The 41,942-nt window shown below is 58.2% G+C and carries 43 protein-coding genes, 9 tRNA genes and 2 pseudogenes; 36 read left to right on the top strand and 18 right to left on the bottom strand.

The features are described 5' to 3' along the window. Positions 1 to 152, top strand: a pseudogene (locus AC1DWM_RS27100) (IS5/IS1182 family transposase); the annotation flags it as partial. Between the two features lie 155 nt (positions 153 to 307). On the opposite strand, the gene AC1DWM_RS27095 reads toward AC1DWM_RS27100, so the two are convergent. Beyond that, positions 308 to 383: transfer RNA gene (locus tag AC1DWM_RS27095), tRNA-Asn, on the bottom strand. Positions 384 to 610: 227 nt separating this feature from the next. Here AC1DWM_RS27095 and AC1DWM_RS27090 point away from each other — a divergent pair. Further along, complete coding sequence (locus AC1DWM_RS27090) at positions 611 to 841, top strand: hypothetical protein (protein ID WP_007943502.1); 231 nt, start codon at positions 611 to 613, stop codon at positions 839 to 841. Here AC1DWM_RS27090 and AC1DWM_RS27085 read toward each other — a convergent pair. Together AC1DWM_RS27085 and AC1DWM_RS27080 are read right to left on the bottom strand one after the other, a co-directional pair. Then, positions 838 to 1,038 carry a hypothetical protein gene (locus tag AC1DWM_RS27085; protein ID WP_223517506.1) on the bottom strand — a complete coding sequence of 67 codons (201 nt, stop codon included), beginning with the start codon at positions 1,036 to 1,038 and terminating at the stop codon, positions 838 to 840. The genes AC1DWM_RS27090 and AC1DWM_RS27085 overlap by 4 nt on opposite strands. A 236-nt stretch (positions 1,039 to 1,274) precedes the next feature. Further along, positions 1,275 to 2,471, bottom strand: coding sequence for an amino acid aminotransferase (locus AC1DWM_RS27080; protein WP_223517504.1), 1,197 nt, complete (start codon positions 2,469 to 2,471; stop codon positions 1,275 to 1,277). 338 nt (positions 2,472 to 2,809) lie between these two features. On the opposite strand from AC1DWM_RS27080, the gene uvrB reads away from it, so the two are divergent. Beyond that, entirely contained in the window at positions 2,810 to 4,825 is a 2,016-nt protein-coding gene (uvrB, locus tag AC1DWM_RS27075; protein ID WP_223517503.1) for an excinuclease ABC subunit UvrB, read from the top strand. Between the two features lie 88 nt (positions 4,826 to 4,913). Here the strand turns inward: uvrB and AC1DWM_RS27070 are convergent, their stop codons facing one another. Then, positions 4,914 to 6,464, bottom strand: a complete 1,551-nt coding sequence (locus AC1DWM_RS27070) for an MDR family MFS transporter (protein WP_477796603.1) — start codon at positions 6,462 to 6,464, stop codon at positions 4,914 to 4,916. Beyond that, the gene (locus tag AC1DWM_RS27065) at positions 6,454 to 7,503 is read right to left on the bottom strand and encodes an HlyD family secretion protein (RefSeq protein ID WP_223517499.1); all 1,050 of its coding nucleotides are present in this window, start codon (positions 7,501 to 7,503) and stop codon (positions 6,454 to 6,456) included. The genes AC1DWM_RS27070 and AC1DWM_RS27065 overlap by 11 nt, the downstream gene beginning before the upstream one ends. 220 nt (positions 7,504 to 7,723) lie before the next feature. Here AC1DWM_RS27065 and gltX point away from each other — a divergent pair, with 220 nt between their 5' ends. The 10 genes from gltX to AC1DWM_RS27015 all read left to right on the top strand — a co-directional run bounded on the left by gltX (position 7,724) and on the right by AC1DWM_RS27015 (position 13,732). Further along, complete coding sequence (gltX, locus tag AC1DWM_RS27060; protein ID WP_109633228.1) at positions 7,724 to 9,205, top strand: glutamate--tRNA ligase; 1,482 nt, start codon at positions 7,724 to 7,726, stop codon at positions 9,203 to 9,205. A 248-nt stretch (positions 9,206 to 9,453) separates the two neighbouring features. Beyond that, a tRNA-Ala gene (locus tag AC1DWM_RS27055) sits at positions 9,454 to 9,529 on the top strand. A 79-nt stretch (positions 9,530 to 9,608) separates the two neighbouring features. Continuing rightward, positions 9,609 to 9,684 (top strand) — tRNA-Glu (locus tag AC1DWM_RS27050). Between the two features lie 53 nt (positions 9,685 to 9,737). Next, positions 9,738 to 9,813 (top strand) — tRNA-Ala (locus tag AC1DWM_RS27045). Positions 9,814 to 9,893: 80 nt separating this feature from the next. Next, positions 9,894 to 9,969: transfer RNA gene (locus tag AC1DWM_RS27040), tRNA-Glu, on the top strand. Positions 9,970 to 10,152: 183 nt separating this feature from the next. Then, positions 10,153 to 10,692 carry a TetR/AcrR family transcriptional regulator gene (locus tag AC1DWM_RS27035; RefSeq protein WP_007943510.1) on the top strand — a complete coding sequence of 180 codons (540 nt, stop codon included), beginning with the start codon at positions 10,153 to 10,155 and terminating at the stop codon, positions 10,690 to 10,692. A 31-nt stretch (positions 10,693 to 10,723) separates the two neighbouring features. Further along, positions 10,724 to 11,557, top strand: a complete 834-nt coding sequence (locus tag AC1DWM_RS27030) for an alpha/beta fold hydrolase (protein WP_223517497.1) — start codon at positions 10,724 to 10,726, stop codon at positions 11,555 to 11,557. 48 nt (positions 11,558 to 11,605) lie between these two features. Further along, the gene (locus AC1DWM_RS27025) at positions 11,606 to 12,061 is read left to right on the top strand and encodes an acyl-CoA thioesterase (protein ID WP_223517495.1); all 456 of its coding nucleotides are present in this window, start codon (positions 11,606 to 11,608) and stop codon (positions 12,059 to 12,061) included. A 145-nt stretch (positions 12,062 to 12,206) separates the two neighbouring features. After that, the gene (locus AC1DWM_RS27020; protein WP_477796602.1) at positions 12,207 to 13,166 is read left to right on the top strand and encodes a tRNA dihydrouridine synthase; all 960 of its coding nucleotides are present in this window, start codon (positions 12,207 to 12,209) and stop codon (positions 13,164 to 13,166) included. Positions 13,167 to 13,285: 119 nt separating this feature from the next. After that, positions 13,286 to 13,732, top strand: a complete 447-nt coding sequence (locus AC1DWM_RS27015) for an Hsp20 family protein (protein ID WP_477796601.1) — start codon at positions 13,286 to 13,288, stop codon at positions 13,730 to 13,732. 98 nt (positions 13,733 to 13,830) lie between these two features. Here AC1DWM_RS27015 and ampC read toward each other — a convergent pair whose 3' ends face one another. After that, positions 13,831 to 14,997 carry a class C beta-lactamase gene (gene ampC, locus AC1DWM_RS27010; protein WP_477796600.1) on the bottom strand — a complete coding sequence of 389 codons (1,167 nt, stop codon included), beginning with the start codon at positions 14,995 to 14,997 and terminating at the stop codon, positions 13,831 to 13,833. Between the two features lie 162 nt (positions 14,998 to 15,159). Between ampC and AC1DWM_RS27005 the strand changes: the two genes are divergently transcribed. Beyond that, positions 15,160 to 16,038, top strand: coding sequence for a LysR family transcriptional regulator (locus tag AC1DWM_RS27005; protein WP_477796599.1), 879 nt, complete (start codon positions 15,160 to 15,162; stop codon positions 16,036 to 16,038). Positions 16,039 to 16,167: 129 nt separating this feature from the next. On the opposite strand, the gene gudD is transcribed toward AC1DWM_RS27005, so the two are convergent. Together gudD and AC1DWM_RS26995 are read right to left on the bottom strand one after the other, a co-directional pair. After that, positions 16,168 to 17,511, bottom strand: a complete 1,344-nt coding sequence (gene gudD / locus AC1DWM_RS27000) for a glucarate dehydratase (RefSeq protein ID WP_477796598.1) — start codon at positions 17,509 to 17,511, stop codon at positions 16,168 to 16,170. A gap of 21 nt (positions 17,512 to 17,532) precedes the next feature. Next, positions 17,533 to 18,879, bottom strand: coding sequence for an MFS transporter (locus tag AC1DWM_RS26995; protein WP_223517476.1), 1,347 nt, complete (start codon positions 18,877 to 18,879; stop codon positions 17,533 to 17,535). A 280-nt stretch (positions 18,880 to 19,159) separates the two neighbouring features. On the opposite strand from AC1DWM_RS26995, the gene AC1DWM_RS26990 reads away from it, so the two are divergent. Next, positions 19,160 to 19,873 carry a FadR/GntR family transcriptional regulator gene (locus AC1DWM_RS26990; protein ID WP_223517474.1) on the top strand — a complete coding sequence of 238 codons (714 nt, stop codon included), beginning with the start codon at positions 19,160 to 19,162 and terminating at the stop codon, positions 19,871 to 19,873. Positions 19,874 to 19,913: 40 nt separating this feature from the next. On the opposite strand, the gene trhP is transcribed toward AC1DWM_RS26990, so the two are convergent. Then, the gene (trhP, locus tag AC1DWM_RS26985; protein ID WP_477796597.1) at positions 19,914 to 21,239 is read right to left on the bottom strand and encodes a prephenate-dependent tRNA uridine(34) hydroxylase TrhP; all 1,326 of its coding nucleotides are present in this window, start codon (positions 21,237 to 21,239) and stop codon (positions 19,914 to 19,916) included. Positions 21,240 to 21,413: 174 nt separating this feature from the next. Between trhP and AC1DWM_RS26980 the strand changes: the two genes are divergently transcribed. Further along, positions 21,414 to 22,475 carry an AI-2E family transporter gene (locus tag AC1DWM_RS26980; RefSeq protein ID WP_223517470.1) on the top strand — a complete coding sequence of 354 codons (1,062 nt, stop codon included), beginning with the start codon at positions 21,414 to 21,416 and terminating at the stop codon, positions 22,473 to 22,475. On the opposite strand, the gene AC1DWM_RS26975 is transcribed toward AC1DWM_RS26980, so the two are convergent. From AC1DWM_RS26975 to AC1DWM_RS26965, 3 genes are all read right to left on the bottom strand, one after another. After that, entirely contained in the window at positions 22,472 to 22,654 is a 183-nt protein-coding gene (locus tag AC1DWM_RS26975) for a hypothetical protein (protein ID WP_223517468.1), read from the bottom strand. The genes AC1DWM_RS26980 and AC1DWM_RS26975 overlap by 4 nt on opposite strands. A gap of 100 nt (positions 22,655 to 22,754) precedes the next feature. Then, positions 22,755 to 22,949, bottom strand: a complete 195-nt coding sequence (locus AC1DWM_RS26970; RefSeq protein ID WP_007944773.1) for a hypothetical protein — start codon at positions 22,947 to 22,949, stop codon at positions 22,755 to 22,757. Positions 22,950 to 23,175: 226 nt separating this feature from the next. Then, positions 23,176 to 23,532, bottom strand: a complete 357-nt coding sequence (locus AC1DWM_RS26965; protein WP_223517466.1) for a hypothetical protein — start codon at positions 23,530 to 23,532, stop codon at positions 23,176 to 23,178. Between the two features lie 247 nt (positions 23,533 to 23,779). Between AC1DWM_RS26965 and AC1DWM_RS26960 the strand changes: the two genes are divergently transcribed. Next, positions 23,780 to 24,604: a shikimate 5-dehydrogenase gene (locus AC1DWM_RS26960; protein ID WP_223517464.1), complete on the top strand. Its 825-nt coding sequence runs from the start codon at positions 23,780 to 23,782 to the stop codon at positions 24,602 to 24,604. Between the two features lie 4 nt (positions 24,605 to 24,608). Beyond that, positions 24,609 to 25,127: a cupin domain-containing protein gene (locus AC1DWM_RS26955; RefSeq protein WP_477796596.1), complete on the top strand. Its 519-nt coding sequence runs from the start codon at positions 24,609 to 24,611 to the stop codon at positions 25,125 to 25,127. A 131-nt stretch (positions 25,128 to 25,258) separates the two neighbouring features. On the opposite strand, the gene AC1DWM_RS26950 is transcribed toward AC1DWM_RS26955, so the two are convergent. Then, positions 25,259 to 25,906, bottom strand: a complete 648-nt coding sequence (locus AC1DWM_RS26950) for a YceH family protein (RefSeq protein WP_452627359.1) — start codon at positions 25,904 to 25,906, stop codon at positions 25,259 to 25,261. Positions 25,907 to 26,207: 301 nt separating this feature from the next. Here AC1DWM_RS26950 and AC1DWM_RS26945 point away from each other — a divergent pair, with 301 nt between their 5' ends. From AC1DWM_RS26945 to AC1DWM_RS26930, 4 genes are all read left to right on the top strand, one after another. Then, positions 26,208 to 26,948 carry a glycosyltransferase family 2 protein gene (locus AC1DWM_RS26945; RefSeq protein WP_223517457.1) on the top strand — a complete coding sequence of 247 codons (741 nt, stop codon included), beginning with the start codon at positions 26,208 to 26,210 and terminating at the stop codon, positions 26,946 to 26,948. Beyond that, positions 26,945 to 27,223, top strand: a complete 279-nt coding sequence (locus AC1DWM_RS26940; protein ID WP_223517455.1) for a lipid-A-disaccharide synthase N-terminal domain-containing protein — start codon at positions 26,945 to 26,947, stop codon at positions 27,221 to 27,223. Before AC1DWM_RS26945 ends, AC1DWM_RS26940 begins: the two co-directional genes overlap by 4 nt. Positions 27,224 to 27,226: 3 nt before the next feature. Further along, complete coding sequence (locus AC1DWM_RS26935; RefSeq protein ID WP_477796595.1) at positions 27,227 to 28,636, top strand: ArnT family glycosyltransferase; 1,410 nt, start codon at positions 27,227 to 27,229, stop codon at positions 28,634 to 28,636. 78 nt (positions 28,637 to 28,714) lie between these two features. Continuing rightward, positions 28,715 to 29,224 (top strand): DUF1993 domain-containing protein, encoded by a 510-nt coding sequence (locus AC1DWM_RS26930; protein ID WP_477796594.1) that lies wholly within the window; start codon positions 28,715 to 28,717, stop codon positions 29,222 to 29,224. 198 nt (positions 29,225 to 29,422) lie between these two features. On the opposite strand, the gene sstT is transcribed toward AC1DWM_RS26930, so the two are convergent. Continuing rightward, positions 29,423 to 30,655, bottom strand: coding sequence for a serine/threonine transporter SstT (gene sstT, locus AC1DWM_RS26925; RefSeq protein WP_223517448.1), 1,233 nt, complete (start codon positions 30,653 to 30,655; stop codon positions 29,423 to 29,425). A gap of 305 nt (positions 30,656 to 30,960) precedes the next feature. Between sstT and AC1DWM_RS26920 the strand changes: the two genes are divergently transcribed. Next, the gene (locus tag AC1DWM_RS26920; RefSeq protein WP_477796593.1) at positions 30,961 to 32,115 is read left to right on the top strand and encodes an MFS transporter; all 1,155 of its coding nucleotides are present in this window, start codon (positions 30,961 to 30,963) and stop codon (positions 32,113 to 32,115) included. Positions 32,116 to 32,118: 3 nt separating this feature from the next. Here the strand turns inward: AC1DWM_RS26920 and nhaR are convergent, their stop codons facing one another. After that, complete coding sequence (nhaR, locus tag AC1DWM_RS26915) at positions 32,119 to 33,018, bottom strand: transcriptional activator NhaR (protein ID WP_452627354.1); 900 nt, start codon at positions 33,016 to 33,018, stop codon at positions 32,119 to 32,121. Positions 33,019 to 33,153: 135 nt separating this feature from the next. Here nhaR and AC1DWM_RS26910 point away from each other — a divergent pair, with 135 nt between their 5' ends. Both AC1DWM_RS26910 and AC1DWM_RS26905 read left to right on the top strand, forming a co-directional pair. After that, positions 33,154 to 33,396, top strand: coding sequence for a hypothetical protein (locus AC1DWM_RS26910; protein ID WP_477796592.1), 243 nt, complete (start codon positions 33,154 to 33,156; stop codon positions 33,394 to 33,396). Positions 33,397 to 33,422: 26 nt separating this feature from the next. Further along, positions 33,423 to 34,172, top strand: a complete 750-nt coding sequence (locus AC1DWM_RS26905) for a TerC family protein (protein ID WP_223517434.1) — start codon at positions 33,423 to 33,425, stop codon at positions 34,170 to 34,172. 75 nt (positions 34,173 to 34,247) lie between these two features. Here AC1DWM_RS26905 and AC1DWM_RS26900 read toward each other — a convergent pair whose 3' ends face one another. Next, positions 34,248 to 34,418: a hypothetical protein gene (locus AC1DWM_RS26900; RefSeq protein WP_223517432.1), complete on the bottom strand. Its 171-nt coding sequence runs from the start codon at positions 34,416 to 34,418 to the stop codon at positions 34,248 to 34,250. A gap of 166 nt (positions 34,419 to 34,584) precedes the next feature. Here AC1DWM_RS26900 and AC1DWM_RS26895 point away from each other — a divergent pair. The 3 genes and pseudogenes from AC1DWM_RS26895 to AC1DWM_RS26885 all read left to right on the top strand — a co-directional run bounded on the left by AC1DWM_RS26895 (position 34,585) and on the right by AC1DWM_RS26885 (position 35,851). Beyond that, positions 34,585 to 35,312 (top strand): annotated as a pseudogene (locus AC1DWM_RS26895) (cysteine peptidase family C39 domain-containing protein). Positions 35,313 to 35,407: 95 nt separating this feature from the next. Further along, the gene (locus tag AC1DWM_RS26890) at positions 35,408 to 35,614 is read left to right on the top strand and encodes a DUF6021 family protein (protein ID WP_223517428.1); all 207 of its coding nucleotides are present in this window, start codon (positions 35,408 to 35,410) and stop codon (positions 35,612 to 35,614) included. 21 nt (positions 35,615 to 35,635) lie between these two features. Next, positions 35,636 to 35,851: a hypothetical protein gene (locus tag AC1DWM_RS26885; RefSeq protein WP_223517426.1), complete on the top strand. Its 216-nt coding sequence runs from the start codon at positions 35,636 to 35,638 to the stop codon at positions 35,849 to 35,851. Positions 35,852 to 35,909: 58 nt separating this feature from the next. Here AC1DWM_RS26885 and pbpG read toward each other — a convergent pair whose 3' ends face one another. Then, on the bottom strand, positions 35,910 to 36,794 hold the full coding sequence (gene pbpG, locus AC1DWM_RS26880; RefSeq protein WP_223517508.1) for a D-alanyl-D-alanine endopeptidase: 885 nt from the start codon (positions 36,792 to 36,794) through the stop codon (positions 35,910 to 35,912). On the opposite strand from pbpG, the gene AC1DWM_RS26875 reads away from it, so the two are divergent. Further along, the gene (locus AC1DWM_RS26875) at positions 36,706 to 36,930 is read left to right on the top strand and encodes a hypothetical protein (protein WP_223517510.1); all 225 of its coding nucleotides are present in this window, start codon (positions 36,706 to 36,708) and stop codon (positions 36,928 to 36,930) included. The two genes, pbpG and AC1DWM_RS26875, sit on opposite strands and share 89 nt — an antisense overlap. A gap of 155 nt (positions 36,931 to 37,085) precedes the next feature. Here the strand turns inward: AC1DWM_RS26875 and folD are convergent, their stop codons facing one another. Next, positions 37,086 to 37,940 carry a bifunctional methylenetetrahydrofolate dehydrogenase/methenyltetrahydrofolate cyclohydrolase FolD gene (gene folD, locus AC1DWM_RS26870; RefSeq protein WP_223517424.1) on the bottom strand — a complete coding sequence of 285 codons (855 nt, stop codon included), beginning with the start codon at positions 37,938 to 37,940 and terminating at the stop codon, positions 37,086 to 37,088. A 275-nt stretch (positions 37,941 to 38,215) separates the two neighbouring features. On the opposite strand from folD, the gene AC1DWM_RS26865 reads away from it, so the two are divergent. The 7 genes from AC1DWM_RS26865 to clpX form a co-directional block, all read left to right on the top strand. Continuing rightward, a tRNA-Arg gene (locus tag AC1DWM_RS26865) sits at positions 38,216 to 38,292 on the top strand. A gap of 32 nt (positions 38,293 to 38,324) precedes the next feature. Continuing rightward, a tRNA-His gene (locus AC1DWM_RS26860) sits at positions 38,325 to 38,400 on the top strand. Between the two features lie 56 nt (positions 38,401 to 38,456). Next, positions 38,457 to 38,541, top strand: a tRNA-Leu gene (locus AC1DWM_RS26855). Positions 38,542 to 38,619: 78 nt separating this feature from the next. Further along, a tRNA-His gene (locus AC1DWM_RS26850) sits at positions 38,620 to 38,695 on the top strand. Between the two features lie 400 nt (positions 38,696 to 39,095). Next, positions 39,096 to 40,406 (top strand): trigger factor, encoded by a 1,311-nt coding sequence (gene tig, locus AC1DWM_RS26845; RefSeq protein WP_223517422.1) that lies wholly within the window; start codon positions 39,096 to 39,098, stop codon positions 40,404 to 40,406. Between the two features lie 93 nt (positions 40,407 to 40,499). Next, positions 40,500 to 41,135 (top strand): ATP-dependent Clp endopeptidase proteolytic subunit ClpP, encoded by a 636-nt coding sequence (gene clpP / locus AC1DWM_RS26840; RefSeq protein ID WP_201118005.1) that lies wholly within the window; start codon positions 40,500 to 40,502, stop codon positions 41,133 to 41,135. Between the two features lie 113 nt (positions 41,136 to 41,248). Further along, the coding region (gene clpX, locus AC1DWM_RS26835; RefSeq protein WP_477796591.1) for an ATP-dependent Clp protease ATP-binding subunit ClpX at positions 41,249 to 41,942 on the top strand (694 nt) is incomplete at its 3' end.

Genomic DNA, 41,942 nt, shown 5'->3' with positions numbered 1-41,942 from the left:
ACCTTAAACAGTGGTTATTTGGTAACGCTCGCTTCTTGCTGCGACAGCTTGAAGGCGCGAGGGCTGAAATGGCCTTGGCGGTGAACGCCTATAACCTGAAAAGAGCGATTAACGTGCTGGGCGTGCGTCAGATGATGGCGCTGATGGACTGAAAAGCCTTTTTTCGTCTGCTGTGAGCACAAAAGCAAACGCCCCGAACAAGTCGGGGCGTTTGCTGGAACCACCATCAGTGTGTTTTCACACAGTCTGAGAAGGCGGGTTTTTCGGTGGTTTCAGAGATTTTGGAAGCTTTCTCTGAAACCTTGTATGGCTCCACGACCTGGACTCGAACCAGGGACCCAGTGATTAACAGTCACTTGCTCTACCAACTGAGCTATCGCGGAATGGCGCCTATGTTACTGATTCAAAAAGAGAAGTCAAGCGCCTGATTGCAACTTGGGCGATTAGTCGGGACAGACGGTGGTTTATCGGTCATGGGCGGTTACCAGATTCGTCCCAGAGGTCTACCATGGCCGCCCGGAAGTGGTAACACGCGCTGCCGGCCATTCGCCGAAAAGGTACGCGCCATGAATCACCCAACCTGCACACCTCACAACAACGGGGTGTTCGCATGAGCATCGCTCAGATCAGCTTGCCCAAAGGTGTCGGCCCCCACGCCGAAAAACTGTTCGACGCAATTACACAGGCCAGCACCGCTGAGGAATTGAACCGCGCCGGCGGCAAGGCCGAGGGTTTTGTTCTGGGCCTGGAAAGCACCAAGGCGATCAAGAGTCAGATTGCCGAGTCGCTCTATGTCGCCTATGACGATGCCGCCAGCCAGCGTGCCACCGAACTGGCTTAACCGCCGAATGTGAAGGTGCCGAGCATCATTTTGGCGTAGAGCGTCGTGGCGGCCAGTTGCACCAGCCACAAGGCCAGACCGCCGAGAAATACGCCCGCAGCGACTTGCATTACCAGGTTGCTGCCGCGTTTGGCCGGGGTGCGAGGCACGAAGTCGTCCAGTTCATCACGGTCTGCGCGTAGGTCATCGTTTTTCATGTGGGTTCTCGTAAATGCCTGGATGTACACAAAACCTGTAGGAGTGAGCCTGCTCGCGATAGCGGTGGGTCAGCTTGCACAGGTATTGAATGTGCCGTCGCCTTCGCTGGCAAGCCAGCTCCTACATTTTGAATGGTGTGGAGTCTAGAGGGCTGAGTCGCTGCTTTGAAAATTATCTGCGACAAATAAAAAACGGGAAGCCAATCGGCTTCCCGTTTTTCATATCACTGGACGACTCAGATCACCTGAACGATAGCCTTGGTCACCACGTCGATATTGCTCTGGTTCAACGCGGCCACGCAAATGCGGCCGGTGTCCAGGGCGTAGATGCCGAACTCGGTGCGCAGGCGGGTGACTTGCTCAACCGTCAGGCCGGAGTAAGAGAACATGCCGCGCTGACGACCCACGAAGCTGAAATCGCGCTGAGGGGCGTTTTTCGCCAGCAGATCAACCATCTGGATGCGCATGCCGCGAATCCGCAGGCGCATTTCAGCCAGTTCTTCTTCCCACTGGGCGCGCAGGACCGGGCTGTTGAGCACAGCGGCGACGATGCTTGCACCGTGGGTTGGCGGGTTGGAGTAGTTGGTGCGGATCACGCGTTTGACTTGCGACAGCACGCGCGCGCTTTCTTCTTTCGATTCGCTGACGATCGACAGGGCGCCAACGCGCTCGCCGTACAGCGAGAACGATTTGGAGAACGAGCTGGAAACGAAGAAGGTCAGGCCCGATTCGGCGAACAGGCGCACAGCGGCGGCGTCTTCGTCGATGCCATCGCCGAAACCTTGATACGCCATGTCGAGGAACGGCACGTGCCCCTTGGCTTTCACCACTTGCAGGACGTTATTCCAGTCCGCCGGGCTCAGGTCCACGCCGGTCGGGTTGTGACAGCAGGCGTGCAGCACAACGATAGAGCCGGCGGGCAGGGCGTTCAGGTCTTCCAGCAGGCCGGCACGGTTTACGTCGTGGGTCGCGGCGTCATAGTAACGGTAGTTCTGCACCGGGAAACCGGCGGTTTCGAACAGCGCGCGGTGGTTTTCCCAGCTTGGGTTGCTGATCGCCACGACGGCGTTCGGCAGCAGTTGCTTGAGGAAGTCGGCACCGATTTTCAGTGCACCTGTGCCGCCCACGGCTTGGGTGGTGATAACACGGCCGGCGGCGATCAGTGGCGAATCATTGCCAAACAGCAGTTTCTGCACAGCCTGATCGTAGGCAGCGATGCCGTCGATTGGCAGGTAGCCACGGGAAACGTGTTGAGCGGCACGAATCGTCTCGGCTTCGACAACGGCGCGCAGGAGTGGAATTCGCCCCTCCTCGTTGCAATAAACACCGACCCCCAGGTTGACCTTGTTGGTACGGGTATCGGCATTGAATGCTTCGTTGAGGCCCAGGATTGGATCGCGTGGTGCCATTTCGACAGCGGAGAACAGGCTCATTTTTGCGGCGGCTCTGAATGGAGAGTGGAGGGACGTGTGGCGCTCCAGCCGAATGCACTAGAGCGGTGCACAAACGGGGAGCTAGTATAGAGGCCATCTGCGATCGATGGCGACAGACGTTTCGGCTTTTCCGCTAAGTTTTTCCGATTATTTTTCGATCGTTAGTCGATTGGCGCCGTCATAGGATTCACCGGATGTAGGACGTTTGCCTTGAAAGAGCAGGCAATCGACTCCACATTGAGCACAATCCAGTTTTTTCCTCGGGCGACGTCGGTCGTTTGTGGTCTTTCTCGTTGCTGTCCGGTTTGACCGGTCAGGCGCGACCCCAGGGGTATTGAATGTCTGAATTCCAGCTAGTCACCCGCTTCGAGCCTGCCGGCGATCAGCCGGAAGCCATCCGTCTGATGGTGGAAGGCATCGAAGCCGGGCTGGCGCACCAGACGTTGCTCGGTGTGACCGGCTCGGGCAAGACCTTCAGCATCGCCAACGTGATCGCGCAAGTGCAGCGTCCGACTCTGGTGCTGGCGCCGAACAAGACCCTGGCTGCGCAGTTGTACGGAGAGTTCAAGGCGTTTTTCCCCAACAACGCGGTGGAGTACTTCGTTTCCTACTACGACTATTACCAGCCCGAAGCCTACGTGCCGTCGTCCGACACTTTCATCGAGAAAGACGCCTCGATCAACGACCACATCGAGCAGATGCGCCTGTCCGCGACCAAGGCGTTGCTGGAGCGCAAAGACGCGATCATCGTCACCACCGTGTCGTGCATCTACGGTCTGGGCAGCCCGGAAACCTATTTGAAAATGGTGTTGCACGTGGATCGCGGCGACAAACTCGATCAGCGTGCCTTGCTGCGGCGTCTGGCGGACTTGCAATACACCCGCAACGACATGGACTTCGCTCGTGCAACCTTCCGGGTTCGCGGCGATGTGATTGATATCCACCCGGCCGAATCCGATTTTGAAGCGATCCGCATCGAGCTGTTCGATGACGAGGTCGAGAGCCTGTCCGCCTTCGATCCGCTGACCGGCGAAGTGATCCGCAAGCTGCCACGCTTCACCTTCTATCCGAAAAGCCACTACGTGACGCCACGAGAAACCCTGCTCGGTGCCGTGGAGGGGATCAAGGTTGAATTGCAGGAGCGTCTGGATTACCTGCGCAGCAATAACAAACTCGTAGAAGCCCAGCGTCTTGAGCAACGCACCCGCTTCGACCTGGAGATGATCCTCGAGTTGGGCTATTGCAACGGCATCGAAAACTACTCGCGCTACCTGTCCGGTCGTGAATCCGGCCAGGCGCCGCCGACGTTGTTCGACTACCTGCCGGCCGACGCCTTGTTGGTGATCGACGAATCTCACGTCAGCGTGCCGCAGGTCGGCGCCATGTATAAGGGCGACCGCTCGCGTAAAGAGACGCTGGTGGAATACGGTTTCCGCCTGCCGTCCGCGCTGGATAACCGGCCGATGCGTTTTGACGAGTTTGAAAGCATCAGCCCGCAGACGATTTTTGTCTCGGCGACGCCCGGCAATTACGAGGCAGAGCATGCAGGCCGCGTCGTTGAGCAGTTGGTGCGTCCGACGGGGCTGGTCGATCCGCAAATTGAAATCCGCCCGGCGCTGACCCAAGTTGACGATCTGCTTTCGGAAATCACCAAGCGCGTGGCGCTGGAAGAACGGGTTCTGGTCACCACCCTGACCAAGCGCATGTCTGAGGATCTGACCGATTACCTGGCCGACCACGGCGTTCGCGTACGTTATCTGCACTCGGACATCGACACCGTGGAGCGGGTCGAAATCATTCGTGATCTGCGCCTCGGTACATTCGATGTGCTGGTGGGGATCAACCTGCTGCGTGAAGGCCTGGACATGCCTGAAGTGTCGCTGGTGGCGATTCTCGATGCGGACAAGGAAGGCTTTCTGCGCTCCGAGCGTTCACTGATCCAGACCATCGGCCGAGCGGCGCGTAACCTCAACGGTCGGGCGATTTTGTATGCCGACCGTATCACCGGCTCCATGGAGCGGGCGATCGGCGAAACCGAGCGCCGTCGCGACAAACAGATCGCCTTCAACCTGGCCAACGGCATCACGCCCAAGGGCGTGTTCAAGGACGTTGCCGACATCATGGAGGGCGCCACTGTGCCGGGCTCGCGTAGCAAGAAGCGCAAAGGCATGGCCAAGGCTGCCGAAGAGAGCGCCAAGTACGAAGCGGAATTGCGTTCGCCGGGAGAGATCGCCAAGCGTATTAAAGCCTTGGAAGAGAAGATGTACGCATTGGCGCGTGATCTGGAGTTTGAAGCAGCGGCGCAGATGCGCGATGAGATTGGCAAGTTGCGGGAGCGGTTGATCACTGTTTGATTTGCAGCGCCTGTCAGGCCGCCATCGCGAGCAAGCTCGGCTCCTACTGTAGGAGCCGAGCTTGCTCGCGATAGGGGCGTACTCGGTCTTAATGTACTTCCCCAGCCTTAATCCCCTCCGGCAATTTTTTGGTCAGCAATATCGCCAGCATGCTCACCCCCAGCGCAATCCCGACAAAGTGAAACGCATCGTTGTAAGCCATGATCGACGCCTGCTGGTGTGCGATTTCACTGATTTTACCCAGCGCCGCCGTATCACTGCCCAGCCGGTCTGCCATCGACGCCAGCCGCTCGGCCACCTGCGGATTACTCGGCACGATGGCTTCGCGCAAATAATCAAAGTACGTCTTGGTTCGCGCATCCAGCAGGGTGGCGAGGAGGGCAATGCCAATCGCGCCGCCGAGGTTACGCAGGATGTTGAACAGGCTCGACGCCGACCCCGCGTCCTGCGGCAGGATGTACGCCGTGGCGATCAGCGAAATGGTGACCATGATCAGGGGCTGGCCCAGCGCGCGAATGAGCTGGATCTGATTGAACTGCGGCCCGGCGAAGTCCGGGTTCAGCACCCCCGAAGAAAAACTCGCCAGCCCGAACAGCCCGAATCCCAGCGTACACAGCCACTTCGGCGAAATGTACTTCATCAGCTTGGGCACCAACGGAATCAGAAACAGCTGCGGCACGCCCATCCACATGATCACTTCGCCGATCTGCAGGGCGTTGTAGTTCTGGATCTGCGCCAGGTACAGCGGCAGCAGGAAAATCGAGCCATACAGCCCGACCCCCATCCCCAGGCTGGAAATACTCGATAGACCGAAGTTGCGGTTGCGCAGGATGCCCAGGTTGATCAGCGGGTTGGGCTTGGAAACTTGCACGATCACAAAGGTGATCAGGCTGATCAACGCGATGCTGCCCAGGGTCACGATCAGGTTCGACTCCAGCCAGTCCTTGCGGTGGCCTTCTTCCAGAAACACCTGCAAGCAACCGAGGCCGACGCCGAGAGTGAGAATGCCCATGTAGTCGGTGCTTTTCAGCAGCTCCCAGTGCGCTTTTTTCTTCTCGAGGCCGTACATCAGGCCGGCGATCATGATCAGGCCCGGTGGAACGTTGATGTAGAAGATGTATTCCCAGCCCCAATTTTCAGTCAGCCAACCGCCCAATGTCGGGCCGATAGAGGGCGCGAAGGTGGCGGTCATGGCGAACATGGCCATGCCTTTGGCGCGGTGGTGTTCAGGGAGTTTGATCAGCGTCAGTGTGAACGCCAGCGGGATCAGCGCGCCGCCGGTGAAGCCCTGCAAGGCGCGGAAGACGATCATGCTTTCCAGGCTCCACGCCATGGAGCACAGCAACGAGGCGACCAGAAAGCCCAGTGAAACCCAGACCGCCAGTCGTCGCGCGGACAGCAGCTGCACGAGCCAGGCAGTCAGCGGGATCATGATGATCTCTGCCACCAGGTAGGAGGTGGAAATCCACGAGCCTTCTTCAAGGGTGGCCGACAGGGCACCCTGAATGTCCTTGAGTGAAGAGTTGGTGATCTGGATGTCGAGTACGGCCATGAAGGCACCGAGCATCACGCTCATGACCGCAATCCAGTCCCGCCGGGTCGGTTCGCCGACCGGGTGGATCAGTTGGTCACCGGCCATCGTCAGGGGCGTCTTTGATGTTCACTTTGGCGGTGACTGACATGCCCGGACGGATCTTGCCTTGCAGCGGATTGTCCGCGGCGAAAGTCAGCTTTACCGGAATCCGTTGTACGACTTTGGTGAAGTTGCCCGTGGCATTGTCCGGTGGCAACAGGCTGAACTGCGCGCCCGAAGCGGCGAACAGGCTGTCGACTCGCGCTTTGATCGGCGTGTCGTTGTAGGCGTCGAAGGTCAGCTCGGCGCTCTGGCCGGGCTGCATGCGGCCGATCTGGGTTTCTTTGAAGTTGGCCTGAATCCAGATGTCCTGATCCGGGACGATCGACAGCAAGTACGCGCCGGCCTGCACCACCTGGCCTTCGCGGGCGGCACGCTGGCCGATCAGGCCGCTGATGGGCGCGTGGATTTCGCTGCGGGTCAGGTTCAGTTCCGCTTGCGCCAGGTCGGCCTTGGCGTTGGCGATCTGCGCGTCTAGACGCTTGATCTCGGCGGTCAGGGCGTTGACCTGCTGGCGTTGGCCCTGAGCGTCAGCCTGAGCCTTGGCGACTTGCGAGCGGGCGATGTGGTTGTCGGCCGACAGGGTGGTCACCCGTTCTTCCGAAATGTAGCCGGGTTTGCGCAGCGTCTGGGCGCGCGTCAAGTCGAGTAGCGACCGGCCGAGGCTGGCTTGGCTGGAGGCAACTTGCGCTTCGCTGGCCGCGATCAGGCTGGATTGCTGGGTGAGTTTGCTTTGCGCTTGCAGGCGTTCGGCCTGGCGGGTGGCGAGGGTGGCGCTGGCACGGTCGACGGCGAGGTCGAAATCGGCGCCTTCGAGCTTGATCAGCAACTGGCCTTTTTCAACGTGCTGGTTGTCATGCACCAATACTTGGTCGATGCGCGCGCTCAACTGGCTAGAGACGCGGGTGATCTCGCCCTGGACATAGGCGTTATCGGTGCTTTCATAAAATCGACCCTTCAAGTACCACTGGGCAAAGAAGCCCCCGGCAATCAGCAGGATGAGCAGCAGGAAAATAAACAGGCGACGCTTGAGTTGGGCAGGCATGGGGCAGGCTGTAGTCGAGAAAGTGTAAGGAAAGATATCAGCAGGTGAATCTGTCATACAGCCGACAAGCGGTAAATGCTGTTGAACGATATTCGGCCATTCACCCGGGTATACGCGCGTTGTAGGCGCAAACTTGGCTTAAATGCCCTGCTCACTGGAGCCGGGCGGGTGTCGCCTGTTACCATTCGCCCTTTGTTTTATCTTCATTTCGAGACTTGCCATGACCACCGTCCGCACGCGCATCGCGCCATCACCTACCGGGGACCCCCACGTAGGTACCGCTTACATCGCTTTGTTCAACTACTGCTTTGCCAAGCAGCATGGCGGTGAGTTCATCCTGCGGATCGAAGATACCGACCAGTTGCGGTCGACCCGTGAGTCCGAACAGCAGATTTTCGACGCCCTGCGCTGGTTAGGTATCGACTGGAGCGAAGGCCCGGACGTGGGTGGCCCGCACGGTCCTTACCGTCAGAGCGAGCGCGGCGATATCTATCAGAAGTATTGCCAGCAACTGGTTGAAATGGGCCATGCGTTCCCGTGCTTCTGCACCGCCGAAGAACTGGACCAGATGCGCGCCGAGCAAATGGCTCGCGGCGAAACCCCGCGTTACGACGGCCGTGCGCTGTTGCTGTCCAAGGAAGAAGTCGCCCGTCGCCTGGCCGCTGGTGAACCGCACGTGATCCGCATGAAAGTGCCGAGCGAAGGCGTGTGCGTGGTGCCGGACATGCTGCGTGGCGACGTCGAGATCCCGTGGGATCGCATGGACATGCAAGTGCTGATGAAGACCGACGGCCTGCCGACGTACTTCCTGGCGAACGTGGTCGACGACCACCTGATGGGCATCACCCACGTCCTGCGCGGTGAAGAGTGGCTGCCCTCGGCACCGAAACTGATCCTGCTTTACGAGTACTTCGGCTGGGAACAACCGGAACTGTGCTACATGCCGCTGCTGCGTAACCCGGACAAGAGCAAGCTGTCCAAGCGCAAGAACCCGACCTCGGTGACGTTCTACGAGCGCATGGGCTTCATGCCGGAAGCGATGCTCAACTACCTGGGCCGCATGGGCTGGTCGATGCCGGACGAGCGCGAGAAGTTCTCGTTGCAGGAAATGGTCGACCACTTCGATTTGAGCCGTGTCTCGCTGGGCGGGCCGATTTTCGACATCGAGAAGCTGTCGTGGCTCAACGGCCAGTGGCTGCGTGATCTGCCGGTGGAGGAGTTCGCTTCGCGCCTGCAAACCTGGGCATTGAACCCTGAATACATGATGAAGATCGCGCCGCATGTACAGGGTCGCGTTGAAACCTTCAGCCAGGTTGCACCGTTGGCCGGCTTCTTCTTTGCCGGTGGCGTGAACCCGGATGCCAAATTGTTTGAATCGAAGAAGCTCTCGGGCGATCAGGTTCGTCAGTTGATGCAGCTGATCTTGTGGAAACTGGAAAGCCTGCGTCAGTGGGAGAAGGACAGCATCACCGCGACGATTCAAGCGGTGGTCGAATCCTTGGAGCTGAAGCTGCGTGACGCCATGCCGCTGATGTTTGCTGCGATCACGGGGCAGGCCAGTTCGGTGTCGGTGCTGGATGCGATGGAAATCCTCGGTCCGGACCTGACCCGATTCCGTCTGCGCCAGGCGATTGACCTGCTGGGCGGCGTGTCGAAGAAAGAAAACAAGGAGTGGGAAAAACTCTTGGGCAACATTGCCTGACACCCCCATCCCTGTAGCAGCTGCCGAAGGCTGCGTCGGATTGCGAAGCAGTCCCTGCCCGGGATTGCGAGCGCTACGCACTCGGACGCAGCCTGCGGCAGCTGCTACAAGAACGGATACACCCCCCGGATTTACGGGGGGAGGGCGGTAAGTGATTGTTATGGCGACAAAAAATTTTGAAAATTGTTAAAAATAAGTTTGACAGCTTTCTGATCCGCCATTAAGATTCGCCCCGTCCTCAGCGATGAGGGGCTATAGCTCAGCTGGGAGAGCGCTTGCATGGCATGCAAGAGGTCGACGGTTCGATCCCGTCTAGCTCCACCAATTTACACTTCAAGGTCTGGCCACACCGGCCTTGAAGCGATCAACACTCAGCGTTGATCTGTTGTATAGAAGGGTTTGCGTCCCCTTCGTCTAGTGGCCTAGGACACCGCCCTTTCACGGCGGTAACAGGGGTTCGAGTCCCCTAGGGGACGCCAGTTTTACAGAAGCGATGTTGCAAGATGTCGCTCCGCCGCGAGGCGAAAAATCCGGGGCTATAGCTCAGCTGGGAGAGCGCTTGCATGGCATGCAAGAGGTCGACGGTTCGATCCCGTCTAGCTCCACCAATTTTACAGTTCAAGGTCTGGCCACGCAGGCCTTGAATCGATCAGCTCTCAGCACTGATCAGTTGTATAGAAGGTTTTGCGTCCCCTTCGTCTAGTGGCCTAGGACACCGCCCTTTCACGGCGGTAACAGGGGTTCGAGTCCCCTAGGGGACGCCACGATTACCCGCTCTGCGGGATTTTATAAGGGTCATTCAATTATTGAATGGCCCTTTTGTTTGTCTGGCGTTTGGCCAAATCCCCTATTTCTTTCAAACTGTTCTTCAGACCAGCGGTCACATCCACGACTTGCGAAAAATTATTATGAGAATAATATTCTAGTCGTAATATTCGGAGGCAACGATGAACGATAAAAAAGCTCAAACCCGCGAACGCATCCTTAAGGCTGCCAGCGCAGCGCTGATTCAGCGCGGCCCGGCAGAGCCGAGCGTGGGCGAAGTGATGGGCGCAGCCGGCCTGACCGTCGGCGGCTTCTATGCGCACTTCGAAAGCAAGGACGCCATGATGCTGGAGGCGTTCCAGCAATTGCTGGGACACCGTCGTGACCTGATTGCTGACATGGATGCGCAACTCACCGGTGAAGAGCGTCGCGCGTTGGTGGCTGCGTTTTACCTGTCACGTAAACACCGTGACTCCTCCGAATCGGCGTGCCCGATCCCGGCGTCTGTTGGCGAACTGGGACGTCTGCCGGATGCGTTTCGTGTTGCTCTGAATGAGCATGTGGAATTGATGGTCGCGCAGTTGGCGGCCAGCCCGGAAGACACCGACAAAGCCTTGGCAGACATGGCCTTGATGGTGGGCGGTTTGGCCCTGGCTCGCGCGCTGGGGCCAGGAGAGTTGTCCGATCGATTGCTGCGTGCCGCCAAGTCGGCGGTGCAATGACCTGAAGGCAGTGGCCTGAGGAGTAAGAGCGATGAGCACGTTGAAGTGGGTTCGTGGCGTTAATGGCACCTTGGGCTGGTTCGCACCGAAACTGGTCGCGAGCAAAATGCGACTGGCATTCATGACTCCGCGAGAACTGCCTCCGCGTGATTGGGAACTGCCGCTTCTGGCGAAGTCCGAACGAATCACGCTGCGCTTCGGCCTTTCGGCGCTACGTTGGGGGCAAGGCCCTGCCGTGTTGCTGATGCACGGCTGGGAAGGCCGGCCGACGCAGTTCGCCAGTCTCATCACCGCGCTGGTGGAGGCCGGTTATACCGTGGTCGCCCTCGACGGCCCGGCGCATGGTCGCTCACCTGGCGAGGAGGCAAACGTCGTGCTGTTCGCTCGGGCCATGCTGGAAGCAGCTGCCGAGTTGCCGCCGCTGCAAGCGGTCATCGGTCATTCGATGGGTGGCGCYAGTGCCATGCTCGCCGTTCAATTGGGCCTGCGCACCGAAACCCTGGTGACGATTGCCGCCCCGGCGCGAATTCTCGGGGTGCTGCGTGGTTTTGCACGTTACGTGCGACTGCCGCCCAAAGCACGCTCGGCCTTCATTCGGCAGGTCGAAAAAGACGTCGGCATGCGCGCAGCGGCGCTGGATGTCGCTCACTATCAACTCGACATGCCCGGCCTGATCGTCCATGCCGAAGATGACAGCTACGTGTTGGTCAAGGAATCCGAACTGATCCATGAATCCTGGTTCGACAGTCGCTTGCTGCGCCTGGAAGAGGGCGGCCATCAGCGGGTGCTGGCCGATCCCCGGGTCATTGATGGTGTGTTATCACTGTTGGCCGGTCGCAGCCTGCAATCGCGCCAATCGGCGTAAGCATCCGTTACACTGCCCCGGTCGACTTTATCTGACCGGGAGTGGGGCATGAGTTGGGATCGGGCAACGCCATTTATCATTGATCTGCAAGTGGGTGCCGAGGACATCGACGGGCTGGGTCACGCCAATAATGCCGTGTACGTGACGTGGCTCGAGCGCTGTGCCTGGCGCCACTCCCAGCGTCTGGGCCTGGATCTGGTCGAGTATCGGCGGCTGGACCGGGCGATGGCGGTGGTGCGGCACGAAATCGATTACCTGGCCGCCGCCTATGAAGAAGACGAATTGCAGCTGGCGACCTGGATCGTCGATTGGGATCAGCGCCTGAAAATGACCCGACACTTCCAGTTGAAGCGCCCGCGTGACAACACCACATTGCTGCGCGCCCAGACCACGTTCGTCTGCATCGAACTGTCGACCGGCAAGCCCAAGCGCATGCCGGCCGAGTTCATTGAAGGCTACGGCCCGGCGTTGTTGTCGCAAGAACTGAATACCACCCAAATCTAGTGTGGGAGTGAGCCTGCCGATGACGCGGTTTGTTCAGTGCACCGCGTCATCGTTCATCGCGAGCAGGCTCACTCCTGCAAGGAATCTGCGATTTCCCTGCGCAATCCAGTAAACTGCCGCACGTTTTTCGTCGAGTGTGTTTTTCATGCAAATTGCTTTGGCGCCCATGGAGGGGTTGGTCGACAACATCCTGCGGGACGTGTTGACCCGTGTGGGCGGTATCGATTGGTGCGTGACCGAGTTCATCCGGATCAACGACCAACTGCTCACGCCTGCCTACTACCACAAGTTTGGCCCCGAACTGCTGACTGGTGCCCGCACCGCGTCAGGCGTGCCGTTGCGCGTGCAATTGCTCGGTTCTGATCCCGTTTGCCTGGCGGAAAACGCTGCACTGGCTTGTGAGCTGGGGTCTGAAGTTATCGACCTGAACTTCGGTTGCCCGGCCAAGACCGTCAACAAATCTCGTGGCGGCGCGGTGTTGCTCAAGGAACCTGAACTGCTCAACCAAATCGTCGAACACGTGCGCCGCGCGGTGCCGGCACACATCCTGGTGACCGCCAAGATGCGCCTCGGCTTCGACAGCCCGGACGGCTCGCTGGTCTGCGCCACAGCCTTGGCCGAAGGCGGCGCAGCGCACATCGTGGTGCATGCACGGACCAAAACCGATGGCTACAAACCACCGGCGCACTGGGAGTGGATCCCGCGGGTGCAGGACGTGGTCAAGGTTCCGGTGTTTGCCAATGGCGACATCTGGAGCGTCGAAGACTGGCGTCGTTGCCGCGAAATCAGCGGCGTGGAAGACATCATGCTCGGTCGCGGTCTGGTCTCGCGCCCGGACTTGGCCCGGCAAATTGCCGCGGCGCGAGCCGGTGAAGAAGTGGTCGAGATGACTTGGGCCGAGCTGTTGCCACTGATCCAGGATTTCTGGTTGCAAGCCAAGGCGCAGATGACGCCCCGTCAATCGCCCGGCCGCCTCAAGCAATGGCTGGCGATGCTGACCCGCAATTATCCGGAAGCGGTTGAGCTGTTCACCGTCCTGCGTCGTGAGACCAAACTCGATCACGTCTCGCGTTTGCTCGGTCTACAAGTCAGCGAAGCGGCCTGAAATAATCTCGAAATAATCTCTTGAAATGCAATCAGCGGTCCCTATCTAAGGGGTACGCGATGCCGAATTCGGGTCGCGGAGACAAAAACCTTGCTGATTGTTTTCAGGAGATTTGAACCATGACTACTGCATTTTCCCTGGCCCCACTGTTCCGTTCCTCGGTAGGTTTCGACCGTTTCAACGACCTGTTTGAAACCGCGTTGCGCAACGAGCCAGGCAGCACCTACCCACCTTACAACGTGGAAAAACACGGTGATGATCAATACCGCATCGTCGTCGCCGCGGCCGGTTTCCAGGAAGAAGACCTGGACCTGCAAGTCGAGAAGGGTGTGCTGACCATCAGTGGCGGCAAACGTGAAGCGAACGAAAGCGTGACCTTCCTGCACCAAGGCATCGCCCAGCGTGCGTTCAAGCTGTCGTTCCGCCTGGCGGATCACATCGAGATCAAGTCCGCAGACCTGCGTAACGGCCTGTTGAGCATCGACCTGGTGCGCATCGTTCTAGAAGAGGCGAAAGCCAAACGCATCCCGATCAACGGGACGCAAAAACCGGCTCTGCAGCACTAAGGCCGAGCAATGAAAAGGGCGCCATCGCGGCGCCCTTTTTTGTGCTCCTGTAGCTGCCTCTCAGGCTCGGCAGCTGCAGGGAATTGTGTTGCTCTTGGTTATTCGGTTAAGGCGCTCAGTATTGTATGGGCGATTTTGACCCGCTCCGGGTTGGGGTAGTTTTTGTTGGCGAGGATCACGATGCCGATGTCCTTCGAGGGCACAAACGCGACGTAAGCCCCAAAGCCGCCGGTGGAGCCGGTTTTGTTGAGCAACACGTTTGCCTGTTGCGGCTGCGGCGGGTTCAGCCATTGAACTTTATGAGCGTCCATTGCCATCTCAGTCGAGTTGCCAGCGAGCAGCTGATCCAGCGTGACCGGGTAATGGTAGAACTCCCAGCCTAGCCCCTGTGTCGTTTCGCCCACCATGTAATAACCGGTGTGAGTGGTGGCGATGGCTTGCTGCAAGGGTTTTTCCAGTTCGCCAGGTTGCATGTTCGCTTCAACGTAACGAAGCAGGTCCGAGGCGCTGGTTTTCACGCCATAGGCTTCGGAGTCCAGCGCGCCCGGTCCGACGCGCACAGGCTTGTCGTCTTTGTTGTATCCCTGAGCGTAAAGCCCCATCTGGTCTTGCGGGACCTTGAGATAGGTGTGCTTGAGGCCCAGTTTCGGCAACAAGGTCTTTTCCATCAGGTGATCGAATGGCTGCCCCATGCTTTGGGCCGCGAGATAACCGAACAGTCCCAGGCTTGGGTTCGAGTACTGGCGATGGGTGCCGGCTGGATAAACCGGAGTCCACTGCTTGAAATAGCCCAGCATCTTGTCCTCATGGTCAGCTTCGCCAGGGAACTGCAGCGGCAACCCGCCGGCGGTATAGGTGCCCAATTGCAGTACGCTGATGTGGTCGAATGCGCTGCCGCGCAATGCCGGCAAAACAGCGCTGGCAGGATCGGACAGGGACAGTTTGCCGTTGGCCTGCGCGTAGGCGGCCAGTGTGGCGGTGAAGGTTTTGCTGACCGAGCCGATTTCGAACAGGGTGTCTTTGCTGACCGGTTGGCGTTCTTCTTTGGAGGCCACGCCGTAATTAAAGTAATGCTGCTGGCCATTTTGGGTGATCGCAACGGCGAGCCCCGCAATGTTCTGTTCTTGCATCACCGGACCGACGGCGGCGTTGACCAGGGTTTCGAGTTGCTGGTCGGATGGTGTTGAGGCCATGCAGGGTGCTGCGCCGAGGAAAAGTGCGAAAGCACTGTAGAACGCTAGCCTTGGCAGTTTGTCTTTGTACATGTTTGATCCACTCTTCATGAGTTGTGATGATGTTAACCCGCTACACTCCATGCGCTCCTGCAAATCGGGCTACCTGACAGGTGAGCCAAATCTAGGCAGTCTACCGAGCGGCGACAAACGACGATATTTCGGGTTAGCCATTAGAAAAATTATGGAGTTGGCATGATTCGTCCTCACTTGCCGCTGAATGCATTGCGCGCTTTCGAGGCGTCCGCGCGTCATTTGAGTTTCACTCGGGCGGCGGTGGAGTTGTTCGTCACTCCAGCGGCAGTGAGTCATCAGGTCAAAAGTCTTGAGGCTCAGCTTAATGTGACGCTGTTCAAGCGCTTGCCCCGCGGGCTGATGCTGACGAGTGAAGGTGAAACCTTGCTGCCGGTATTGCGCGAATCTTTCGACCGTATCGCCGAAACGCTTGAGCGTTTCGAGGGTGGGCATTATCGGGAGGTATTGACGGTGGGGGCGGTGGGGACGTTTGCAGTAGGTTGGCTGTTGCCGCGACTGGGGGACTTCCAGGTGAAACATCCGTTCATAGATTTGCGTCTGTCGACCAACAACAACCGCGTGGACGTGGCTGCTGAGGGGCTGGATTACGCGATTCGATTTGGCGCCGGCGCGTGGCACGGCATTGAAGCGCTACGTTTGATCGATGCGCCGTTGTCGGTGCTGTGCGTTCCCGAACTCGCCCGGCAATTGCGCTCGCCTGAGGATCTGCTGAAACAAACGTTGTTGCGTTCCTACCGCACAGACGAGTGGCCTGAGTGGTTTCTGGCTTGCGGGTTGCCGGCCAATGCACCGACCGCCAAGAGCATTATTTTCGATTCTTCGCTGGCGATGATGGAGGCCGCGCTTCAGGGCGCAGGCATTGCGTTGGCGCCGCCGCTGATGTTTTCCCGACAACTGGCTGCGGGTGCAATCGAGCAACCGTTCGCCATCGGGATCACCACCGGCAGCTATTGGCTGACCCGACTGCAATCGCGTCCCGAAACGGCAGCGATGATGTCGTTCAAGGGCTGGCTGCTGCAAGCGGCCGAAATGAATTAGCGGATGCCAACCTGTGGGAGCTGGCTTGCCTGCGATAGCGGAGTTTCAGGCGACATCATTGTTGAATGTGCCGGCGCCTTCGCGGGCAAGTCGAATCGTCGCACCGCCGCTCCTGCAAGGAGTACAGCGTCAGCGCACCAGACACGGCCGTTTGTTATCGAACTTCCAGCCCGGAATCAGAAACTGCATCGCCACGCTATCATCTCGCGCCCCCAACCCCATACCTTTGTACAGTTCGTGGGCCTTGGCCAACTGATCCATGTCCAATTCCACACCTAACCCAGGCTTCTTCGGCACTTGCACGCAACCGTCGACGATTTGCAGTGGTGCTTTGGTCAACCGCTGGCCGTCCTGCCAGATCCAGTGGGTGTCGATGGCGGTAATCTCGCCCGGCGCGGCCGCTGCAACGTGGGTGAACATTGCCAGGGAAATATCGAAGTGGTTGTTGGAGTGCGAACCCCAGGTCAGCCCCCATTCGTGGCACATCTGCGCCACACGCACCGAGCCTTGCATAGTCCAGAAGTGCGGGTCGGCCAGCGGAATATCCACTGATTGCAACTGGATCGCGTGACCCATCTCACGCCAGTCGGTGGCGATCATGTTGGTTGCGGTTCTCAGGCCGGTGGCGCGGCGGAATTCGGCCATGACCTCACGGCCCGAGTAACCGTTTTCCGCGCCGCACGGGTCTTCGGCGTAAGCCAGAACGTGGTGCTGATCGCGGCACAAGCGAATGGCTTCCTTGAGTGACCATGCGCCGTTCGGGTCGAGGGTGATGCGTGCATCCGGGAAGCGTTCGGCCAGCGCGGTGACCGCTTCGATCTCCTCATCGCCACTGAGCACGCCGCCCTTGAGTTTGAAGTCCTTGAAACCGTAGCGGGCATGGGCGGTTTCGGCCAGGCGCACCACGGCGTCAGCGGTCATGGCTTTTTCATGGCGCACACGAAACCAGTCATTGTCGGCGTCCGGTTCGCTGCGATAGGCCAGGTCGGTTTCGTTACGATCACCGACGTAAAACAGGTAACCGAGCATCTTCACTTCGTCACGCTGTTGCCCTTCACCGAGCAGGGCAGCAACCGGCACGTCCAGATGCTGGCCGAGCAAGTCGAGGAGGGCGGCTTCCAGGCCGGTGACTGCGTGAATGGTGATGCGCAGGTCGAACGTCTGCAAGCCGCGACCACCGGCGTCGCGATCGGCAAAGGTCTGGCGCACTTGATTGAGGATCTTCTGATATGTACCGATCGGGCTGCCAACCACCAGTGCGCGGGCGTCTTCCAGTGTCTGACGAATACGCTCGCCACCCGGTACTTCACCGACACCGGTGTGTCCGGCGTTGTCCTTGAGGATCACGATATTGCGGGTGAAGAACGGGCCGTGGGCGCCGCTCAGGTTGAGCAGCATGCCGTCGTGTCCGGCTACCGGAACCACCTGCATGCTGGTGATGATTGGGGCTTTTGCGGAGTCTTGTGGGTTCATTGTTTTGTCCTTGAAAAGTGATCAGGCGTGGGTGCGCGTTGGTTTGCCCAGCGCAACGGCCGGTGCGGTTTTCGGTGTGTTGCGGGCGGCAAAGACAATGATCGCGGCGATGATCGAGGTTGCGGCCAACCCGTACAGTCCGCCCTGAATCGAGCCAGTGTGTTCCTCCAGAAAGCCGAAGGTAGTCGGTGCAACGAAGCCGCCAAGGTTACCCACCGAGTTGATCAACGCGATCACACCCGCGGCAATCCGCGCGTCCAGATAGGCCTGCGGAATCGGCCAGAACAGCGACGAGGCGGATTTGAAACCCAGCGCCGCAAAGCAGATCGCAACAAAGGCAAAGATCGGCCCGCCTGTGGTTGACATGAACATCCCGGCGGCAGCAATCAGCAGCGCAGCGGCGACCCAGGCTTGTTGGTGTTTCCATTTGGATGACAGGGAAGCAAAGGCATACATGCCGACAATCGACAGCAACCAGGGGATCGAGTTGAACAACCCAACCTGAATGTCGCTGAGGTCGCCCATCTTCTTGATGATGCTCGGCAGCCAGAAGGTCGCGGCGTAGATGGTCAGCTGGATGAAGAAGTAGATCAGGCAGAACAGGATGATCTGGCGATCCTTGAGCAGTTTGCCCAGCGACGGTTTGATCGGTGTCGCGGCTTCGCGGGCCCGTTGTTCGTCGCCGATGGCGTTGACCAGCGCATCCTGTTCTTCGCGGGTCAGCCATTTGGCGTCGTGGGGTTTGGAGTCCAGCCAGAACCAGACGAACACGCACAGCCCGACCGAAAACATTCCTTCAATGAAGTACATCCATTGCCAGCCGTGCAACCCGAAGCCGTTGAGTTGCAGGAGCAGACCAGACAGCGGGCCGGAGATCAGCGAGGCCATCGCCGAGCCGCTGAGAAAAATCGCAATCGCCTTGCCGCGTTCCACGCCGGGCAACCAGCGAGTGAAGTAGTAAATCACTCCCGGAAAGAACCCGGCTTCGGCCACACCCAGCAAAAATCTCAGGATGTAGAAGTGGGTTTCGTTCTGGATGAAGGCCATTCCGGCGGCCACCAGGCCCCAGGTCAGCATGATGCGGGTCAGCCAGATTCTCGCGCCGACTTTTTGCAGGAGGATGTTGGAGGGGACTTCGAACAGCGCGTAACCGATGAAGAACAGGCCGGCGCCGAGGCCATAAGCGGCGGCACCAATGCCTAAGTCATGCTCCATATGCGCGCGGACGAAGCCGATGTTCACGCGGTCGATGTAGTTGACGATGAACATGATGACGAACAGCGGCAAAACATGGCGTTTCACCTTCGAGATGGCGGACTTCAGGACCGAATCGGCGCCGTGGTGCATCCCTGATACGGATGTATTCACTTGGTTTTCTCCCACTGATTATTTTTATGCGGGGTGTGGCTTGTGCTGCGTTGTTGATAGACATCATACAACTACATTTTTTTGTTCTGCAAGCGTCTGTGCCMAACAAATTGGTGGTGTTTAGGCATTTTTTGATTCTTTTTTTATTTTGCTTAAGCCGTGGTGGTACGCAAATAAGGCGCAGTTGTTGAGTGTTGTCATACAAGTTTTGCGCTGTTTTATAGAGAACCCAACCCAGTGCGGTGCTACGATTCCGTGAGCCCTGCTTTCGGAAATCGCCATGCAACATGACCTCGACACGCCTGTCCCCAAGCGCAGCCACAACCTCGCTCACGACCTGGTGGCCAAACTGACCCAGAGCATTCTTCTCGGCCAGATGCTGCCGGGGGACAAGCTGCCGTCGGAGAACTCAATCGTTCAGGAACACGGGGTCAGCCGCACCGTGGTGCGCGAGGCGATCTCGAAATTGCAGGCGTCGGGGCTGGTGGAAACCCGGCATGGCATTGGCACGTTTGTCATCGAACGCGCGCCGGAGCAGGGCTTGCGGCTGAATGTCGATACCGCACTGGGGGTGCGCAGCATTCTGGAGTTGCGCATGGGGCTGGAAACCCAGGCTGCCGCGCTGGCGGCGACCCGTCGTACGGAGCAGCAACTGGCGCAGATGCGTGAAGCGCTGGACGACTATCAGCGCTTGCTGAGCAACAACGACAGCTGCGTCGAAGCCGACAAGCGCTTCCATCTGTTGATCGCCGAAGCTACCGGCAATGTGTGCTTCACCGAGATCATGCAGCATCTGGGCAGTGCGATGATCCCGCGAACCCGCGTCAATGCCGCCGAGCGTGGGGCGGCGGATTTAAGCAAGCTTGGGCAACTCGCCAACCTTGAGCACGAGGCAATTCTCAACGCGATCAAGCGCCAGGATCCGGACGCGGCGCGAGCAGCGATGTGGCTGCACCTGACCAACAGCCGTGACCGCTTTTCAGCGAGTGGCTGAATATTGTGGCGAGGGGGCACGTCGCACCATTGATGGGTTTTCAACTCGCGCTGACATCGCGCATCAACAAGCCAAACTTCAGGTCCACCCCGTCCGGAATCGGCAAATACACCGTGTGCCCATCCCCCGGCGCCACTTCAATCGGCTCGCCTCTAGCGTTTTGCAATTGATGCAAATCGAAATGGAAGTTGCCCTGGGGTGTCATCAGCTCCATGTGATCGCCCAGGCCAAAGCGGTTCTTCACTTTGACCTCCGCCAGCCGCTCACGCCGCTCACCGGTCAATTCACCGACAAACTGCTGTCGCTCTGACACCGAGCTGCCGTGCTGATAGTTCTGGTATTCGTCATGCACATGCCGGCGCAAAAAACCTTCGGTGTAGCCGCGCTGCGCCAATGACTCCAGATCGATCATCAGGTTGCGGTCGAATTCACGGCCGGCGACGGCATCGTCGATGRCTCGGCGATACACCTGTGTGGTGCGGGCGCAATAGAAGTGGGATTTGGTCCGCCCTTCGATTTTCAGCGAGTGCACGCCCATGTGTGTCAGGCGCTCGACATGTTGCACGGCGCGCAGGTCCTTGGCATTCATGATGTAAGTGCCGTGCTCGTCTTCGAAGGCTGGCATCAGCTCGTCCGGCCGATTGGCTTCCTGCAACAGGAACACTTGGTCGGTGGGGGCGCCGATGCCCAGGGTCGGTTCGGGCTGGTACTGCTGGACGATTTCGCCGAGCTGATTTTCCGTGGCCTCTTGCGCCGAATACTTCCAGCGACAGGCGTTGGTGCAACTGCCCTGATTGGCGTCGCGCYTGTTCATGTAACCCGACAGCAGGCAGCGCCCGGAATACGCCATGCACAACGCGCCGTGGACAAACACTTCCAGCTCCATGGCCGGCACTTGCTGGCGGATTTCGCCGATTTCTTCCAGGGACAGTTCCCGCGACAGGATGATCCGACTCACACCCTGTTGCTGCCAGAACTCGACACTCGCCCAGTTGACGGTGTTGGCCTGCACGGATAGATGAATTGGCATCTGTGGGAAGTGCCGACGCACCAGCATGATCAAGCCCGGGTCGGACATGATCAGCGCATCCGGCGCCATGGCGATCACCGGCGCCAGGTCCTTGAGGAAGGTCTTGAGCTTGGCGTTGTGTGGTGCAATGTTCACCACCACATAAAAGCGCTTGCCCTGGGCCTGGGCCTCCTGGATACCAAGGGCCAGGTTGGCGTGATCGAATTCGTTATTGCGCACCCGCAAGCTGTAGCGCGGCTGGCCGGCGTACACCGCATCGGCGCCGTAAGCAAAGGCATAACGCATGTTTTTCAAGGTGCCGGCGGGGGCGAGCAGTTCGGGGGCAAGGGGAGTCATGGCAATGTCAGTCGCAAAAGCCTGGAGCGTAATCGTCTTGCGCCTGGAGTTTATTGATCTGGATCCAGGCTTTGTGAACAAACGCATGGCACTCGCGCGAACCGTGGAGGACTAAGCATAAGGACAGCTCAACTTATAAGAGCCTGTGTCCCTGCGCACTGACACGGATCGGACATGAACGAAAAAACCGTACGGAACAAATCGCTGGTGATCTTGCTGGGGCTGGTCACTGCCGCGTTCATCTGGATCTTGCTGCCGTTTTACGGCGCGGTGTTCTGGGCGGTGATTCTTGGCATTCTCTTTGCGCCGATGCAGCGTCGACTGCAATTGAAGCTGGGCTGGGAGCGCAACCTGACGTCGCTGCTCACGCTGAGTATCTGTCTGGTGATTGCGATCCTGCCGGTGATCATCCTCGGTTTCTTCCTGGTTCAAGAGGGGGCGATACTGTACAAAAACATCGAAAGCGGTGAGTTGGACATCGCAGGGTATGTGTCGCACTTCAAACACAGCCTGCCGCCGTACTTCCAGCATTTACTCGATCGGTTCGGGGTGGGGGAGCTGAGCGGGCTGCGGGAAAAAATCATCAAGAGTGCGGTGACGGGTAACGAGTTTTTCGCCACGCAGGTGTTCAGTTTCGGCCAGGGTACGTTTGATTTTGTGGTGAGCTTTTTCATCATGCTCTACCTGTTGTATTTCTTTCTGCGCGACGGCGCCGAGTTGGCGCGCGAAGTTCGCGCGGCCGTGCCGTTGCAGGAGCACCAGAAACGTCGGTTGCAACTCAAGTTCAATCGGGTGGTGCGGGCGACGGTGAAGGGCAACCTGCTGGTGGCAATTACGCAGGGCGCCTTGGGTGGCTTGATTTTCTGGTTTCTGGATATCCCGAGCGCGTTGCTCTGGGCGGTACTCATGGCGTTTTTGTCGCTGTTGCCAGCGGTGGGGGCGGGGATCATCTGGGCGCCGGTGGCGGCGTTTTTCCTGCTCAGCGGGGCGATGTGGCAGGGCGTAGTGTTGGGGCTGTACGGGATTTTTGTAATCGGTCTGGTGGATAACGTGCTGCGACCGATCCTGGTGGGCAAGGACACCAAGATGCCGGACTATCTGATCCTCATCTCGACCTTGGGTGGTCTGGCGATCTTTGGCCTCAACGGCTTTGTCATCGGGCCACTGATCGCCGCCTTGTTCATGTCCAGTTGGGCCATTTTCCTTGAAACCAAACCGAAGGTGCAGCTGCCTTAAGCGCTTAGCTGGCCTTGGCCGAGACGTTGCGACAAGGCCTGGGCGTCCGGCAGCGAGGTGAGCGGACCACTGATCGCTTCACCGTCCTGCACCAGGTACCAACAGGCGAGCATTCCCAGCGCTCTAAGCGGGGCGGGAACGGCGCTGCCAACAACGGACATGATTTGAACCTGGGACATAAGTACCTCCATCAATCGATGGGGCTACCTTACGGACGTGGCACTAAAACGGAAAATCAACGATTTCGATAGTCGTCATTGACGCCGGTGACTGTTCGCCTCAGTCGACGACCAGATCGAGCATATGAACCACTTCGTGCTCATTTAGCAGGCCTTTGCGCACCAGGTTTTCGGCCAGCAGTGAAAGGAACTTGGCGCTGCGATGGCCTTCCAGGTGCTTGAGTTCGGTCAATGCGTTGTACACCTTGCTGGAAGTGCACAAACCGACAATGCGGTGCGGGTTTTGTGTGGGCATGAGGTCGTCCTTGTTGTTATTGACCTGTTGTTTGCGGACAGATCCAAGCTTGCGGACCTGACATGACATAAATATGACTGTTTGGCGCAAGGCGGGGATGATTCAAGTCAATATTGCCAATTTGAATCACCTACGCTGTCCCCACAGCGACATTGACGCGATTTATCCAGACGTTCGCCGACGAACGGTTATAAAAAAGCCCCGCTACTGAGGCGGGGCTGGGTGATTACCAGTGACCATAACCGTGGCCATGGCCATGGCCATAGTAACCGCGTGGCGGGCCGTAATAACGCGGCGGGCCGTAGTAAATCGGTGCAGGGGCGTAGTAGACCGGTTGTTGCACGTAGACCGGCGCTGGTTGGTAGTAAACCGGTGGCGATTGGTAATAAACCGGTTGTTGTTGTACATAGACCGGTCGATTGGCGTTAATCAGGGCCGAACCGAAGATGGCTGAACCGACGAGCGCGCCATAGATCGCTGGACCTTGCCAGCAGTTACCACAACCACCGCCATGGGCTTGCGCCTGCCCTGTGATAGCGAGTGCACCGATCAGCAAGGCAACTGCAGGAATTTTACGGATCATGATAATTCCTCGGCTCTTCGCCCCGGCGCTTGCGTCTGCAATAGACCCAAGGATTGTCGCGGGGGATACCTCTAAGACAGCATTTTTTCGAAAATCAGCACGGCCGTCGGGTAAATTTTGTGTAAGGTCTGTACCGGTTTCCTGACGGGCCGCGCTATCTCGCGCTGCCTATACAGTAATGATCGAACAGACCCGATGGAATGGCTAATCCCGTCCATCTGAAAGTGCTGTTGAAGGAGAAAGTTTCATGCAGATGAACCCCAATCGAGACACCCAACTGTGCATGTCGCTGTCCGCGCGCCCCGGTAACTTCGGCCTGCGGTTTCACAATCATCTGTATGAACAACTGGGCCTTAACTTCTACTACAAGGCCTTCAGCAGCCAGGATTTGCCCGGTGCCGTGGGTGGCATTCGCGCCCTGGGTATCCGTGGCTGCGGCGTGTCGATGCCGTTCAAGGAAGCGTGCATCGCACTGGTGGATGAACTCGACGCCTCGGCGGCGGCCATTCAATCGATCAACACCATCGTCAACACCGACGGTCATTTAAAGGCCTACAACACCGATTACATTGCCATCGAGCAACTGCTCAACACCCACGAAGTCCCCAAGGATTCAACCTTTGCCCTGCGCGGCAGCGGCGGCATGGCCAAGGCTGTGGCCAGCGCATTGCGCGACGGCGGCTACAAAAACGGCTTGATTGTCGCCCGCAATGAACACGCCGGGCGTGCATTGGCTGAGTCGCTGGGCTATCAGTGGCAAGCGGAACTGGGCGCACAGCGGCCGCAAATGCTGATCAACGTCACACCGATCGGCATGTCGGGCGGTCCGGAGGCCGATCAACTGGCGTTCGATCCTGAAACCATCGCCGCAGCCGAGACAGTCTTCGATGTGGTGGCGATCCCTTCGGAAACGCCACTGATCGTGCGGGCGCGCGCTGAAGGCAAGCGGGTGATCACCGGGTTGGAGGTTGTCGCGATCCAGGCGCTGGAGCAATTTGTGCTGTACACCGGTGTTCGGCCGACGGATGAGCAGTTTCACAACGCTGTGGAATTTGCCCGCAGCCAGGAGTAGTCCCATGCATCCGCGCATTCTCAACCTGAACCAGATTGATCTTGAATCATTGCCCGAAGCCTTGGCGCCCACGGGCGACACGGCCGGCCGCTATCAGCAGCGAATGGCCCGCGTCGGTCAGCAACTGGGCGCGCAGAAGCTTGGGTATCGGTTGTATGTGCTGGAACCGGGTATGCGAGGCAGTCCGTTTCACAGTCATCGGGTCAACGAGGAGATGTTTTATGTCGTGGCCGGGGAAGGTGAGATTCGTCTCGGGACCGAGCGTTTCCCGATTCGGGCCGGTGACGTGATCGCTTGCCCGACGGGGGGCCCGGAAACGGCGCATCAAATCATCAACACCAGCAACGCTGAACTGCGCTATCTGGCGGTCAGCACCCAGCAATCGCCGGAGATCTGCGAGTACCCGGATTCCGGCAAATACGYGGTGATGGATGACTTCAAGGTGGATGCCGAGGGCAATGCATCAGGCTTTGTCGCCATCGCCCGGCCGGGCGACGGCGTAGATTACTGGGACGGTGAGTAGCTACAGGCGCCATCAATTCAATGTGGGAGTGAGCCTGCTCGCGATGAGGCCAGCACAWCCAAATTTGATGTTGACTGACACTCCGCCATCGCGAGCAGGCTCACTCCTACAGTTATAGATTTGTGGCTGGTTTATTCGAGGCGGGCCAAGCGCTCTTCCAGCGCGGCAATGCGCGCTTCAAGTTCTTCGATTCGCTCAATCGATACGCCGCTACCGGCGCCGCGCTCAACCGGATTCTGCCGCGCTGCCAGGATAACCTCGATATCCGCCGGATCCCCCAGCGCATGCATATACCGGTCCTCGCGCTGCCCGGCCTGGCGCGGGATCAACAACGCCAACCCCCGAGCAATTAAACGCTCCAGTTGATGAACCACCTGTTCGGCGTCTTCAAATTCATGCATGCGCCCGCTGCGGGTCAGCAGTTCATTGACCGTTTGCGGGCCGCGCAAGAACAACAACCCGGTCAGAATCACCTGAGCCGGCACCAACTCCAGGGCCTTGTCGACCTTGTGTTCCCAGCGATCGGCGCGACTGCCCATCACCAGTTTAGTGAAACCGCGTCCTTCCAGTGCCCGCAGGCTCTGGCCGACCTGGCCTTGGGTCAGGTTCATCACCGGTTCGCGGCTGGTTTTCTGGTTGCAAGCGATCACCAGGGCGTTGAGGGTCAGCGGATAGGTCTCCGGGCTGGTGGCCTGCTTTTCGATCAGCGAGCCCAAAATGCGGATTTCCGTGCTGTTAAGCCGCGGCTCGTCGAAGGTTGTCTCTTGCTCAGTGCTCATGGTGGCGCATCCTTACCCTGTTCATGTTTTTCACTTGCGTGGATGCACTTTAGATTGGCGAGCGCCAATGGCAACAGAATTCGTCATGCTCCCGGGGAAACGATGACGAAACCGTGATGAAATCTTAACGCCATTTTTACAATCTGACGGGCACCGTATGCGTGCTCGCGCCAGTGCTAATCGCTGTGGCCCGCAGGGATGCACCGCTCCAATCAACTGACCCATGCATCGAGTCTCTCGGTGTAGGCCACCTTTATTCGCCTCCGATAACTGAAAAATCAATAAGGGCGAGAGAGACTCCATGAGCCAAGACATTTTTGTATCCGTACTGATTCCCGCCAAAAACGAAGCCAACAACCTCAAGCCCCTGCTTGAGGAAATCCGCGTGGCCCTGGCTGACGAGCCCTACGAAATCATCGTCGTCGACGATGGCAGCACCGATGCCACCCTGCATGAACTGCGGCAGATCCGGAACAACGGCCTGAGTGCATTGCGCATCCTGCACCATGAGCGCTCGCTGGGGCAGAGCACGTCGCTCTACCACGCAGCGCTCGAGGCGCGCGGACACTGGTTGGCCACCCTCGATGGCGACGGGCAAAACGATCCGGCGGACATTCCCGGCATGCTGGCGCTGGTGCGCGGCAAACCTGGGGCGAGCGACGTGCAATTGGTGGCCGGGCACCGGGTCAATCGCCGCGATACCGCGAGCAAACGCTGGGCCTCGCGTTTCGCCAATGGTCTGCGCCGCCGCTTGCTCCAGGACGCCACCCCGGATACTGGTTGCGGCTTGAAACTGATCGAGCGCGCTGCATTTTTGCGTCTGCCGTACTTCGACCACATGCATCGCTTTATTCCCGCGCTGATCCAGCGTCATAACGGCCGAATGATCGTCCATCCGGTCAACCACCGCCCGCGCACCGCCGGGGTGTCCAAGTACGGCAATCTGGACCGCGCCCTGGTGGGCATTCTCGACCTGGTTGGGGTCTGGTGGCTGATCAAGCGCACGCGCCTGAACACCCATGCGAAAGAGATCGAAGGATGAACCTTTCCCGCGAAGCCTTGTGGCTGGTGGTCGGTTTTGTCGGCCAGATCGCCTTTACCGGCCGCTTTGTCCTGCAGTGGCTGTACAGCGAATACAAAAAACGCAGCGTGATCCCGGTGAGTTTCTGGTACCTGAGCATCGTTGGCAGCACGCTTTTGCTCGCGTACGCCATTTACCGGGAAGACCCGGTGTTCATCGTCGGCCAGGCCTTTGGCACTATCGTTTACTTTCGCAACTTGCAGTTGATCGCCAAAAGCAAAAACCTGAAGGAGTAGGTCATGCGCGGATCGTTATCGACCCGAAATATCACGTTGATGGCGGCGGTCGCCATCGCACTGCTGTTTTTCTGGGGACTGGGCAGCGTACCGTTTCTCAGTGTCAACGAGGCTCGCCGCGCCGTCACCGTGCGTGAAATGCACGAAGCCGGGAGCTGGCTGCTGCCGTACATGAACGGTGATTTGTACCTGTCCAAACCGCCGTTTTTCTATTGGGTCGGCCTGGTATCGACGGCCGTGCTGGGCAGTGTGTCCGAGTGGAGCGTGCGCCTGCCTTCGGCGCTGGCGGCGACTTTGTGCTGCCTCGGTACGTATTGGTACGGCGTCCGGCAGGTGGGGCGTCAGGTCGGCTTGTTCGCCGTGGTGTTCCTGGCCGCAAACGGCGCCTTCAGCCTGTTCGCCCGCCGCTCGGAAATCGAGATGCTGCTGACCCTGCTGTGTTTCGGCGCGTTGCTGGCGGCGTGGCAGTTCATCTTCCAGCAGGGCCGGGTGCTGTGGAGTCGTCTCAGCTACCTCCTTTTAGGCTGCGCGCTGCTGACCAAAGGGCCGGTTTGCCTGTTGTGGGTGACGGCGCCGATCCTGACTTACGCCTTGATCTACCGTGATGCGCGGGCCAAAGCCTACCTGTGTGACGGTTGGGGTTGGCTGCTGGCCCTGGTGCTGGGCAGTTCATGGTACGTGGCGGTGTCGTTGAGTCAGGGCTGGGGCATTTGGGCATCGATTATCAGCGAAGACATCGTGAAGAAGATCGACGGGCAGGGCGCCGAGGCGTGGTACGCCTATCTGTTGTATCTGGCCGGTGATTTCTTCCCATTCTGGCTGATTGTGTTTGTACAGCCGCGCAAGTTCTGGGCAATGATCCGATCGCGCCGTGAGGCGGCCATGCTGCTGTGCTGCACGCTGCTGCCACTGCTGGTCTTTTCCATGTTCACCGAAAAACACGGCAAGTACCTGTTGCCGGTTTACCCGTCGATGGCCTTGCTGCTGGCCATGCACTGGACGGCAGTGCTCGAAGACATGAAGGGGCGCTGGCGAACCTGTCTGGCCACGGTTCCCTATGTGATGCTGGCCGGGTTTGTGGTGTTTTATGTGTTTGTCGAAGCGCGGGTGCTGTCTCACCGCTTCGGCGGTCTGGAGCAGGTCGCCACACTGGCCGCCGGGCAGCCGGGCCAGAAGGCCTACAGCGTCGGTGAACCGGATATCCGCCTGGTTTATTACATGGGCCGACCGGTTGCGCCGCTGACGCTTGCGCAGTTGCAAGATGATGCGCGCCCGGCAGGGCTGCTGTTCGCGCAAGAGCCCCTGGATCCGCAATTGCAGAACCTGGCGTCGTGCAAAGTCGGTGAAGTCGACTCCTATCTGAAACCGCACCGCGCCGCACTGCTCGTGCGCATGGGTGGGGACTGCCGCTGAAAAAGACCCGTCGCAGGAGGGGCGGGCACGGCTATAATCGGCCGACGTTTTCCCCTCCTGTCACCACACGAGACTGCCATGACCATTTCCCTGTATGACGCTTCCGTTCCTGTTTTCAAGCAAATGCTCACCGCCCTGAGTGACGTGCTGAAAAAAGCCGAAGCGCACGCTACCGAAAAGAACATCGACCCGAACGCGTTCCTGCAAGCCCGCCTGTACCCGGACATGTTTCCGTTGGTGCGTCAGGTGCAGATCGCCGTTGATTTCGCCAAAGGCGTTTCCTCGCGTCTGGCCGAAGTTGAAGTGCCGAAGTACGAAGACACCGAAACCACCTTCGCCGAGCTGCAAGCACTGCTGACCAAGGTTCTGGCTTACATCGCCGAGATCAAGCCGGAGCAGATCAATGGCAAGGAAGGCATCGAGATCGTTACTCGTCCGGGCACTCCGAAAGAGAAGCGCTTCAGTGGCCAGGCTTACTTGCTGAGCTACGGCCTGCCGCAGTTCTTCTTCCACGTCACCACTGCGTACGCACTGCTGCGTCACAACGGTGTGGAAGTGGGCAAGCGCGATTACATGGGCGCGTTCTAAACCGTCCAGGTACAAAAAAGCCCCCGCAGCCTTGGGTTGCGGGGGCTTTTTCATGTGTCGGCATTCTTGACCAACACCGCCGCCCCCCTGTAGGAGTGAGACCGGCTTGCCGGCGATAGCGGTGTGTCAGTAACATTGATGCGACTGATAGACCGCTATCGCGAGCAGGCTCACTCCTACAGGGGGCGGCGGTGTTAGTTAGGCCAGACGTTCGGCTTTCTTTTCTTCACCCAGGCAAGCCGCGGCGGTGAACAGTACGTCAGTAGACGAGTTCAGCGCGGTTTCCGCCGAATCCTGCAACACGCCAATGATGAACCCGACTGCCACCACCTGCATGGCGATTTCGCTCGGGATGCCGAACAGGCTGCACGCCAGTGGGATCAGCAGCAACGAACCACCCGCCACGCCCGAGGCGCCACAGGCACAGATCGCCGCGACGACGCTCAGCAGTATCGCGGTCGGAATGTCCACGGCGATGCCCAGGGTGTGCACTGCTGCAAGGGTCAACACGGTGATGGTGATCGCCGCGCCGGCCATGTTGATGGTCGCGCCCAGCGGGATCGACACCGAATAGGTGTCTTCATGCAAGCCCAGACGCTTGCTCAACTCCAGGTTGACCGGAATGTTCGCCGCTGAGCTGCGAGTGAAAAACGCAGTAATGCCACTCTCGCGCAAGCAGGTCAGCACCAGCGGATACGGGTTGCGACGCAGCTTCCAGAACACGATGACCGGGTTCATCACCAGCGCCACGAACAGCATGCAGCCGAGCAGTACCGCCAACAAATGTGCATAGCCGATCAAGGCGCCGAAGCCGGAGGTGGCGAGGGTCGAGGCCACCAGGCCGAAGATCCCCAGCGGTGCGAACCGAATCACCAGCCGTACGATCAGCGTCACGCCGTTGGACAGATCGCCCAGCACTTCACGGGTGGTATCGCCGGCATGGCGAATCGCGATGCCCATGCCAATGGCCCAGGCCAGGATACCGATGAAGTTGGCATTCATCAGCGCGCTGACCGGGTTATCGACCACGCTCAGCAGCAGGCTTTGCAGCACTTCGCCGATACCACCCGGCGCGGTGACCGCGACATCGTGGGTGGCGAGCACCAGGCTCGACGGGAACATCATGCTGGCCACCACCGCGACCACCGCCGCGGCAAACGTCCCCAGCAAATACAAAAACAGAATCGGCCGGATGTGGGTTTCTTGGCCGTGTTTATGGTTGGCAATGGACGCCATGACCAGCACGAACACCAGGATCGGCGCGACGGCTTTCAGTGCAGAGACGAACACTTTGCCGATGAAAGCGCAGGACTTGGCCACGTCCGGCGCGAACAGCGCCAGGGCAATCCCGGCGATCAGGCCGATGATGATTTGCGTGACCAGATTCAAGCGTTTCAGGCGTTGCAACAGCGAAGGGGATGAAGCGGTCATAAAACGGCATCTCTGATTTTTTATAGGTGCAGGATTTCGCAGGTATGCAGCAACAAACAGGGCAGGCCGCAGGCTGGAAACCGAAAGGAACCACAGGGTGTACGTTTTTCAGGGCGCGGACTTTATCACAGCGCAGGACTGATCCTTCAGGGCTGTGACGATCTGCCACCCGCGCAATCAACGAGATAAGCAGGTTCGTGCAACCCTGTTTGGAAACACTCTGTTAAGATTCGCCATCCTCATTTTCAAGTCTGCCAGTGGGCCTTCGGGCTATTCGCTGGTGTCGTCGTTTTCTGGAGTTGTACATGCTGTTGCCCATTCTTCTGTTGTCTGCCGCCGGTTTCACGGTGCTGACCACGGAGTTCGTTATTGTCGGCCTGTTGCCGGCCATCGCCCGAGATCTTGAAGTCAGCATCCCGCAAGCGGGTTTGCTGGTGACCTTGTTCGCCTTTACCGTTGCGGCCTTCGGGCCGTTCCTGACCGCGTACTTCGCACGCTTTGAACGCCGCAAGCTGTTCATCTCGGTGCTGATCATGTTCGGTCTGGCCAACACTATTGCGGCGTTTGCGCCCAATATCTGGGTGATGGCTTTCGCCCGGTTGATTCCCGCACTCGGGTTGCCGGTGTTCTGGGCCCTGGCCAGTGAAACGGCGGTGGATATTGTCGGCCCCGACTACGCGGGGCGCGCCATCGCCAAGATCGGCTTCGGCATTGTTTGTGCCACGGTGTTCGGTATTCCGGTGGGCACGCTGATTTCCGATGCGTTCGGCTGGCGCAGCGCCTTTGGCATTCTGGCGGTGATCGCCTTTGCCAAAGCCTTGCTGTTGTTTATCTACCTGCCGAAAACCAACCTGCACCAGCATCAGGTGAGTTTCCGTTCGCAATTCAAAATCCTGCGCAGCCCGCTGATGGTCGGCCATGTGGTGTTGTCGATTGTGGTCTTCAGCGGCATGTTCACCGCTTACACCTACCTGGCGGACATTCTTGAGCGCCTGGCCGGTTTTGACGGCACGGTGGTCGGCTGGTGCCTGATGGGCTTTGGCGCGGTCGGGCTGATCGGTAACTCGCTGGGCGGCCGGGCGGTGGATCGTCATCCGCTGATCGCTTCGGTGATGTTCTGCGCGTTCATGATTGCCGGCCTGGTGGCGCTGGTGCCGAACATTCATTCGCCCTTCGGTCTGGCGGCGGCGATGGGTATTTGGGGCGTGACGCAGGCCGCGTTGTTCCTGGTCAGCCATGTGCGCCTGATGAAGGCGGCGCCCGAGGCGCCGGCGTTCGCTGCGTCGCTGAACATTGCCGGGGCCAACCTCGGCATCGGTCTGGGTGCCATGGTCGGCGGCCGGGTGATCGACAACGTCGGGTTGCAAGGCCTTGGTTTTGCGGCGGCCGGTTTTATTCTCGCCTCGATTCTTCTGGCGATTGCGCTAATGACCTTCAAGCCGCGTGAAATCTGCGCCTGAAGCTTACAGTTCAGTAAACAACTGGCGTCGGGCACCTTCGGTAATGGCGACAATGCCGGGGTGCTTGACCTTGCGTTCCACTGAAATGGCGTAGAACGACTCGGTCACAGTGTCGGTCTGGCCAATCACTTCCACGCCACATTGGCGTTTCACTTCGTCGGCAATCACGCTCGGGCCGATGAAAATCCCGCTGCCGGACTGACCGAAAGCCTGCATCAACGCGCTGTCGTCGAACTCGCCGACGATGCGCGGCTGGATTTGCTGTTCGGCGAACCAGCGCTGCAAGCGGTTGCGCACCACGGTTTCCGGCCCCGGAATCAACAGCGGCGCGCCGTTCAGGCTGCGAGGGAAATCCTGACCATACCGCGCAGCCAATTCAGCCGTGGCGAAGAAGCTGATTCCGCATTCCCCGAGTTTCTGGCTGTAGCCCTTGATATCGAGGTGCGAGGGCATCGGACTGTCGGAAATCACCATGTCCAGACGCTGGATTGCCAGGTCAGCGAGCAAGCGTTCGAGTTTGTCTTCGCGGCAGGTGATGCGTAGCGGCTCGCTCAATTCCATGGTCGGCGCGATCAGCCGATAAACGATGGACTTGGGCACGACGTCCGCGACACCGACGCGAAACTGAATCTGCTGCTCGTTGGGCTGCGCTCGCAGCATCAATTCCAGTTCACCACCCAGCTGAAACATTTGTTCGGCGTAGGGCAGGGCCTGACGGCCCGCCTCGGTGAGTTCAAGTTGCCGGCCCACGCGTTGAAACAACTCGATGCCGTAGGTTTGCTCAAGCAACGAGATTTGCCCGCTGATGGTCTGGGGTGTCAGGTTGAGCTGCTCGCAGGCGCGCACGATGCTGCCGGTCTTGGCCACCACCCAAAAGTAATGCAGTTGCCGATAGTTGAGCATGACGGTCTACAGTTCGTAAAAACCGAAGTATAACCGCTAAAAATACGAATTTTCCTGAAGTGTTTGCATCCCTAGAATGCGTCGCTATCAACGGGCCATGGTTTTGGTGCCGTTTGTTCTAACGAGGGAAGCATCATGAACTTCAAAACCACAGCAGTGCTGTTCGCGTCTTTACTGGTATTGGCCGGTTGCGACCAGGCCGAAAAAAGTGCTCAGCAACTGATGGGCAAGGCTGCTGAAAGCGCTAAACAGGCGATTGACGACACCCACAAAGCCGCCGAACAAGCACTCAGCGACGCCACCGGCGGCATGATCAGCAAGAAAGAACCATCGGGCGAAAACAAAGAAAAAACCGAATCTTCGGCCCAAGAAATCTAACGTCTAATACGAGTCAGGACTGACCCATGGAATACCTTTTAGAACTTGCTGCAAGCCCTGCCGCCTGGGTCGCCCTGGCTACCCTGGTGGTGATGGAAATCGTGCTCGGTATCGATAATCTGATTTTCATCTCGATCCTGACCAATAAACTGCCTGAGCAACATCGACAGAAAGCCCGTCGCATTGGTATTGGCATGGCGTTGATCCTGCGTCTGGCACTGCTGAGCACCATCGCGTTCATCGTCCAGTTGACGGCACCTGTGATCGAAATCCTCGGCCACGCGTTCTCCTGGAAGGACATCATTCTGATTGCCGGCGGCCTGTTCCTGTTGTGGAAGGCGACCACCGAAATCCATCACAGCATGGACCCGGCGCCTGAAGATCCGAAGTCGGCGACGTCGACCGTGACCCTGGGCTTTGCGGCTGCTATTGGTCAGATCCTGTTGCTGGACATGGTGTTCTCCATCGACAGCATCATCACCGCTGTCGGCATGACCGAGCACTTGCCGATCATGATCATCGCGGTGGTGGTGTCGGTACTGGTGATGTTGCTGGCGGCTGATCCATTGGCCAAGTTCATCAATGACAACCCGACGATTGTGATGCTGGCGCTGGGCTTCTTGATCATGATCGGCATGACGCTGATCGCCGAAGGCTTCGGCGCCCACGTACCGAAAGGCTACGTCTATGCGGCCATGGTGTTCTCGGCAGCGATCGAGTGCTTGAACATGATGTCGCGCCGGGCCAGGCAGAAGCGCATTGCCTCTGAAGCTTGATCGGCGATAAATGAAAAGGCCGCCTGAATACGAATGTGTTCAGGCGGCCTTTTTTTTGAAGACTGAAATGGCTATTCAGTGCGCGGTGGCGTGGTGTTCTGCTGGTTTTTCGTTGTCGGCTACAGTCGTCGATTGAGCCGGGTGGTGATGGTGCCGCCGGGTAATGCGCAGGACTCCCCATAACATGGCAGCGGCGACGGCCAGCCAGCCAGTAATCAACATCACAATCGTCATTGCCAGGCTCATCGTGCCTCCTCTTTGCCCTGCATCGGGCACACACGTTTTGCAAATATCAGTCTAGTCGCTGCTGTGTGTCAGACAATTGACCAAAGGTCGACTGGCACTAACCAGTTTGCTCTATCGAAAGCACGCAACTGCCGGTTAAAGCTATACCGTTGTCGCGCGGCGTCCTATGATCGACGGCCAAGCCGGGAGCCAGTTGCCCGGCGTCTGAATAAGAGCGTGAAGATGGAGCAGGTATTTTCTCGAATTCGAGCGGCGGCGCTGATTGTTGGCTGCGTTGCCGGGTTGGCGGGTTGCGCCGGGAGCGTTGCGCCTGAAATCCAGCGTCTGCCGGAGCGGGTGGAACTCAGCGGTACGTTCTACCGCGGGCAAGCCTATCAAAGCGGACCGCAAGTGTTGGCCAGCATGTTGGCGCAGCAGGGCATCGTGATTACCCCGGGTTTGCTCGAAAAACCGCTGCATTTGCCGGGCGCCGAGGACAAGTTGCAGCAGAACATGCAGAACCTCGCCCGTGAATACGGGATGGTGGTTTACCCCCTCGACAGTACTTTGCCAGCACTGCTGACTCAGGTCGCTGCCGGTTATCCGGTGATGGTGCGCTTTACGGAAGGCACGGCGCTCTGGTCTGAGCCGCGCTACGCCATTCTCGCCGGTTACAACCGTAAGAAGCAGACGGTATTGCTGCGCGCGGGGATGGATCGTCGGGATTTGATGAGCTTCAGTTCGTTTGAATCCTCGTTCAAGGATGCTGGCGGCTGGGCCGTGCTGATCCAGAAGCCGAATCAGATTCCGGCCAACGTTGATCAGCAGCGTTGGCTCAAGGCGGCAAATGATCTGGGGCAGGCCGGTCAGGAGCAAGCGGCTGCGCGGGCCAAGAAGGCCCTGACCACGCAGTAAACGTCCGTTCGTCATTCTGCATGGCACTGCCGTGCGCACTCGCTCTCTAAAGGAAAGCGCCCGGATTTGTCCGGGCCACACCCAAGGAGGCGCCCATGGCACATTCCACTACCCCTGAAGGCCCGCACTCGTCCGAGCACTCTTCGGGCGATGAGTTGGGGTTCGATCCCGATTCGCCGGACCTCGCCGACCCTCAGGTCGATCCCATCGGTCCCGCCAAGGCGCCCAGGGACGTGAAACCGGGCGACAACCCAAAGGCGCCAGCGAAGCCTTACGACCCTCTCGCTGATCTGAAACCCTGAGCCTGATGAGGTGAGGTGCCTATGTCTACTGATTCGAGTTTTGATGACAAACGTCCGGACAGCGTTCCGACAACCCCTGAACAGGACCTGGACCCGGTGATGGATCCGGACAGTCCGTTGCGCGATCCTTTGGCCAGGCCAGTGGTGGTGCCGACGGAGCCTCCCAAGGGCTATCGTGACCCGAGCGCCGGGGATGGCATTCCGGATGACGATCAGATGCCGCTGCCCAACGACTGACATCCGCCCAAATAAAAAGCCCCGAATGTTCGGGGCTTTGTTTTCAGGGCGCACTTGTCTATTTCGAGGCTTCGATCACCCCGGTCTGACGGCTTTTGAGATTCTTGTCGGACTTGTATTGCAAGGCTACGGAAGGCACATCTGCGGCCTTGCCGGATTCTACCCAGTTGCGAATACGGGTAGCGTCGGCAAAGTGGGTGTACTTGCCATAGGCATCCAGGATGACCAGGGCGACCTGGCGGTTACCCATGCTGGTAACCAGCACCAGGCAATGACCCGCCTCGTTGGTAAAGCCGGTTTTCGTCAGCTCGATGTCCCAGTCCTGTTTGCGGACCAAATGGTCGGTATTGCGGAACGCCAGGTTGTAGTTGGGGTTGCGGAACGACACGATCTTTTCTTTGGTCGTACTGAGTTCGGTCAATAGCGGTTGCTTGTGCGCAGCGACCAGCAGTTTGCTCAGGTCACGGGCAGTGGACACGTTTCGTGGGGAGAGGCCGGTTGGCTCAACAAAGTGGGTGTTGGTCATGCCCAGCGCCCTGGCCTTGGCGTTCATCGCGGCGATGAACGCCGCATAACCGCCCGGATAATGGTGGGCCAGGCTAGCTGCTGCGCGGTTTTCCGAAGACATCAGCGCAATCAGGAGCATTTCCCGGCGCGGCATTTCGCTCTTGAGTTTGACCCTGGAGAACACGCCCTTCATTTCCGGGGTGTCACTGATGTTGATGTTGATGTATTCGTCCATGTTCTGCCGGGCTTCAACCACGACCAGACCTGTCATCAGTTTGCTGACGGACGCGATCGGTACCACCACGTCAGGGTTGCTGGCGTAGATGATTTTGTTGGTTTGCAAATCCATGACTAATGAGCTGCCCGAAGCGAGTTTGAGATGTGTCGTATCTCGAGGCGCAGCGGTGGTATCGCCAGCGCTGGCGATTGGCGTGATGAAAGACCCTGTAACTGCAAAAAATAGGCTCAGGATGGATAGACGGATTTTCACGCTGGCAGACTCATTATGTGTTGATACGCCGTTTTGTAACGGGCTATTTCGTAAAAAGCGCGACATTCTGGAGTATGGCTGAATAACTGTCGATGGTTGTTCCGGGAAGTAATGAAAGTCTTCTGGAATATGAAAAAAACGTCATTTTCCGGCGGCTGGTCGAACTTTTTCTTCGGGCAAAAAGAACCCCGCCAAGGGCGGGGTTGTTTAACTCGCTGTTTACGCCTGCTTTGGCGCTTAGCTGTGCAGGGTTTCTGCTGCGTACAGCGTGTTTTCCAGCAGGCAGGCACGAGTCATCGGGCCAACGCCACCCGGTACTGGTGTGATCCAGCCGGCGCGGGGCAGGGCGGTTTCGTAAATCACGTCGCCGACCAGTTTGCCGTCTTCCTGGCGGTTGATACCGACGTCGATCACGATTGCGCCTTCCTTGATCCACTCACCCTTGACCAGACCGGGCTTGCCAGCGGCAACCACCACCAGATCGGCACGACCAACGTGGCCGGCCAGGTCCTTGGTGAAGCGGTGGGTGACGGTCACGGTGCAGCCGGCCAGCAGCAATTCCATCGCCATCGGGCGGCCAACGATGTTGGACGCGCCAACAACCACGGCATTCATCCCGTAAAGATCGACACCGGTGCTTTCCAGCAAGGTCATGATGCCTTTAGGGGTGCATGGACGCAGCAGTGGAATACGCTGGGCCAGACGACCGACGTTATAAGGATGGAAGCCGTCGACGTCTTTGTCCGGACGAATGCGCTCCAGCAATTTGGAGGCGTCCAGGTGTTCAGGTAATGGAAGCTGAAGCAGAACGCCGTCTATTGTCGGGTCGTCGTTCAGGCGATCGATCAGATCGGTCAGCGCTTCTTGAGTGGTTTCGGAAGGCAGGTCGTAGGCTTGGGATTTAAAGCCGACCTCTTCGCAGTCTTTACGCTTGTGCGAGACATAAACCTGAGAGGCGGGATCGCTGCCGACCAGGATTACCGCGAGGCCGGGTGTGCGCAAGCCTTGCTCGCGACGCTCGGCGACTCGTTTGGCGATCTGCTGGCGCAGGCTGGCGGCGATCGATTTGCCGTCGATTAGTTGTGCAGTCATTGCGCGTGATTAACCATCGAGAGGGGAAAAAAAGAGAACGCATTCTCGCATGTCATGAGGTGAGGGCAAAGGCGCTTGGTCTGCAAATTCCCCTAACTCCTTTAATTAAATGAATTTTTTTTAAAAAGCATTTGACGACTCTCGGGGGGCTCTATACTATTCGTCGCACTTGTCGGGCACAGCCTAGCACTGGTTAGGAAGGTCAAGCGGGATTACGGTTCTGCAAGACTGGAAAGCACTTAGTTTGTAGTCCTCCAAGAGTACAAATTAACAAGGCGCCCGTAGCTCAGCTGGATAGAGCATCCGCCTTCTAAGCGGATGGTCGCAGGTTCGAGTCCTGCCGGGTGCGCCATTAGGCAGCTTTGGCACAAGTAGCGCAATATGGTGGGCGTAGCTCAGTTGGTAGAGCACGGGATTGTGACTCCCGTTGTCGAGGGTTCGATCCCCTTCGTCCACCCCATATTTCGAAAGGCGCCAGATTAACAGTCTGGCGCCTTTGCTTTAACAGCTTCAACCGCGGATGTGGTGGAATTGGTAGACACACTGGATTTAGGTTCCAGCGCCGCGAGGCGTAAGAGTTCGAGTCTCTTCATCCGCACCAAATAAAGCTTCACTCATGCCGATTGGCGTGGCTGGGGCTGAACAAAGAAGTTGTTTGGCTTCTTTGGCATGCAATATGGTGGGCGTAGCTCAGTTGGTAGAGCACGGGATTGTGACTCCCGTTGTCGAGGGTTCGATCCCCTTCGTCCACCCCATATTTCGAGAGGCGCCAGATTTAACAGTCTGGCGCCTTTTTTGTTTCAGCGGTTCGAGTGATTGGCGGCTGCAGGTTTTGGGTCGCAGGGGCAGGGCGTTTCGTCGTATTTATGTTTCTCGATGATGCCGCGCTGCCTGCCGGCCTTGCTCGCAAGATCGGCTGTCAGGGAGATGATTGGCAACCGCTTCTATATAGAAGGGTTGGCGCAGGGCCCTGGCGTGATTGGCTGTATTTGCCATCGGGGCGAGGTGCATTCGTGCATTCGCACCTATAAATTGCCTGCTGCTTTTTTACCCGTTTTCAGTAGGGTGACTTCTTGAGTTTGACCCACTAGAATGCATGCCCTTGATTCTGGGGTCGGAAACGGCCGGCTAACGTCTGTGCAACGAGGAATATCCATGCAAGTTTCTGTTGAAAATACTACTGCTCTTGAGCGCCGCATGAGCGTCACCGTGCCGGCTGAGCGCATCGAGAGCCAGGTCAACAAGCGTCTGCAGCAGACCGCCCAAAAGGCCAAGATTGCTGGCTTCCGTCCAGGCAAAGTGCCAATGAGCGAAATCAAGCGCCGTTTCGGTGCTGATGCGCGTCAAGAAGCAGTGGGCGATGTGATCCAGTCTTCTTTCTACGAAGCTGTGGTTGAGCAAAAGCTGAACCCGGCTGGTTCGCCTTCGATCGAGCCTAAATCCCTGGAAGCGGGCAAGGACCTGGAATACGTAGCCGTATTCGAAGTGTTCCCTGAGTTCACCGTTGCCGGTTTCGAAGGTATCACCGTAGAGCGCCTGAGCGCTGACGTGGCTGATGCCGATCTGGACAAAATGCTGGAAGTTCTGCGCAAGCAGAACACCCGTTTCGAAGTGGCCGATCGCGCTGCCCAGAACGAAGACCAGCTGAACATCGATTTCGTCGGCAAGGTTGACGGTGAAGTGTTCGCCGGTGGTTCCGCCAAAGGCACTCAGCTCGTACTGGGTTCCGGCCGCATGATCCCTGGCTTCGAAGACGGTCTGGTTGGCGCTAAAGCCGGCGAAGAACGTGTTCTGAACCTGACCTTCCCGGCTGACTATCAGAACCTCGACCTGGCCGGCAAAACTGCCGAGTTCACCGTTACCGTGAACACTGTTTCCGAGCCAAAACTGCCAGAGTTGACCGAAGAATTCTTCGCTCAATTCGGCATCAAGGAAACGGGTCTGGAAGGCTTCCGCACTGAAGTTCGCAAGAACATGGAGCGCGAACTGCGTCAGGCGATCAAATCCAAGGTCAAGAATCAGGTAATGGACGGTCTGCTGGCCACCAACCCGATCGAAGTGCCTAAGGCTCTGCTGTCCAACGAAGTTGACCGTCTGCGCGTGCAGGCTGTTCAGCAGTTCGGCGGCAACATCAAGCCTGACCAACTGCCGGCTGAGCTGTTCGAAGAACAAGCCAAGCGCCGCGTTGTACTGGGTCTGATCGTGGCTGAAGTGGTCAAGCAATTCGACCTCAAGCCTGACGAAACCCGCGTTCGCGAAATGATTCAGGAAATGGCTTCGGCCTACCAAGAGCCTGAGCAGGTCGTGTCCTGGTACTACAAGAACGACCAGCAGCTGAACGAAGTCCGTTCGGTTGTGCTGGAAGAGCAAGTTGTGGATACTGTTCTGCAGAAAGCTAGTGTGACCGACAAATCGGTCTCTTACGAAGAAGCAGTCAAGCCGGTAGAAGCTCCACAAGCCGACTGATCGTTTTTGCGCTAAGAAGTAATCACCATAAGCCAGCCTTCGTGCTGGCTTATGCGTATTCAAGACATAACTATTTGGGAGTGACTGCAGAGCATGTTCCGTAATTCGTATATTCAGCAGAACTCTGATATCCAGGCCGCAGGCGGCCTGGTCCCGATGGTTGTCGAGCAATCTGCTCGTGGCGAGCGCGCCTATGACATCTACTCGCGCCTTCTCAAGGAACGAGTGATCTTTCTGGTTGGTCCGGTAGAGGACTACATGGCCAACCTGATCTGTGCGCAACTGCTGTTCCTTGAAGCGGAAAACCCGGACAAGGACATCCATCTCTATATCAACTCCCCGGGCGGTTCGGTGACGGCGGGTATGTCGATCTACGACACCATGCAGTTCATCAAGCCAAACGTGTCGACCACCTGTATCGGTCAAGCGTGCAGCATGGGCGCGTTTCTTCTGACGGCCGGTGCCGCCGGCAAGCGTTACTGCCTGCCGAATTCGCGTGTGATGATTCACCAGCCTCTGGGCGGTTTCCAGGGCCAGGCCTCGGATATCGAAATCCATGCCAAGGAAATCCTCTTCATTCGTGAGCGTCTCAACACGCTGATGGCCCAGCACAGCGGGCACACTCTTGAAGAAATCGAGCGCGATACCAATCGCGACAACTTCATGAGTGCAGAAGCTGCGCGTGAGTACGGGTTGATCGATGAAGTGATCAGCCAGCGCCCGGCTTAAAAATAAGCAGCTCAAAATAGGGTTGGTCGGCTGGTCTGATCACCGGCGGGCTTGAAAAAGCCCGCAATAGCCTTCATCTTGTGTTGCAAGCCTATCGGATTTGGATCGAACGAATGACTGACACCCGCAACGGCGAGGACAACGGCAAGCTGCTCTATTGCTCCTTCTGTGGCAAAAGCCAGCATGAAGTGCGCAAATTGATTGCCGGCCCCTCGGTCTTTATCTGCGACGAGTGCGTCGACCTGTGCAATGACATCATCCGTGAGGAGGTGCAGGAAGCCCAGGCCGAAAGCAGCGCGCATAAATTGCCTTCGCCTAAAGAAATCAGCGGCATCCTTGATCAGTACGTGATTGGTCAGGAGCGTGCGAAAAAGGTTCTGGCAGTAGCGGTGTACAACCACTACAAGCGCCTGAACCAGCGTGACAAAAAGAATGACGACGTCGAACTCGGCAAGAGCAACATTTTGCTGATCGGCCCGACAGGCTCGGGTAAAACCCTGCTTGCCGAAACACTGGCTCGTTTGCTGAACGTTCCGTTCACCATTGCCGACGCAACCACCCTCACTGAGGCGGGTTATGTGGGTGAAGATGTCGAGAACATCATTCAGAAGCTGCTGCAGAAGTGCGATTACGACGTAGAAAAAGCCCAGATGGGCATTGTCTATATCGATGAGATCGACAAGATCTCGCGCAAGTCTGACAACCCGTCGATCACCCGGGACGTTTCCGGTGAAGGCGTGCAGCAGGCCCTGCTCAAGTTGATCGAAGGCACGGTCGCTTCCGTACCACCTCAAGGTGGTCGCAAGC

Source organism: Pseudomonas sp. P4_C8, from assembly GCF_056401975.1.
The sequence above is the reverse complement of the archived record's forward strand: the minus strand, read 5'-3'. Positions and strand labels throughout refer to the sequence as shown.

Coding starts and splice junctions, on each gene's coding strand:
- AC1DWM_RS27090 (WP_007943502.1), top strand. CDS start 611: ATGAGCATCGCTCAGATCAGCTTGCCCAAAGGTGTCGGCCCCCACGCC.
- AC1DWM_RS27085 (WP_223517506.1), bottom strand. CDS start 1,038: ATGAAAAACGATGACCTACGCGCAGACCGTGATGAACTGGACGACTTC.
- AC1DWM_RS27080 (WP_223517504.1), bottom strand. CDS start 2,471: ATGAGCCTGTTCTCCGCTGTCGAAATGGCACCACGCGATCCAATCCTG.
- uvrB (WP_223517503.1), top strand. CDS start 2,810: ATGTCTGAATTCCAGCTAGTCACCCGCTTCGAGCCTGCCGGCGATCAG.
- AC1DWM_RS27070 (WP_477796603.1), bottom strand. CDS start 6,464: ATGGCCGGTGACCAACTGATCCACCCGGTCGGCGAACCGACCCGGCGG.
- AC1DWM_RS27065 (WP_223517499.1), bottom strand. CDS start 7,503: ATGCCTGCCCAACTCAAGCGTCGCCTGTTTATTTTCCTGCTGCTCATC.
- gltX (WP_109633228.1), top strand. CDS start 7,724: ATGACCACCGTCCGCACGCGCATCGCGCCATCACCTACCGGGGACCCC.
- AC1DWM_RS27035 (WP_007943510.1), top strand. CDS start 10,153: ATGAACGATAAAAAAGCTCAAACCCGCGAACGCATCCTTAAGGCTGCC.
- AC1DWM_RS27025 (WP_223517495.1), top strand. CDS start 11,606: ATGAGTTGGGATCGGGCAACGCCATTTATCATTGATCTGCAAGTGGGT.
- AC1DWM_RS27020 (WP_477796602.1), top strand. CDS start 12,207: ATGCAAATTGCTTTGGCGCCCATGGAGGGGTTGGTCGACAACATCCTG.
- AC1DWM_RS27015 (WP_477796601.1), top strand. CDS start 13,286: ATGACTACTGCATTTTCCCTGGCCCCACTGTTCCGTTCCTCGGTAGGT.
- ampC (WP_477796600.1), bottom strand. CDS start 14,997: ATGTACAAAGACAAACTGCCAAGGCTAGCGTTCTACAGTGCTTTCGCA.
- AC1DWM_RS27005 (WP_477796599.1), top strand. CDS start 15,160: ATGATTCGTCCTCACTTGCCGCTGAATGCATTGCGCGCTTTCGAGGCG.
- gudD (WP_477796598.1), bottom strand. CDS start 17,511: ATGAACCCACAAGACTCCGCAAAAGCCCCAATCATCACCAGCATGCAG.
- AC1DWM_RS26990 (WP_223517474.1), top strand. CDS start 19,160: ATGCAACATGACCTCGACACGCCTGTCCCCAAGCGCAGCCACAACCTC.
- AC1DWM_RS26980 (WP_223517470.1), top strand. CDS start 21,414: ATGAACGAAAAAACCGTACGGAACAAATCGCTGGTGATCTTGCTGGGG.
- AC1DWM_RS26975 (WP_223517468.1), bottom strand. CDS start 22,654: ATGTCCCAGGTTCAAATCATGTCCGTTGTTGGCAGCGCCGTTCCCGCC.
- AC1DWM_RS26970 (WP_007944773.1), bottom strand. CDS start 22,949: ATGCCCACACAAAACCCGCACCGCATTGTCGGTTTGTGCACTTCCAGC.
- AC1DWM_RS26965 (WP_223517466.1), bottom strand. CDS start 23,532: ATGATCCGTAAAATTCCTGCAGTTGCCTTGCTGATCGGTGCACTCGCT.
- AC1DWM_RS26960 (WP_223517464.1), top strand. CDS start 23,780: ATGCAGATGAACCCCAATCGAGACACCCAACTGTGCATGTCGCTGTCC.
- AC1DWM_RS26950 (WP_452627359.1), bottom strand. CDS start 25,906: ATGAGCACTGAGCAAGAGACAACCTTCGACGAGCCGCGGCTTAACAGC.
- AC1DWM_RS26945 (WP_223517457.1), top strand. CDS start 26,208: ATGAGCCAAGACATTTTTGTATCCGTACTGATTCCCGCCAAAAACGAA.
- AC1DWM_RS26940 (WP_223517455.1), top strand. CDS start 26,945: ATGAACCTTTCCCGCGAAGCCTTGTGGCTGGTGGTCGGTTTTGTCGGC.
- AC1DWM_RS26935 (WP_477796595.1), top strand. CDS start 27,227: ATGCGCGGATCGTTATCGACCCGAAATATCACGTTGATGGCGGCGGTC.
- AC1DWM_RS26930 (WP_477796594.1), top strand. CDS start 28,715: ATGACCATTTCCCTGTATGACGCTTCCGTTCCTGTTTTCAAGCAAATG.
- sstT (WP_223517448.1), bottom strand. CDS start 30,655: ATGACCGCTTCATCCCCTTCGCTGTTGCAACGCCTGAAACGCTTGAAT.
- AC1DWM_RS26920 (WP_477796593.1), top strand. CDS start 30,961: ATGCTGTTGCCCATTCTTCTGTTGTCTGCCGCCGGTTTCACGGTGCTG.
- nhaR (WP_452627354.1), bottom strand. CDS start 33,018: ATGCTCAACTATCGGCAACTGCATTACTTTTGGGTGGTGGCCAAGACC.
- AC1DWM_RS26910 (WP_477796592.1), top strand. CDS start 33,154: ATGAACTTCAAAACCACAGCAGTGCTGTTCGCGTCTTTACTGGTATTG.
- AC1DWM_RS26905 (WP_223517434.1), top strand. CDS start 33,423: ATGGAATACCTTTTAGAACTTGCTGCAAGCCCTGCCGCCTGGGTCGCC.
- AC1DWM_RS26900 (WP_223517432.1), bottom strand. CDS start 34,418: ATGAGCCTGGCAATGACGATTGTGATGTTGATTACTGGCTGGCTGGCC.
- AC1DWM_RS26890 (WP_223517428.1), top strand. CDS start 35,408: ATGGCACATTCCACTACCCCTGAAGGCCCGCACTCGTCCGAGCACTCT.
- AC1DWM_RS26885 (WP_223517426.1), top strand. CDS start 35,636: ATGTCTACTGATTCGAGTTTTGATGACAAACGTCCGGACAGCGTTCCG.
- AC1DWM_RS26875 (WP_223517510.1), top strand. CDS start 36,706: ATGACTAATGAGCTGCCCGAAGCGAGTTTGAGATGTGTCGTATCTCGA.
- folD (WP_223517424.1), bottom strand. CDS start 37,940: ATGACTGCACAACTAATCGACGGCAAATCGATCGCCGCCAGCCTGCGC.
- tig (WP_223517422.1), top strand. CDS start 39,096: ATGCAAGTTTCTGTTGAAAATACTACTGCTCTTGAGCGCCGCATGAGC.
- clpP (WP_201118005.1), top strand. CDS start 40,500: ATGTTCCGTAATTCGTATATTCAGCAGAACTCTGATATCCAGGCCGCA.